This is a genomic window from Stenotrophomonas sp. 169 (assembly GCF_014621775.1).
In the GTDB taxonomy this organism is placed as follows: domain Bacteria; phylum Pseudomonadota; class Gammaproteobacteria; order Xanthomonadales; family Xanthomonadaceae; genus Stenotrophomonas.
The window spans coordinates 3,033,428-3,091,098 of record NZ_CP061204.1; the positions used below are offsets into that span (position 1 = coordinate 3,033,428).

A 57,671-nucleotide genomic window follows, 5' to 3' on the forward strand; every position below is an offset into this window, starting at 1 on the left:
CGCCCAGGCCACCGCTGCGGCGGTTGACCGCGGCGATGTGCCGTCGGTGCCGTCGGCAATCGCCAAGTACCACTGCACCAGCATGAGCCGCGAAGTGATCTCGGACATGATGGATGTGATCGGCGGCAAGGGCATCATCCTGGGGCCACGCAACTTCGCCGGCCGCAGCTGGCAGGCCGCGCCCATCGCGATCACCGTGGAAGGCGCGAACATCATGACGCGCAGCCTGCTGATCTTCGGCCAGGGCGCGATCCTGTGCCACCCCTGGGTGATGAAGGAAATGAAGGCCGCGCAGGATCCGGACCGCAAGGCCGGCCTGCAGGAATTCGACCGCAGCCTGTTCGGCCACATCCGCTACGGCATCTCCAACGCCGTGCGTTCGTTCTGGTTCGGCCTGACCGGCGCGCGCTTCGGTGCCGCCCCGGGCGATGCCTACACCCGCCGCTACTTCCGCAAGCTGGACCGCTACTCCGCCAACCTGGCGCTGATGGCCGACATCTCGATGATGACGCTCGGCGGCAAGCTGAAGTTCAAGGAATCGCTGTCCGGTCGCCTTGGTGATGTGCTGAGCCATGTCTACATGACCAGCGCCATGCTCAAGCGTTACCACGATGAAGGCGCACCGCAGGCTGACCAGCCGTTGCTGGCCTGGGGTTTCCACGACAGCGTGCACAAGATCGAAGAGTCGTTGTCGGCGGCGCTGCGCAACTTCCCGATCCGCCCGATCGGTTGGTTGATGTGGCTGTTGATCTTCCCGCTGGGCCGCCGTGCCGAAGCGCCGGGCGACCGCCTGAGCCGGCGCGTCGCCGCCCTGCTGATGGCCCCCAACGAGGCCCGTGACCGCCTGGCCGACGGCGTGTTCCTGACGCCGTGCGAGAACAACCCGGGTGGCCGCATCAACAGCTACCTGGCCAAGGCCATCATGGCCGAGCCGGTGGAGCGCAAGTTCCTTAAGGCGCTGAAGAGCAAGGGCATCGAGGCGCTGGACTACAACAAGCAGCTCGACGAAGCCGTGGCCGAAGGCGTGCTGACCCAGGACGAGCGCACCCTGTTGGACGAACTGCGTGCGATCACCCTGGAGGCCATCACGGTAGATGACTTCGATACCCATGAACTGCGTTCGGCGGGTTACTACGATCTGCCGCGCAAGGAATCCGGTTCGCAGCAGGCAGCCTGATCACGTTGGAAAATGAACAAAAAAACGGCGAGCCTCGGCTCGCCGTTTTCCATTGCAGCGTCGCGCCATCCCGGGCGAGCGACCCGCACCACGCGGCTGAGAGACCGTCGCCGCTGGCGCGGCGTTACAACCGGCTGCCTGCGTGCCAGATCGCGGCCAGCGCCAGCAGTGCCGGCAGTGCCTGCACATAGAAGATCCGCTTGTTGACGGACCATGCGCCGTAGCAGCCTGCCACGACCACGCAGACTAGGCAGAAAATGGTGATCTCGAAATGCCGGACCAGTCCCACCAGGATGCCGGCCGCCAGGAAGCCGTTGTAGAGCCCCTGGTTGGCCGCCAGCACGCGCGTGGCCTCCGCCTTCTCCGGCGTGTTGCGGAAGGTCTTCAAGCCCAGTGGACGCGTCCACAGGAACATCTCCAGCACCAGGAAGTAAACGTGCAACGCGGCTACCAGCAGCGTCAGGGAAAGGGCAACGGAAATCCAGAACATGACGGTCCTTCTGAGAGTTGGGTGAAGTGAGCAGCGCCCTCACCGGTAGCGCCGAGCCATGCTCGGCGAGCGCAGCGACAGGCTATTGATCGCGCGGCAGCTTCTTTTCTTCGCGCAGCACGCCGAACGCGGCCACGGTCATCATGCCGGCCACCACCACACCGCCGACGAACACCAGGTGCGGGCCCATCAGCGTCAGCGCCTTGTGCAGCCAGGCGAAGCTCAGGTCGGCACCGCGGTAGACCACGGTGTCGATGGCCGCACCGGCCTTGTAACGCCACTGGCGGTCAACGCGCGTATAGATCGTCTCGCGCGCCGGCTTGAACAGCGAGAACTCGCTGGCGCGGGTAACGATCTGCACCACCGCTACCAACAGCGGCAAGGGCGAAGCGGCAAGTACCGAGAAGCCGACGATGATCGCGAAGGCCGGGATGAGCAGGGCCGGCGCCACGCCATGGCGCGACAGCAGCCAGCGCGTCAGGCCCAGCTGCACCAGCAGGGTCAGTGCGTTCACCGCCAGGTCGATATGCGAATAGAACGCCGTGCGCGCTTCCGGATCCGGGTAGGCCGCCCGCACGATGGACGCCTGTTCGTTGTACAGCAGGGTGCCTACGCCCACGCCGAAGACCACCAGTACCGCCAGCCAGCGCAACAGCGGCTCACGCGCGATCAGCTTCAGCCCGTCCAGCACGCTGCCGCCCATCGGTTTTTCGCCTGACACCAGTTGCTGCTCACGTTCGCGCAGCACGGCCCAGTGCCGCAGGCGCCAGATGCACAGCAGGCACACACTGAGGAAGCCGGCGGACACCAGCATCAGGTTGGCGATGCCAACCCGCTGCACCAGCGCACCGGTGATGATCGGGCCCAGAAACGCCCCGATGGTTCCCGCCGCGCCGATGTAACCGTAGTACGCCCGTGCCTGCACGTTGGTGAACACATCGGCCATGAAGCTCCAGAACACCGCGACAGCAAACAGGTTGAACACGGTGATCCAGAAGAAGAACGCCATGCCGCGTCCCGGCACGTCGCTGTCGAACATGACGTGGAAACCAAGCAGGGTGACGATGAAGAACCCGTACACCACCGGCATGAACACCCGCCGTGGATGACGGCTGACCAGCCAGCCATATACCGGCTGCAGCACCAGCATGATCAGGAACACGCAGGTGAACAGGAACTGCAGGACGAAATCCTGCAGCGCCACCCCATGGCTGGCAAACCAGGCGATCAGCGAAGGCGGAAACACTTCCTGCATGTCCGACGAGGACGCCATCGCCTCGCGCACCGGCCGCAGCACGTAATACCCGCTGAGCAGGCAGAAGAAATACAGGAATGACCACCACAAGGCGGGCGTCTCGCGCAGCGCCTGCGTCAGTTGCCGTACCGGTCCGCCCACGGTGGCAGGTGCCAGCGGCGCGCTCACGTGTCACCCGGCGCGCGCGTCAGGCGGCAGCAGGAAGGCATGGGCGACTCCGGATGCGGGGAAGCGCGTACGGTATCCAATGCACTGCAACATCGCCAGCATCGCGGGCCGGTCCAGACCGGATGTCCCCCGTACACCAACAGTACCGCTGCGCATGGCAGCGCTCATGAGCGCTGCTTTTGCCCCTCAAATCATCGATTATTCAATAAGATGCGCATTCATCTTCGCTTTGTTTGTGCAATGACGAAAAGCGGGGATAGAATCGGTCACAGCAGTCGCGCTCGGGTCCCGATCTAATGAACAAGAACAGCCGCCGTCGTCCGTTCCGTACGGCGGCCACCGAAATGCTGGGCATGTTGATGCCCGTTGCCCTGTCCACCACCGCGCAGACGTCGGCGCTGCCGCCGATGCCGGCCAACATCGAAGTGGCAGCCGCTGCCCCGGCGCATACCCAACCGGCGGCCTATCGCACCGGATTGACGGCCAACCCACAGGCCCCCGCCGCCGGCTTCAATGTCAGCCAGATCGAATCGATGGCCCAGCAGCTGACTTATGGCGAGCGTGTGCCGGGCATGGCCGTGGCCATCGTCCAGGGCGGTCGCATCCTCAGCGCGCGCGGCTACGGGGTCACCGACGTCAACAATCCCCTGCCCGTCGATTCGCACACCGTATTCCGCCTGGCCTCGTTGTCCAAGGCCTTCGCCGGCACCATGGCCGGGTTGCTGGTCAACGATGGCACCCTGCGCTGGGACAGCAAGGTCACCGACTACGTGCCCGGCTTCCAGCTCACCACGCCCGAGGCCACCGAACGGCTGACCGTCGCCGATCTGCTCAGCCATCGGGTGGGCCTGCCGTACAACGCGTATGACCGCGATATCGAAGCGAATGCGGAGTACTACACGCTGACCCAGAAGCTGGGGTCCACGTCGTTGAAATGCCTGCCGGGTGATTGCTATGCCTATCAGAACGTGGCCTACAGCCTGATCGGCGATGTGGTCTACGCCGCCTCCGGCAGCTTCTACGAACAGGCGGTGGAACGCCGGCTGTTCAAGCCACTGGGCATGGACGATGCCAGCCTCGGGCTGGCGGGCATCCAGGCCAGCTCGCGCTGGGCGCGCCCGCACGTGCGCAGCCGCAACGGCTGGGTCTCGCTGACGCCCAAGCCGACCTACTACCGCCTCGCACCGGCGGCGGGCGTCAACGCCAGCGCCAACGACATGGCGCAGTGGCTGCTGGCACAGACCGGACATCGCCCTGACGTGCTGCCCGCGCCGCTGCTGGCCACCCTGCACGCCTCGCTGGTCAACACGCCCGGCGAAATGCGCTCGGGCTGGCGCCGTGAGCGCCTGCGCTCGGCCGGTTACGCACTGGGCTGGCGCAACTTCGATTACGCCGGTCACGAAGTGGTGTTCCATGCAGGCGCCGTGCAGGGCTACCGCGGCCTGGTGGCGCTGGTGCCGGAACGTGACCTGGGCATCGCCATCCTCTGGAACGGCGAAAGCAGCCTGCCCAGCGGACTGCTGCCCACCGTGCTGGATGCGGCCATGGGCCTGCCGACCCAGCGCTGGCTGGATGTCGATACCGATTTCGGCAGCGACAGCCTGATGGCGGAAGGCGCACCGGCCCAGGACAAGCGCAAGGGCGCCTCCTCCAGCCGCGCTACAGCCTCACCCCGATAAAGGAACAAAAAAAGGGGACGGAGGGAATTAATATCGATTAATTCCCTCCGTCCCCTTTTTGCTGCATAAAAAAACCCCCGCTCCGCTGGGCTGTCGGAGAGGGGGCTTCAGGTATCGCTATCGGGACGTGCTTAGATCAGCGGCGCCGGGGTTGCGGGCAAGGCCACCGGAGCGGACTTCTTGCGACGGACCGGGGTCTTGCGCGCTGCTTTCTTCGCAGCCGGCTTCTTCGCGGTGGCCTTCTTCGCCGCCTTCTTGGCGGTCTTCTTTACGGCCTTCTTCGCGGTCGCCTTTTTCGCGGTCGCCTTACGCGCGGTTGCCTTCTTGGCTACCTTCTTGGTCGCCTTCTTGGCGGTCTTCTTGGCCGCAGCCTTCTTTACCGCTTTCTTGGCGACCTTCTTGGCGGGCTTGCGCGCGACCTTCTTGGCAGCCTTCTTCGCGGTGGTCTTCTTCGCGACCTTCTTGGCGGTCGCCTTCTTGGCTACCTTCTTCGCGGTCTTCTTTACGGCCTTCTTCGCCGTTGCCTTCTTCGCGACCTTCTTGGTTGCCTTCTTTACTGCCTTCTTCGCCGTTGCCTTCTTGGCGACCTTCTTCACTGCTTTCTTGGCAGTCGCCTTCTTCGCGACCTTCTTCACTGCCTTTTTCGCAGCGGCTTTCTTGACTACCTTCTTCGTCGCCTTTTTGGCGGCGGGCTTCTTCTTCGCAGTGGCCATGGGATGGCTCCTCGTCAGTGATGGAGAATTGAAACGCCCAGGTAAATCGAACCCGCCGGATGGGTTGGCGGGGACCGCCGACGCGTACCACGCGTCGTGACGGGTGCTGCGGTGCCCGCTTCGATCGGCGAGGCTGGCATCGCGGCAGAACGGATGGTGCGAATCTCCGGGGGAAGCTGTGCCGACTCCACCGTCGCTCGACGTGCAGTGGATGTCCGGGTTGTGCTTCGCGCCTGTCGGTTGATCGGGTGCACTCGGTTTCGAAGAAAGGTCCGTTGGGCGAAACCTAATCACGCTTTTTTGGGCTGTCAACAACCCCAAGCAAAAACTTTCACGCAGAACCCGCCTCGCGCCTGCTCGATCACTGCAGCGCAGGGAGGGCACCAGCGCCCCGCGAGGGCCTTGCGCGCCTTCGACGGCGCGACGCGCAGCGCCTCGGTCGCGCGCGAAAGTGCTTTAAACAAGTCATTTTCAAAAATGGCGTGCAACGCATGCGTTGGCGCGTACGTTACCCGTGGGCAAACGTATCGCTGCAACCTGGTTACCGGAACACTTCGGAAACGTGCCGTTATTTTTTCACACGAATGAAGCCGATGCGCGTGGTGCAAACGCGGTTTTGCGCAAAACTTTTCCGCTTTACGCGACCAGCAGGTGCAGGGTTCCGACCGCACATCGAACGGGCGTGGGTGACACGCATGCCATCAGCGCGCGGTCGGCGCCGGTCCGGCGCAAGAGAAAACGCATCACGCGGCGGCCAAAAAAAAGACCGCCCCTGGGGGCGGTCCTTCGCTGCAACCGGTCAACCCCGATCAGTGATCGTCGTCTTCCAGCACCTCGGCGTAGTCGTCCGGACCGAGCAGCTCATCGAGCTCACCCGCACCCGCGGCATCGACCACATACAGCCAGCCTTCGCCGTACGCATCTTCATTGATGGTCTCCGGCTTGTCAGCCAGCGCCGAATTGACCTCGACGATGGTGCCGGTGACCGGGCTGTAGACGTCCGAAGCCGCCTTGACCGATTCGACAACGGCGATGGCTTCGCCCGCCTTTGCCTCGATGCCGACTTCGGGCAGCTCGACATAGACCAGATCGCCGAGGAGGCCCTGGGCGTGGTCGGAAATGCCAACGGTGATGCGGCCGTCGGACTCGACGCGCGCCCACTCGTGGGACTTGAGGAACTTGAGGTCGCCGGGGATCTCGCTCATGACACTGCTCCAGGAATACAGGGTGTGGAAAAAACGCCGCTAGTGTAACCAACCGGCCGGGCCTGCTGGCAGGCCCGTGCCGACAAACCTGCGATCACGCCTCGCCCAGCACACCGGCCTGCGCTTGCCCTTCGCGCACGAACGGGAACTTGACCACGCGCACGGGGACGGCGCGGCCGCGGATGTCGACGGTGACGTCGCCCAGTTCACCCGCAGGTACGCGGGCGAAGGCGATGCCCTTGCCCAGCGTGGGCGAGAAGGTGCCGGAGAGGATTTCGCCCTGGCCGCCTGCGGTCGTTACGACCTGACCGTGGCGCAGCACGCCCTTTTCGTCCATCACCAGCCCGATCATCTGCCGTGCATCGCCGGCGGCCTTCTGCGCTTCCAGTACATCGCGGCCGATGAAATCGCGGCCCTCATCCAGCGATACCGTCCAGGCAAGCGCCGCCTCGTACGGCGTGATCGCTTCGTCCATGTCCTGGCCATACAGGTTCATGCCGGCTTCCAGCCGCAATGTATCGCGCGCGCCCAGACCGGCCGGCTTGACCCCGGCCTTGATCAGCTTGTCCCAGAACGCGACGACCGCATCCTGCGGCAGCAGGATCTCGAAACCGTCTTCGCCGGTGTAGCCGGTACGCGCGACGAACAACGGCACGCCATCGGCGGCGCTTACCTGGGTGGCGGCGAAGCGACCGAGCTTGGCCAGTGCGTCCTTGTCGTCGGTGTCGACCAACCCGCCTACCGCGTCACGGGCCTGCGGCCCCTGCACGGCGAGGATCGCCAGATCCGGACGCTGCTGCACGCTGACGGCAAACGGGATGGCCTGTTCGGTAAGCCACGCCAGGTCTTTTTCGCGCGTCGAGGCATTGACGACCATGCGGAAGAAATCATCGGCCACGTAGTAGACGATCAGGTCATCGATGACGCCACCGCGCGCATTGAGCATGCAGGAATACAGCGCCTTGCCTGGGCCCTTCAGCTTGTCCACGGAATTCGCCAGCAGGCGACGCAGGAACGGCTTGACCTGATCACCCCGCAGATCGACGACGGTCATGTGGCTGACATCGAACACGCCGGCCTCGCGGCGCACCAGGTGATGCTCATCCAACTGCGAACCGTAGTGGATGGGCATGTCCCAGCCCCCGAAGTCGACCATCTTTGCGCCGAGGGCGCGGTGGGAATCGTTGAGCAGCGTCTTCTGGGTCATGACCGGTCCGGCAACTAGGAAACAAGACCCCCATTATCCCAGATAGCACGAGGGCGCTGCGCGCTGCACTGCAGAAGTAAAGGCAAGGGCAAGGGCAAGGGCAAGGGCAAGGACAAGGGCAAGGGCAAGGGCAAGGGCAACGGCCACGGCAACCGCATAAGCCACAGGGCTGCATGTTGGCGGGGCGGGGTGGAGTGGCGGGGGACGGCACGAGCCGCATCCTGCGGGCCTCGTTTCGCGCCATCCATGGCGCTCAGCGCCCCCGCCACCCCACCCCGCCCCACCTTCGACAGGTCCACGGTGCTGCGTTGGTAGCGCCGCCCCATGGTCGGCGGATTCGCTGGAAAATGAGGTCTGATGATTTCCGCCGAGCATGGCTCGGCGCTACCGATGACAGCAGGCTGTCTGGTGGAGGGAGCCCCTGAGTCAGGGGCGGCCGCGAAGCGGCGGGGTGTGGGTGCTGGTGAGACGGGGCCCGCGGTTTGCGAAGCAAAGCGTGGGAGCGGCAGCGCGAATGCGATGACGTGGACCCCGCCATGGATGGCGCGAAACGAGGCACGCATGGACGCAGCTTTTGCCGTCCCCCGCACAGCCTCACCGCCCGGCCCCAAGCAAGCAACCTCCGGTCACAGCCATCCGCGAGGGGGGCTCACCCGTTCGCTTCCACCTGCAGCACACCATTGACCACGGCCACCACGCGCACCGGCGTGCCCGCCGCCAGCTCCGGTCCGGTGACCTGCCACGACGAATCATCGATGCTGACCCGCCCCTGCCCGGCCACGATGCCCTGCTGCAGCACCGCCACGCGGCCCACCAACTGCGCGCTGCGGCGGTTCAACAGCGGCGCATCGCTCTGCCGGCCGTGCGTCCTGCCCCAGCGGCGATACGCCTGGATGGCGACCACGCTGAGGACCACGAACGCAACCACCTGCCACAGCACCGGAATGCCGGGCACCAGTGCGGTGATCAGAAACACCGCCGCCGCGCCGATGCCGATCCACAGCATGAACGCACCCGGTGCCATCGCTTCGGCAGCGAACAACAGCAGCGCCAGTGCCCCCCATCCAACGACTTCCCAGCGCATGTCAGTCTCCAAAGCGCGGCGGGACCGCGCGGGCAGGCTTGTCGTCTTGTTTGGCGAAAGCATGCTTGGCCAGTTCGGCAACGCCGGCGATCGAGCCGATCACGCCACTGGCCTCCATCGGCATCAGCACCAGCTTCTGGTTCGGCGAGGTCGCCAGGGCCTTGAACGCTTCTACATACTTCTGTGCGATGAAATAATTGATTGCCTGCACGTCCCCTTCGGCGATCGCCACCGACACCATCTGGGTGGCCTTGGCTTCGGCCTCTGCCAGGCGCTCGCGTGCCTCTGCATCGCGGAATGCGGCCTCACGGCGGCCCTCGGCCTCCAGCACGGTCGCCTGCTTTTCACCGTCGGCACGCAGGATCTCGGACTGGCGTGCGCCTTCGGCTTCGAGAATCTGCGCGCGCTTTTCGCGTTCGGCCTTCATCTGCCGCGCCATCGCGTCCAGCAGATCGCGCGGTGGCTGGATGTCGCGGATCTCGATCCGGTTGACCTTCAGGCCCCACGGATTGGTCGCCTGATCGACGACGCTCAGCAGCTGCGCATTGATCACCTCGCGCTGGCTCAGGGATTCGTCCAGGTCCATCGAGCCGATCACGGTGCGGATGTTGGTCTGTACCAGGGCGATCATCGCCACTTCCAGGTTGGAAACCTCGTAGGCTGCCTTGGCCGCGTCCAGCACCTGGAAGAACACCACGCCGTCCACGCGCACCGCGGCGTTGTCCTTGGTGATCACTTCCTGGCTGGGCACGTCCAGCACCTGCTCCATCATGTTCACCTTGCGCCCTACCCCGTACACGATCGGGATCAGGAAATGCAGGCCGGGCGACATCGTATGGGTGTAGCGGCCGAAACGCTCCACCGTCCATTCAAAGCCCTGCGGCACCATGCGCACTGCCTTGAACAGCACGATCACGGCCACGATCGCCAGTACCACCGTAAAGAACATCGTCGGGAACATCGCGCTTCCTCTTCCATGAAAACCGACCTGCAGCATACCCCGCGGGGTGGGTTTGCCGCGCTGGCGGGCGTTTTCGTCTGGGTCTCGCGGCGGCGGGAGAGGCTGCACGGGACACGCCGCAAGTACGTCCTTGTAGGCTACTGTTCGGCTCCTGCCTCACAGTGTCCCGTGCAGCCTCTCCCGCCGCCGCGCCGCCATGTACAGACTCTAGATGCGCGTCGTGGCCATGAAGCGTTCGCGGTCCTGCGCGGTGCGTCGGCGGATCTCGGCCAGCGCCTGGTTCTCGGTCGCCTCCAGCATCGCTTCGAACAGGCGCTGGAAGTGGTAGCGCATCGCATTGCGCGCTGCAGCAGGATCGCGCGACGCCAGCGCCTCGAAGATCGCCATGTGCTCGTCGGCACGGCTGGCGCCGTCGTCGTGGCAGACACGGGCATACACCTCTGCCACGCGCGGCATGTCGCTGCGCATGCGCCAGATCTGCTGCACGAAATACTCCACCACCGGATTGCCGGACAGGCGGGCGATGGTCAGATGGAAGCGGCGGTCGAAATCACCCGCCTCGGCATCGGTCAGGTCGCGACGGCAGAGCGCCTCGGCCAGCACCCGCAGTTCGGCGATGTCGGCGTCTTCCAGGTTGCCGGCCGCCAGCGCGGCGGCCTCGGCCTCGAACACCGCACGCGCCGCGGTCAGGTCGAATGCGCTGACATCCGGAAAGCCACCCAGGCCATCCAGTGGCCGCGGTTTCACATACACGCCCGAGCCGATGCGGATCGCGATCCAGCCCTGAGCTTCCAGGGCGATCTCCGCTTCACGCACGGTGACCCGGCTGACGCCGAAGCGTTCGGCCAGTTCGCGTTCGCCGGGCAGCCGTGTGCCGGGCGGGAACTCTCCGTCCTCGATCAACGTGCGGAGTTTGGCGGCGATGGTCTGGTACAGGCGGTTGGCGGACATGGGCTGACCCTTGGTGGTTCCCTCCGGCACCGTCCCGGGCCACCGCGCGCGGGGCTGGTCCGGTTGGAGCAACGGCGCGACCCTGAAGGCCGCGCCGTCTCGATTTAGAACTTGTATCGTACACCGAAAAACGCACGTCGCCCGTAGCTCACGACCTCGCGGAAGTTGCCAAAGGACGGTTGGTACGCCACGCGCGGTTCGTTGGTGAGGTTCATCAGTTCCAGTGACAGCGACAGGTTGCGGCTGACCCGGTAACGCGCGCGCAGGTCCACGCTGGTGTTGTCGTCGTAGTAGCGATTCTGCTGTGCGGTGTTGCCGGTGAAATCCTGGTAGTAGCTTGAGCGGAACTTGGCGATCGCCTGGATGTTGAACGGGCCCACGTCCCAGTACAGCGAACCGGACAGCACGTGCCGCGAGAACCCGCTCAAGCCGGCCGTCGGCACGATCGCCGGGATGACGCTGCCATCGCTGGCCAACTGCTCGCCCAGACGCGAATCCTGCGTCTCGTAATCCGAATCGGCGTAGTTGTAGCTCACCTTGAAGCCCAGGCCGTCAAACGGCTTCGGCAGGTACGAGAAGCGGTGTGTCGCACTGAGCTCCATACCGGTCAGCGTGCTGTCTTCGTCGGTGGTGACCTGCTGGCGCACCGGCACGGTCACCGTCTGGCCATCGATGGTGTAGGTCTCATCCACCAGCGAGGTCGCGGTTCCGCCATTGAACTGCTTCCAGTACACGGCGGCGGCCAGCAGCGTATCCGGGTTCGGGTACCACTCCAGCGACAGATCGCCGTTCCAGCTCATCAGCGGCTGCGCGGCGGGGTTGCCGCTGGCACTGATGTCGTCCAGTGCATCGGCCAGGTTGCCGAAGGTCGCATCGCTGTTGACGTTGATCGTGCGGCCCGCACCCAGCGCGGAAATGTCCGGGCGCGACATCGCGCGGTAGCCGGCGACACGCAGCAGCAGGTCCTCACGCAGCGCGAATGACGCATTGGCGCTGGGCAGCAGCTTGTCGTTGCCGGCCTTGAACGTCTGCGTGCTGAACTCGCCGGTCGGCTGCAGGCGGATCGTGCCGTCGCCGTTGTCACGCACGGTCAGGCCGGTGCGTACGCCTTCGGAGCGCACGTCGGTCTTGACCCAGCGCGCGCCGACGTTGCCGGTGACGGGCAGGCCGAACCACTCACTGCTGAACTCACCGAGCAGATACAGCGAGCGCGTCTTCTCGGTGATGTCGACGTTGTTCGGGTCCGGCCGATCCGGATCGAGCAGGTTGTCGGTAGTACCGCGGAAGGACTGGTACAGGCACATCGGATCGAAGTACGCCCACTCGGAGATCGTGTTGCCGCTGGCGGCATCCATGAAATCCTTCTGCGGGAACGCCGCGCGGCAGCTGGTGTTGGCCGCGATGATGGCGGCCTTGTCGCCCGCCACGCGCTGGTCGTAATCGGTGATCAGCGTATTGTCACGCAAGGTGTAATCCGCCTGGCTGGCGCGCAGCCCTGCCTTGATGCGGGTGAAGAATCCTTCCTCCGGCATGAAGCTGGCATCGAAGCGGCCGGCGCGGATCTGATGGTCGTTCTCGGTCTGGCTGGAGGTGACGCGGGCGGCGCCGGTGTAGGCGTCCCAATTGCTCGCATCGAACGCCGGATCCAGTGCCACGCTGGGCACCTCGCCCTGCCAGGCCCAGTCGTAGTTCACATAGCCGGTGGTCCCGCTGCTGATGCCCGGCACGATCGCATTGGCGGTATCGCGCTGGTTGGCCCGCAGGCGGGTGGCACGCTCGTCGTCCACGCGCTGGGTGTGCGAATAGGATAGGTCGGTGGACAGCTCCCAGGCCGGGCTCGGCCGCACGATCAGGTTGATTCCGCCGCCGGTGTATTCCTCGTTGCGCGTGTAGCGGTTGGAGGTCGAATCGATGGAGGTACTGCCGGACAGCTGGCGCAGCACGCCGTCTTCGTCGACCACCCGGTTGACGATGCCACGCCGCGCATTCGACAGGCTCAGGTCGCTGCGGTTTTCATACCAGTTGCGGTCCGTGTGCTCGACATCGACGTTGACCTCGACAACGTCGTTGGGGCGCCATTGCACCGCAGCGAACTCGCTCTGCCGGTCGTTGCGTTCCTGCTTCAGGCGATAGATGCGGCTGCTGGGCACCAGGTAGAACGGCGTGCCGGCCGCGATGGCCGCTGCACCCGGCTCGGTGCAGTTCGCGTTGGCCACATTGACCCGGCCATCGCAGGCATACCAGGTGGATCCGCTGGTGATGCTCTCTTCCGGATCCGACCCGTCCAGGCGCTGCACGCCCAGCGATACCCCCAGCTTTCCGCCGTTCTTGAATTCGAACTGGTCGATGTAGCTGGCGGTGCCGCGATAGCCGATGCCGTCGTCGTCGCGATACTTCTTGTCGTACTCCGCCCAGCTGCCACGCAGGTCCAACTGTATCGCTTGCTTGCCGTACTCCAGCGGCTTGACCGTTTCCAGGCCGATGGTGCCGGCCACACCGCCTTCGATGATGTCGGCCCGCTGGGTCTTGTAGATCGCGACCGTGTTGATCAGCTCGGCGGGGAACATGTTGAAGTTCACCGAACGATCGCCGCTGCCGTTGGTGATCTCGCGCCCGTTGAAGTTGGTGCTGCTGAGGAACGCGCCCAAGCCACGGATCGAGATTTCCGATGCACCGGTCTTGTCGCGGGTAGACGCTGCACCGGTCAGCGTTTCGATGGCGTCCGCCAGCGACGGGGCCGGCAGGTCGCCGATATCTTCGGCCGACAACACGTCGGAGATGACCGTGTCGTCGCGCTTCTTGTTGATCGAGCTCTGCATCGACTCGCGGATGCCGGTCACCTGGACCTGGTCCAGGTTGGTCGCGGTGCCGCCTGCCGGCGGCGGGTCGGTCTGCTGCGCCATTGCCGGGCCGCTGGCGCAGAGCGCAGCCATCAGGGCAAGGGACAGGGCATTTCGGTGGAACGGTGCTGCAGGCATTTCGATACGACGCATGGTGTCCTCCTCCCAAAGGATGTCCCGCACTGCGGGCATGGGGCGCACTTTCGACATGCGGACACACAAATGTCAACCAATTGGACTGATTCTTTCGTCTTACCTTTGCTATAGGCCAATTCAGCAAGAAATCTTGTGCTGTTGCAGCATGACTTGCCGACAAACATGCCCTACAACTGCATCCCACTGGTCTAGTAAACCGGCTTACAATCCGTCCTGCGTCAGTGCCATCGTCCGGAGGAGACACCATGAAGTTTCCATCACAATCCCTGTCTTTAGCACTGCTGTTGGTCACGGGTGCTTCGTGGAGCGGGGCCGCTCACGCGGCGAGCCACCTGGTGCACGACGTGAGCGAGTTCAACACCGTGGCGGCCGCTCTCCAGCCCGGTGACGAAGTGGTTCTGGCCAATGGCACGTGGACCGATGCACGGCTGCTGCTGAAGGCGAGCGGCACCGCGGCGGCGCCGATCACCCTGCGCGCGCAGACGCCCGGCCAGGTGATCCTCAGCGGTCAATCGGACCTGCGGCTGGCGGGTGAGTACCTGCACGTGGCGGATCTGGTGTTCCGCGATGGCTTTTCGCCCAGCGAGGCGGTGGTGGCCTTCCGTGAATCGAGCAAGGCGGTCGCCCGCCACAGCCGGGTCAGCGGTGTGGTGATAGACGATTACAGCAACCCGGACAGCAGCGACCAGGATCAGTGGGTGATGCTCTACGGCGCGTTCAACCGGCTCGACCACAGCCAGCTGCGCGGCAAGACCAACGCCGGCCCCACCGTGGTGGTGGTGCGCGATGCAGCGCAGGGGCTGGACAACCAGCACCGCATCGACCACAACTGGTTCGGCCCGCGCCCGGCGCTGGGCGTCAACGGCGGCGAAACCCTGCGCGTGGGCACCAGTGACAGCTCGCTCAGCGATTCCAACAGCACCGTCGAGTACAACTGGTTCGAGGGCTGCGACGGCGAGACCGAGATCATTTCCAACAAGTCCGGCGGCAACGTTTACCGCGGCAATGTGTTCTATCGCTCGGCCGGCGCATTGACGTTGCGTCATGGCAACGGCAACCAGGTCATCGACAACATCTTCCTCGGTGATGGCAAGTCCGGCACCGGCGGCGTGCGGGTGATCAATGCGCAGCAGCAGGTCAGCAACAATTACTTCCAGGGGTTGGCCGGCAGCAGCAACCGCGCAGCGCTGGCGGTGATGCATGGCCAGGCCGCGCCGGCGTTGTCCGGCTACGCGCCGGTGGTCAATGCGACGATCGAGCGCAACACCTTCGTCGATGTGTCCAAGGTGAGTTTCGGCGTCGGCTACAACGCGGCGACCGGCATCGTCGTGCCCGCCAGCAACAGCCGCTTCCGCAACAACCTGCTGGTCAACCGCACTGGCGCGGATCCGGTCACGGTGAACGGCAGCATGGCCGGCGTCGCCTCCACCGGCAACCTGCAGTCGCCGCTCGCGTCCCCCGCCCTGCCCGGCGGCGTGGACAGCGTCGCGGCAACCCTCGTACAGGCGTCGAACGGACTGTGGGTGCCCTCGCCGGCCCTCCCATCGGCCGGCGCCTCTGCCACCCTGAGCGTGACATCCCGCGATGCCACCGGCGTGGCCTGGTATCCCAAACAAGGGGAATGGACGGATGCGGCCGCTGTCGGCCACCGCCTGCCCACCAATGGAGCTGATCGATGAAGCACACGTACCTCTCGCTTGCCCTCGCATTGGCCACGGCCAGCGGCGCCGTGGCCGTGCTGCCCGCGCCCGCCTATGCGGCGACGGCGGCGTCCACGCCGGCCGAAACCGCGGTGGCGCCGGTGCTGGTCACCGCCAGCCAATGGAAGCAGATGGCCAGCGAGGGCGCCCGTTATCCCTCCTTCGCCAAGGAGCAGGCACGCAACGAGGCGATGCTGCGGCGGATGATGAAGGCCGGCATCGACGTCCCCTTTCCCAAGGACAAGGGCGGCGGGCGCACGCATGAGCAGCACAAGCGCAACTACCAGGCGCTGCTGGCCGCCGGCACGCTGTACCGCTTGACCGGCGACACCGCCTACGTCGATTACGCCCGGCGCATGCTGCTGGAATACGCCGCGCTGTACCCCACCCTGGGTCCGCATCCGGAAGGACGCGGGCAGATCCCGGGCCGGGTGTTCTGGCAGGTGCTCAATGACTCGGTGTGGCTGGTCAACGCCGTGCAGGGCTACGACGCGATCCGCGACGCGCTGCCCGCCAAGGACCGTCAGACCATCGATGACCGCGTGTTCCGGCCGATGGCCGAGTTCCTTGCCAGCGAGCCGAAGAACTTCGACCAGATCCACAATCACTCCACCTGGGCGGTGGCGGCCACCGGCATGACCGGCTACGTGCTGCGCGACCAGGACCTGGTGGAGAAATCGCTGCGCGGCAGCCGCAAGGATGACGAATTCGGGTTCCTGCGCCAGGTCGACCTGCTGTTCTCGCCCGACGGTTACTACGAAGAAGGCCCCTACTACCAGCGCTATGCCCTGGCGCCATTCCTGTTGTTCGCCAATGCCATCGAGCGCAACGAGCCGCAGCGGAAGATCTTCGAGCGCCGCGACGGCGTGCTGCTGAAGGCCGTCGATGTGCTCGTGCAGAGCAGCTACGGCGGCCTGTTTTTCCCGATCAACGACGCCATCCTCGACAAGGGCGTGGATACGGAAGAACTGGTGGCGGGCATCGGCATCGCATACGCGCGCAGCGGTGACGACCAGTTGCTTTCAGTGGCCCAGCACCAGGACCGCCTGCTGTTGACCCCGGAGGGCCTGCAGGTCGCCCAGGCGCTGGCCGCCGGCAAGGCCAAACCCTTCGACTACCGCCCGATGCTGCTGCGCGATGGCCCGGACGGTGATCGCGGCGGGTTGGCGATTCTGCGCATGGGCGACGAAGACGGCCAGGTACTGGTACAGAAAGACACCATGCAGGGCATGGGCCATGGTCACTTCGACAAGCTCAACTGGCTGTTCTATGACAACGGGCAGCGCGTGGTGACGGACTACGGTTCAGCGCGCTTCCTCAACGTGGAAGCCAAGCGCGGCGGCATCTACCTGGCCGAAAACCGCAGCTGGGCCAAACAGACCATCGCCCACAACACGCTGGTGGTGGATGAAAAGAGCCACTTCAACGGCGACTGGAAGCGGGGCGAAGTGCATGCGCCGACCGTGCGTTTCTTCCAGGCCGATAAAGATACCCAGGTTGCCTCGGCCACGATGCGCGATGCGTACCCCGGCGTGACGTTCACCCGCACCCAGGCGTTGCTGCGCCATCCGGACCTGGCCCTGCCGGTCGTGCTGGAGCTGATGCAGGTGAAGGGTGAGAAGGCGTCCCGCTTCGACCTGCCCCTGCACTTCAACGGCCACATCGTCAGCACCGGGTTCGAAGCCGAACGGTTCGTCGAGCAGCGTCCCGTGCTGGGCGCGGAAAACGGCTACCAGCATCTGTGGGTGGACGCGCGCAGCGCGCCCGGCACTGAACAGCGCAGCCTGGCCTGGCTGCTGGATGGACGCTTCTACACCTACCGTTTCGGCAGCACCGCGCCATCGCGGGCGCTGCTGGTGGAAAGCGGTGCGAACGATCCCGAGTTCAACCTGCGCCGCGAACCGGCGCTGGTGCAGCGCGTGGAAGGCCAGCGCGAAGTGAGCTTCTTCAGCGTGCTGGAACCGCACGGTGAATACAACGGCACGGCCGAGTACGTGCACGGGGCCGACAGCCAGATCACTGTGCTGGTGCGCGTGCGCGGCAAGGACGCCGAACTGCTGCAGCTGACGCTGGCCAGCGGCGCGCGCATCGCACTGGGCGTTGCCGATGACAGCAGTACCGATAGCGAACACAGCGTGGTGGTGGATGGCCATACCTACACGTGGCGCGGCAGCCACGCGCGCATGGACCAGGCCGCCGGCAAGCGGAGCGGCCGATGAACGTGTCTTCTGCCGGCGCGCAGTTGCGCAAGGTGCCGGTCCGCTCGGCAGTGCGGTGGCTGATCGTGGGCCTGATCGCGGTCGCGACGGTCATCAACTACATCGACCGCAATGCGTTGGCGGTGATGTGGCCGGAGATCGCCCGCGAGGTCGGGGCGACCAAGGATGACTACGCGCTGCTGGTGACGGTGTTCATGCTGTTCTACGCCGCTGGCCAGTTCCTGTTCGGCCGGCTGTTCGACCTGATCGGCACGCGCATGGGGTTCGCACTGTCCATCAGCGTGTGGTCGATATCGATCGCCCTGCATGCGGTCACCCATTCCATCCTGTCGTTCAGTCTGGTGCGGGCGATGCTGGGCGTCAGCGAAGCCGGCGCCTGGCCGGGTGCGGTCAAGGCCAACGCGGAGTGGTTCCCGGCACGCGAGCGTGCGCTGGCACAGGGCGTCTTCAACGCCGGCGCCTCCATCGGCGCGATCGTGTCTGCGCCCGCCATTGCCGGCCTGTACCTGTGGCTGGGCTGGCGCGGGACGTTCGTGGTGATCGGTGCGATGGGCTTCCTGTGGCTGCTGCCATGGCTGTTCGTGTACCGCGCAGGGCCGGACAAACACCCGTGGGTCAGTGATGCCGAGCGTCGCCTGATCATGGAAGACCAGGCCGGCGCCGCCGATCCCGCCGCACCGCGCCGCAGCGTGCGTGAGCTGCTGGCGCACCGGCAGAGCTGGGGCATGCTCGCCTGCCGCTTCCTGCTGGACCCGATCTGGTGGCTGTTCGTGTCCTGGCTGCCGATCTACCTGGCAGAAACCTTCGGCTTCGACATCAAGCAGATCGGCCTGTTCGCATGGGTGCCCTTCGTCGGTGCGATGCTCGGCAGCCTGACCGGCGGCTGGCTGTCCGGCCGGCTGATCCGCGCCGGGCACAGCGTGGACCGCGCCCGCAAATGGTCGATCACCCTCGGCTGCATCATCATGGCGCCTGCCCTGCTGGGCGCGGTGATGGCCGCCGGCCCGTTGGCCGCGGTGCTGACCATCGCCGCCGTGCTGTTCGGCTTCCAGGTCGCCATCGGCAATATCCAGACCCTGCCGGGCGATCTGTTCGGTGGGCGCTCGGTGGGCACGCTGGCCGGCCTGGGTGGCCTGGCCGCCGTTGCCGGCACCTTGATCACCACGTGGCTGGTGCCGGTGCTGACCCGCGAGTCCTATGCCCCGATGTTCATGCTCGTCGCCGCCCTCGTGCCGCTGTCGCTGGTCGCGCTGTGGTGGCTCACCGGCACGATCCGTCGCCTCGATGCACCCACGCCGACGCCTGCGCCGCAGCGCTGAGCGCACGCCTACGTTCCCCGCCCCTTTTTTCTCTCACACACCCCACGTAACAAAGGAGTTCCAACGCATGTCATTCCAGGACAAGGTGGCCATCGTCACCGGTGGCGGCCGCGATATCGGTCGCGCCATTTCGATCAAACTCGCCGCCGCCGGCGCCCGCGTCTGCTTCAACTACGCCAACGACGAAGCCAGCGCACGCGAGACACTGGCGCAGATCGAAGCCGCCGGTGGCCAGGCCATCCTGCATCGTGCCGACGTGACCGATCCGGCCGCCGTCGCCGGGCTGGTGGCTGCCGCGCAGGCCGCGTTCGGTCCCCGCATCGACCTGCTGATCAACGTGGCCGGTGGCATGGTCGAGCGTCGCCCGCTGGCCGACATCGATCCGGCGTTCTTCCACAAGGTGATCGACCTCAACCTGACCTCGACCTACCTCACCACCCATGCCGTAGTGCCGCACATGGGCGAAGGCGCGGCAATCGTCAACTTCGCGTCGCAGGCCGGTCGCGATGGCGGTGGCCCCGGTGCATCCATCTATGCAACCGCCAAGGCAGGCGTGATGACCTTCACCCGCGCCATGGCCAAGGAGCTGGGCCCGAAGGGCATCCGGGTCAACGCGCTGTGCTGCGGCATGATCGCCACGCGGTTCCATGACGAGTTCACCAAGCCGGAAGTGCGCACCGCCGTAGCCGCCGGTACGCCGCTGCGGCGCCAGGGTCGTCCGCAGGAAGCAGCCGACGTGGCCGTGTACCTGGCTTCGGACGAGGCCGCCTTCATCACCGGCGCGAACATCGACGTCAACGGCGGCACGTTCTTCTCCTGACCGGAGTTTCACCATGCTGCGCTGGATCACCGCTCTTTCCCTTGCCGTTGGTTCCGCGCTGTCCGCATCGGCTGCCCCCGCGCAGCCGGTGTGGGTCACCGCCTGGACCGCATCACCCGCGCCGGACCGCCTGGACGGCACGCCGCAGGCCCCCGTGCAGTTCGCTGCACAGACCGTCCGCCAGGACATCCGGCTGGGCAGCCGCGCCGATGCGCTGCGGCTGCGCATCAGCAATGAACTGGGCACGTCCCCACTGCGGGTCGAAGACATGACCGTACGCGGTTCCTCCGGCCGCCCGCTGCCCGTGCAGGTGGACGGACGCAGGGTCATCGACGTACCGGTAGGGGCTGCGTTGCTGACTGATCCGCTGCCACTGAAGGCCGCGGCGCTGGATGAGATCCAGGTCACCGCCTTTTTCCCACAGGCGACGCGCCCCGCCGTGCGCCGTACCACCGTGCGGGTGGCCGAGGGCCGACAGCCGCGCGTGGCCGACAGCGTGGCCGTGTCCTATCGCCAGAATGTGATTTCGGCGGTGCTGGTACAGCGCGCGGATCGACCATCGGTCATCGTGGCGCTGGGTGATTCCATCACCGAAGGCGCCACCGCAGCACGCGGCTCGTACAACCAGTGGCCCGAGCGCCTGGCCGTGCGCTTGCAGCAGGCCTGCCCGGACCGCTTCGTCGTGCTCAACCAAGGCATCAGCGGCAACAAGCTGCTGGACCACGGGCGCAGCCACAGCGCGCTGTCCCGGCTGGACCGCGATGTGATCGCCGTGGCCGATGCCGATCAGATGATCCTCTTCGAAGGCATCAACGATATCCGTCATGGCGGCGGCCCCACACCTCTGCCCGGCCGCACGGCCGACGACATGCTGCTGGGTTATCGACAGATCGCCACGCGCCTGCACCAGCACGGCGCGCGCGCGTTCATCGGCACGCTGACGCCCTTCGGGGGCTCCGAGCGCTATGAACCGCTATCGGCCGCGACCCGGACCACGATCAATGCATGGGCGCGCGGCGATGACAGCGGCTTTGACGGCGTAGTGGACTTCGATGCGGCGCTGCGCGACCCGGCCACGCCGGAATCCCTGCCTGCTGGCATCACCCGCGATCACCTGCATCCCAACGACGAAGGCTATGCGCGCATGGCCGATGCCATCGACCTGACGATGCTGGGCTGTCAGGCACGTTGAGCACCGATGCGTGGCCTGCACGGGTGGGGCGGGCTTTGACTACGCCCCGCTGCGTGGAGCGAACATGATCACGGCCATGCCGGCCAAGCACAGCGACACGCCCAGCACGTCCCACCGACCGGGACGAATGCCGTCGACCAGCCAAAGCCAGAGCAGCGCCGTGCCCACATACACGCCACCGTAGGCCGCATAGATGCGCCCACTGGCATCGGGATGCAGGGTCAGCAGCCAGGCGAACAATGCCAGGCTGGCCGCGGCCGGCAGCAGCAGCCACGCGCTGCCATCACGACGCAGCCACAGCCACGGCAGGTAACAGCCGATGATCTCGGCCAGCGCCGTGATCAGGAACAGCCCAAAGGTCTTCACGATGCGGCTTCGTCCGCCTTCGCGCGTTGCCAGAGTGCTTCCTGCGCCTGCAGGTCCAGGTCCGCCATGCGCTCGCCCGCAGCGTCGGCGTAGCCTTCCATCGCCCGGAATCGACGTTCGAACTTGTGGTTCGCACCGCGCAGTGCACTGCCCACGTCGACATCGGCCTGCCGGGCCAGTTTCGCGCAGACGAACAGCAGGTCGCCCAGCTCTTCCTGCAGCCGCGCCTTGTTGCCGGCGATGTCACCCCGCTCGAACTCCGCGCGCAGCTCCTGCAGTTCCTCCGCCGCCTTGTCCAGCACCGGCAGGGGACCGGACCAGTCGAATCCCACCTTGGCGGCGCGCGACTGCAGCTTCAGTGCGCGCTGCCATTCCGGCAGCCCACGCGAGATACCTGCCAGCGCCGAGCGATCCGTTTCGCCCTTGGCCGCACGCTCTTCCCGCTTGATGGCGTCCCAGTTGCGCAGCACATGGGCGGCATCGTCCACGCTGGCATCGGCGAAGATATGCGGATGGCGGCGGACCATCTTTTCATTGATGGAGCGGGCAACGTCGGCAAAGGCGAACGCGCCCTGCTCTTCCGCCATCCGGGCATGGAACACGACCTGCAGCAGCAGGTCCCCAAGCTCGTCACACAGATCATCCAGGTCACCGCGATCAATCGCATCGGCGACTTCGTACGCCTCTTCGATGGTGTACGGGGCGATGGTGGAAAAGTCCTGTTCAAGATCCCACGGACAGCCACCGTCCGGATCGCGCAGGCGCGCCATGATCGCCAGCAGGCGGCCCAGTTCGGTTGCTGCGTCGGTCGCGCTCATTCGGTATTCCCGTTGCTGTCGTCGAGCCAACCGCGCCAGGGCAACGCAGGATCACCCAGTGCCATGAAGTCACCGTTGAGCAGGCTCTCGCGGCGGTTGTAGCGGAATGGTTTACCGGTGCTCGCCGACAGCACGGCGCCGCCGGCGGCATGCAGGACACACTGGCCCGCGGCGGTGTCCCATTCACTGGTCGGTCCCAACCGCGGATAGACATCCAGATCGCCCTCGGCGATCCGGCAGAACTTCAGCGAAGACCCTTGTGCCACGGTCTCGATGTCGCCCATCCGCTGCAGCAGCGCCTCGGTGCGCGCGGACCGGTGTGAACGACTGGCGGCAACGCGCAGCGGGGCATGGGCGGGCGCGCGCGTGCGCAGCACCGTGTCATGCACGCCCTGCCGTCGATACGCCTGCTCACCCCGCATCGCGTGCCACACCAGGCCGGTTACCGGTGCCAGTACCACCCCGAAGGTCGGTGCCCCCTGGTAGACCAGCGCGATGTTCACACTGAACTCGCCATTGCGCTTGATGAACTCACGGGTGCCGTCCAAGGGGTCGACCAGCCAGTACGCGCCCCAGTGGCGTCGCGTCTCCCAGTCGGCGGCCACGGACTCTTCCGACAGCACGGGCAGGTCCGGCGTCAGCCGCAGCAGCCCACTGACGATGCGGTCGTTGGCCGCCAGGTCCGCCGTGGTTACCGGGCTGTCGTCATCCTTCAGGCTGACGTCGAACCCGGTGGCATACACCTGCATGATGGCCGCCGCCGCATCCTGGGCGATGGCGATGACGGTTTCGCGCAGGTCGGTCGTAATGCGTACGTGGGTCACGGCAGCAGGCGCCCGCGACACCGTGGCGCGGCGGCATGCCGGCTCATGGGCGACCCTGCAGCCACTGCCGCGCGATGAACAGCGCCGCCAGCGAACGGCCTTCTGAGAAATCTTCGCGCAGCATCAGCTGATCGAGTTCGGCAAGCTTCCACGGCACGACTTCCAGCTCTTCGGGTTCATCGCCCTGCAGTTTCTCCGGATAAAGATCGCGTGCCACGACGAGCCATGACTGATGGCTCATGTACGTAGGGGCCAGCGTCATCGCACGCAGTACGTCCACGCGCCGCGCGCCATAACCGGCTTCTTCCTTCAGCTCGCGATCGGCCGCCTGTTCCGGCGTCTCGCCGGCGTCGATCCGTCCCTTCACCAGGCCCAGTTCGTAGCGGTGCATGCCCGCGGCGTACTCCCGCACCAGCAGCACGGTGTCCTCGTCCAGCATCGGCACCACCACGACGGCGCCGTGGCCACGGCTGACCAGGCGCTCGAATCGCCGCTGTTCGCCATTGGAGAACTCCAGGTCCAGATGCTGGCGCTGGAAGGGGCCGTTTTCCTCGTCGGTGATCCGATGGATGATGGGCAGGCGACGGCTCATGCGGAATGCCCCGCGCGGGCCGATAGAATGGACGAAGGCAGCAACATGTTCATGAGCTCACGATGCTAGCAGAGACGCAGCCCTCCCCGCAGGGCAACCCGTTCGAAAACCCGTTGTTCCATGACCGCGGTGCGCGGCCTGCGCGCCGCAAGGAGACCTGTGCATGCGTGTGACCCGCTGCCCGGTGCCGCTTGCACTGCAGGCGGGCCAGACACTTTCACTGCCTGAAGAGACCGCCAACCACCTGGTGCGCGTACTGCGCCTGCGCGAGGGCGATGGCTGCGTGCTCTTCAATGGGGATGGCCACGATTACCACGCCACCCTGGTCACGGTGGGCAAGCGCGATGCGCAGGTACGGATCGACCGGGCCAGCCGACTGGACAACGAATCCCCCCTGCCCCTCACCCTGCTGCAGGGCGTAGCGCGTGGCGAGAAGATGGATCTGATCCTGCAGAAGGCAACGGAACTGGGGGTGGCGGCCGTGATCCCGGTCAATGCCGAACGGACCGAGGTCAAACTGGATGGCGCGCGCGCAGAAAAGCGGGTCGCGCACTGGAACAGCGTGGTGCAATCGGCGTGCGGCCAGTCCGGGCGCGCGCGGATTCCGCAGGTTGGCGCTCCGTTGTCGTTGGCGGCCGCCGTCGCGACGCTGCCCGAAGACACGCTGCGGCTGACCCTGGATCCCCTGGGCAGTCATCGCCTGTCCACCCTGCACGCGGCCCCGCCCGGCGGCATCGTCGTAGCCATCGGCCCGGAAGGCGGCTGGTCGCCACGTGACCGCGATCTGCTCGCCACGGCCGGCTTCCAGGGGCTGCAGCTGGGTCCTCGCATCCTGCGCACGGAAACGGCAGGCCTCGCGGCGATCGCCGCGCTGCAGGCACGCCTGGGTGACCTCGGCTGACGGGTAGCGCCGAGCCACGCTCGGCGAGCGCGAAGCGCGGGCAGTTCCGGCCTGACCGGTCACGGACACCATCCGCCGAGCGTGGCTCGGCGCTACGGATATCTCACGGTGACGCGGTGCCCTCTTCTGACGGTTGCGCCGAGCCACGCTCGGCGAGCGCGAAGCGCAGGCAGGTCAGTGCAGTGAATCCAGCGCCCTTTCCAGCGCATCCAGGTTCGGCAGCAGTGCGCTCTGCTCGCCCAGCAGCACGCGCATGTGCACGCTGTCGGGCAGGTTCTCTTCCGACGCGTCTGCCAGCAGACCGTCACGCGGCACCGAGATCAACTGCGGAAAGCCCTGCGTCAGCACCGCGTAATACGGCCGCTCTGCGTTGCCAGCCAGCGATTTCAACACCACCACCTTGTTGTTGCTGCCCACGCTTTCTTCGCCCAGGCCGGACAAGCGGGCAAAGGACACCAGCGGTATGTCCCAGCCGTGCCAGGCCAGCCGACCCAGCAGCCAGTGCGGGCCGTCCGCCGTCGGCTCGACCTGCACCTTGGCCATCATTTCAGCGACGGTCGCATTCGGCAGCAGCACGCGCTCGGGTCCGGACTGGATGAGGACACCGCGGATTTCATCATTATTGGCATGGCTCACGACGGCTCTCCTTGCTCAGGCAGTTCCCAGCGCGCACTGATTGCCTGCGCCAGCTCCTGGGGTTCGCCGGCGAACATGCCGGCAGCGACCACCGCGGTTGCGGCAGCCGGGTCATAGCATCCCTCACCGACCTGACCGCCGACCCACGCACCGGCTTCGGCGAGGGTGAGCGCCGGGTCGACCTGGGACAGATCGGCACCGCTGAGCAGGATCACCGCACTGTGCGCGGGCGGCAACGCGGCCAGGTCCAGACCCTGCGCGCTGCCGAGGAAATACAACCCGCCATCCCGCAGGGCGGCGGCCGTATCATCGGACAGGATGTACACCTGCCCCTCGACGACGTCGGCACCGATTTCAGCCAGCTCGACCGGCAGCGGAGAGACGCGTGCCATCTGCTTCACCAGATTGCCGTAGCGCGCGCCATCCAGCGGCATGCGGACCAGCAGGGGCACGTCGAGGCGGGCTGGCAGCGCGGCCAGCAGGCGACGCAGCGCATCGGGGCCGCCAATACCGGCCAGTACCACCACCGCGCCCTTGGCACCGCGACGTGGGCCGGCCGCTTCGTCCATCTCGACCAGTGACAGTCGATCCGAATCAAACGCCGGCAGGGGCGGCGGTCCCGCGTCCACGCGTGCGGCGGGGGCAAAGGATGCCTCGTCGTCCAGCAACGACCAGCTTCCGTGATCGAGCGGCACCGACGGCAGCACGGGGCTGCTGATGGCGGCCGGCTCGTGGCGATCGGTTGTCTGCTCGACGTCCCGCTCGGTCACCTGCGATGGCTGCCAAGGGCCCGGGGGCTCGTACAGACTGTCGCCCGCCAGCAGGTCGGCCGCGTCGACGGCTTCATCCACATGGAACGCCAGCGGCGCGTTGGCATGCAACTGCTCGGGGGTGTCCGGCAGGCCAGGTTCCGGCACGAGCTCTTCTTCAACTTCCGCACCCGGTGGCAGCACCTGGCGGTGGCCATGCAGCTTGGCTGCCAGATGGCGTGCCCAGCGCTGGGTTTCCCACCCTTCCCGGCGTGCCGCCAGTTCGGCCTCGTCGAACACCAGGGTGAAATCAGGCGAAGACAGCACCGCATCGAGGCGTTCCAATGCGTCCTCCACGGCAGGCTCCAACGCGATCACCACCGCCTGCGGCGCAACCGCAAGCAGCGCGGCCGGGTCCAGCACGTTGGGATCCTCTTCCAGCACCAGCGCTACATCGGCCTGCGCGAGTGCTTCACGCAGGCGGTCGCGCGCGGCGCCCTCCCTGGCCAGCAGTGCAACGGCCGGCGGCGGCATTACGTCATTCACGGACACGGGCGATCCCCAGCAGGTCGTACACGTTACGCATCAGGTCAAGCTCTTGGTAGGGCTTGCCCAGGTAACGCTGCACGCCGATTTCGAAGGCGCGCTGGCGATGCTTTTCGCCACTGCGCGAAGTGATCATCACAATGGGCACGTCGCGATAGCGCGGGTCGGCACGCATGGCCGTAGCCAGTTCATAACCATCCATGCGCGGCATCTCGATATCCAGCAGCATCAGGTCGGGCACACGTTCTTCCAGCCGCTCCAGCGCCTCCACGCCGTCGCGGGCGACGCTGACATCGAAGTTGTGGCGTTCCAGGATGCGCCCGGTGACCTTGCGCATGGTGAGTGAATCGTCCACCACCATCACCAGCGGCACCTGCCGCTGCAGTTCCTGTTCGGCAACCAGCAGCGGACGCTGCGGGTTGCCGACGAAGCGGCGCACCAGCGGGGCCACGTCCAGGATCACCACCACGCGGCCATCGCCGGTGATGGTGGCGCCGTAGATTCCCGGAACCGACGCAATCTGCAGGCCGACCGGCTTGACCACGATTTCGCGGTTGCCGAGCACCTGGTCGATCGCCACCGCCGCGCGCAGGTCGCCTGCGCGGACCAGCAGCAGCGGCACCTGGGCCTGGCCCTCGGCACGCGCCGGCGCCTGGCCGATCAGGCTGCCGAGATCGTGCAGCGTGTACTCCTCGCCACTGTAGCGGTAGGTGCTGTCGCCCGCTTCGAAGCGTTCGCGTGAGATGCGACCGATACCGCTGACCGATGCCACCGGCACGGCGTAGGTGGTCTCGCCGATCTGCACCAGCACCGCCTGGGTCACCGCCAGCGTCTGCGGCAGGCGCAACGTGAAGCGCGCGCCCTGGCCACGGACCGAGTGGATTTCCACGCTGCCACCCAACTGGCGCACTTCGTTGCGCACCACGTCCATGCCTACGCCGCGTCCGGACAACTGGCTCAACTGGTCGGCGGTGCTGAAGCCGGCGGCGAAGATCAGGTTGTCCAACTCGTTGTCCGCCAGCACCGCCTCGGCCTGGATAAGCCCGCGTTCCAACGCACGACGACGGATCGCCTCGCGGTCCAGCCCGGCGCCATCATCCGACACGTCGAGCACGATTTCCGAGCCTTCGCGGTGCAGACGCAGGGTGATCTCACCCTCTTCCTGCTTGCCGGCGGCGCGGCGCTGCTCGGCCGTTTCCAGACCGTGCGCCACCGAGTTGCGCAGCATGTGTTCCAGCGGCGCCACCATCCGGTCAAGCACGTTGCGATCGAGTTCGCCATGCGTGCCTTCCAGGGTGAGGTGGACCTGCTTGCCGGTATCAACCCCTGCCTGGCGAACCACCCGGCGCAGACGCGGCACCAGGCCATCGAAGGGCACCATGCGTGCGCGCATCAAGCCATCCTGCAGCTCCGAACTGACGCGCGACTGCTGCTGCAGCAAGGTGTCGTACTGCCGCGACAGGTCGTCCAGCACACCCTGCAGCCCGCCCAGATCGGCCGCCGATTCGTTCAGTGCACGGCTCAGCTGCTGCAGCGTGGAGAAGCGGTCGAGTTCCAGCGGATCGAACGTGTGGTCTGCCTGCTCCTGCTCACGCTGGTAGCGCGCCACGATCTGCGCTTCGGTCTCCAGATCAAGACGACGCAACTGATCACGCAGTCGGGCATTGGTACGTTCAAGCTCGCCCATGGCGCCGCGGAAGGCACCAAGCTGCTGTTCCAGCCGCGAGCGGTAGATCGCCACTTCACCGGCGTGGTTGACGAGCCGATCAAGCAGGTCGGCGCGCACGCGCACCTGCTCCTGCTGCGGTCGTGCGCCACCCTCTTCTTCGCCACCGCCATCCAGCGGCAGGGGTGCTGACAACGGCAGGCTGGCGATGAGGTCAGCGGCGGTCGGCTGCGCAGGTGCGACAGCCGGCTCAGGGGCCGAGCCATCGAGAACGACCTGGCCACGCGTACGTGCGTCGAAGGCGGCCACCAGGTCATCGGCAGCGTCCACGCCGCGATGTGCACCGGTGCGGGTCAGCATCTGGTGCAGGCGATCGAAGCCGCGCTCCAGCAACTGCACATCGGCGTGTCCGATGCTGGTGCGCCCGGCTGCGACAGCCTCCAGCAGCGACTCGATGCCATGCCCCAGATCACCGATGGCGTTGATGCCCGCCATACGTGCACCGCCCTTCAGCGTGTGCAGATCACGTTGCAGGCCAGCCAACGCGTCGCGGTCCTCCGGTTCGGCGCGCAGGTCGCTGATCAGGCCATCGCAATGATCCAGCAGATCCTTGCCTTCTTCGACGAAGATATCGACCAGTTCGCGGTCCAGCACGTTGAAGTCCAGCGCATCGGCAGCCGCCACCTCGTCGTCCTGCCCCGTCTGTTCGTCCGCCACGTCCTCGCCTGCAGGCGCGACGGTCGGGGGCTCCATCTCGAAGTAGGGCTGACGGTCAGCGGAGACCGCTTCTGCTTCTGCTTCTGCTTCTGCTTCTGCTTCTGCTTCGGCTTCGGCTTCGGCTTCTGCTTCTGCTTCTGCTTCTGCTTCTGCTTCTGCTTCGGCTTCGGCTTCGGCTTCTGCTTCGGGCTGCTCGTCTTCCGCCTGTTCGGCGAATGCGGTGGTCTCCAGCGAAGACACGTCGTGGCCTTCTATCGAGAGCAGCGGACTGTCCTCCTCGTCCTCGGCGCCCTCCTCGATGATGTGCAGACCTTCGTCCAGCGCTTCCTGCAGGGCCACGGCATCGCCAAAGGTCGGCGCGGCAGGCAGTTCGTCTTCGGCGTCTTCCTCAGCGTCAGCCGGCGCCTGCTCGGCGTCGGTGATGTCCGCTGCAGCGACTTCGTGCACATCCGGGCCCGCACTGGACGGCAGTGCAGCGTGCGCGGCATCGTCCAGATAGAGCGACAGGTCTTCGGCGCCGGTCAGCTGCACGTCTACGTCTGTTGCACTGACCGGCTCGGCCACGTCTTCGAGCGATTCGACAGCGTCGACAGACGCGGCGTCGGCCGCATCCCGCAGTGGCGCATCGTCCACGTTGGATGCTGCTTCGAAGAAGCGCGACAGATCGGTGGCACCGGTCAATTCGATCGGCGGATCCACGACGGGAGCAGAGAGGTCGACCGGCACAGCGTCCTGCCCGACTGCCTCGTCTGGCGTCCACTCCGCGGCTTCGTCACCGTCGATCAACCGCAGCTCGCCCTCCTCGACCATGGATTCGGCCAGGGCCTCGAGGTCCGCATCGCCGTCCGTCGGGTCGGTCGGCGCCAGGCCAGCGTCGGCCTCGACCTCGACCGGTCCGTCCACCTGCGTATCGGCAGTGTCGGCATGCTGCCACGGCGCGACAGGTGCTTCCTCCTCCCCAGTGGCTTCGACAACCTCAACATGCCCGTCCACGTCGGCAAGGTCGTCGGTGTCCTCGAACCCATCGGCGACGGGCCAGCGGGCTTCCGGCAGCGTCGCGGCCAAGGCCTGCAGACGCTCGGCAAGCGCGTGCTGCAGCGGCACCCGGGGGGCGTCGGCCTGCAGGGCACGCATGGTGACGTCCACTGCCTGCGCGGTGGCCGCCAGTGCATCCACCGCATCCGCGGTAGGCACTTCGCCAGCGGCCAGGGCGCGCTTGATGTAAGTTTCGGCTGCACCGGTGACCGTGGTGATTTCCGGCACATCGGTCATCGCAAATGCACCATTCATGGTGTGCACTGCGCGCAGCAAGGGATCGTTGACCGGCTGCGGTTCGCTACCAGAGGCTTCCAGCCAGCCGTGCAACGTGGCCATGTGCGCTTCCACCTCGGCCTCGAGGATTTCGCGCAGCACGCTGTCGATGCTGGCAGGCGTTCCGTCCAATTCCACGGCGACCGGGATCTCGGCGCCGTCAGCGGCGGGTGTGACCGCGTCGTCGGCAGATACCCCGACAGAGGCTTCTTCCACCCTGTCCACCGAGCGGGCAGGCAGCGGCACATGGAAGGTCTCCTCGCCGGCCGCCACGCGATCCGCGATGGACTGCAGCGCCTGCAGGTCCGCGGTGATGAGGTGACCGCCACGCAGCGCTGCGTTGAGTTCCGGCAGCACGCCGAAGGCCTGCTCGACCACCGCCACCACGGCCGGCGATGCCGGCCGCGTGCCGTCCAGCACGCGGTTGAGCATGCCTTCGATCTTCCACGCGAACTCACCCAGGGTGCGGGCACCGACCAGTCGGCCGCTGCCCTTCAGCGTGTGGAACACGCGGCGGATCGGCCGCAGCCGGTCCATGTTGTCGGGTTGGGCGCGCCATGCCGGCAGCAGATTGCCCAGGTTTTCAAGTTCCTCGTCGAACTCTTCGAGGAAGACATCACGGATGTCCTGATCGATATTCTCGGCGTTCTCGTCGAAACCGCCCTGCAGCCCCGTGATGACCGGTGCCGCGGGTACCTCGTCCACCACCGGCACGGCCGGCGATCCGAACGCGGGATTGAAGGCCGCCGCTTCAGCCGCGAGCTCGGCAAGAAAGCGCGCATCCGCCTCGGCGAAGTCGCTGGCACTGGCACTGGTAGCGTCGTCGTCGGCGGCGCCAATGGACGGCGGATCGGCGTCCGGCACGTTGTCCATCGCAAGGCCATCGGCGTTGAACGTGATGACATCCGCTTCCACGGCATCCAGCGACAGCACGTCATCGGCGCGACTGAGCTCGCCGTCGTCGAAGCGGAAGCTCACCGGAACCGCAAACGCATCGTCTGCATCGCCTTCGGCCAGCACCGGATCGAACACGCCGCCCTCGAAGCTGATCAGCGTGTCGTCGGCTGCGCCGGCGGGTACGGAAACGGCATGTTCAAGATCTGCAGCCGCCATGTCGAGTGAACCATCCACCTGCGGGGTCGGTTCGATGGACCAGGCGGACGGATCCGGCGCATCTTCGGCCGATACCGGGTCGAAGCTGGCGAAGGTCGGTGTAGGGTCCGACTTCTGCTCGACCTGGAAGCTGCCGAGCTCCCACGCGGGGACCTCGGGCGGCGCGGCGGTTGTGGCGGCGAACAGCAGCGTCGGTTCGGACGACGGCGCGTGGATGTCGTCTTCTGCGATGTCCTGATCACGCGCGGTGGGCGGTGCGTCGAACACGAGATCCGGCAACGGCGGAGGCCCCTGCGGCGACACGGCCGCCAACGGGCGCGTGTCGAATTCCGGCACGTCCAACGGCGGCGGCAGGATGGACTCGCGTTCTACCGGCTGCACCGGCTCGCTGGCTACGGCCTCGGCCGCGATGGCATCGGCCACCGGCAGCGGCCAGTAACGCAGGCTTTCCAGGCTGCTGCGGGTGATGTCCAGAATGTTCTCGCGCCCCGGACGGCGGTCGCGCAGCGCTTCAAGGTAGTACTCCAGGCTGGCCATCGCATCGGCCAGCGTGTCCAGCTGGCGACCGCTGGGCACACGCTGGCGCTCCACCAGCTCTGCCTTGATGTACAGCTGCACGCCCTTCAGGTAATCCGCCGGCACCTGCAGGTCCAGCATGCGCAGCGCGCCGCCGACCTCGCCCAGCAGGCGTGGCACGTCCTGCAGTTCGGCGTGGTTCCAGTTTGTCTCGATGAAGGCGACGAAGTGCTCGCGGGCCACGGTGAAATTGGCGATGGCTTCGTGGGCCAGAACCTCCAGCGTGCGGCGGGTCTCTGCGGCGGACGGATCGTCCTCGCCGGTTCCCGCTGCGCCCAGATGGGCGACCTGGTCATCCAGCGACGCATCGACGTAAAGCAGCGCACCGGCGACATCGAGCAGCATGCCCTCATCGATCGCCTGATTGCCTTCCACCACCGCGCTCAGCGCGTCACGCTGCTGCACCACCACGTTGCGTGCCACATCCAGGCCCATCATGGCCAGCGTGTCACCCACCGCCGTCAGCTCACGTACCTGCTGGTGCAGCTGTTCGGGCTGCCCGCCCGTGCGCAGGTGCAGGTCAAGGGCATCCTTGATGCGCAGCAGTTCTTCCTTCACCGCGCTGCCGACCGTATCCAGCAGTTCACGGTTGCGTCCGCTCAGGCTGCCCCGTGCGTGGTCCAGTTCGGCTTCGCTGGCACTGACGCTGTCGGGCGCGAAGGCCAGCAGCACGCTTTCGTTGATGCCGGCCACGCCGCGCGCGGCTCGGATCTCATTGAGCAGCGGCAGCAGCACGATGGGGATATCGCGATGGCCATTCTGCAGGCGCTCCAGATAGTCGGGAAGCAGCACGCTGCCACGCATCAGCGTCGCGCAGGATTCATCACGCTCGGCCACCTCGCCGGTGCCGATCGCCAGCGCGAGCTGCTCCAGCTCTTCGGCCACCATCGCCGGGGCGTACAGCTCCACCATCCGCAGGGTGCCCTGCACCTGGTGCAGGTAGCCGGCGCACAGGCGCATGCGGCTGCCATCGGCGGGGGCCTCGACGAAGTACTCGACCTCATTGCGCACCTGGCGCAGGGTCTCGTCCAGCTCAGGTTTCACCCAGCCGAGGGCGGCGTGGCTCATTGCGTCACGCAGGCTGCTCATGGGCGGGCTCCGGTCGCCAGTACGACGCTGCACACGCGGGCAGGACGTTCAATGTGGCGGATGTCATGTCGATGCTTCATCAGGTGATCCTTGCTTCTCCGCGCCACACCGCTTACGCGGGCAGCTTGAAGTCGGCGACCGAGCGGCGAAGGTCGGCGGCCAGCTGTGCCAGGTGGCCGATCGATTCGGCGGTCTGCCCCGCACCCTGCGATGTCTGGCCGGTGATCTGCCGGATCACACCCATGGTCTGGGTGATGTCCGATGCAGCCGACGACTGCTGCTGGGCGGCCACGGAGATGTTCTTGATCAGGTTGTTCAGCGCATTGGACACGCGCTCGATCTCGGTCAGTGCAGTACCGGCGTCTTCCGCCAGGCGGGCACCGGACACCACTTCGGCCGTGGTCTGCTCCATCGAGGTAACCGCTTCGTTGGTATCGGCCTGAATGGCCTGTACCAGGCCCTCGATCCGACGCGTCGCACCGGACGTACGTTCTGCCAGGCGCTGCACTTCGTCGGCCACCACGGCAAAGCCACGGCCGGCCTCGCCTGCCGAAGCCGCCTGCACCGCGGCGTTCAGTGCCAGGATGTTGGTCTGCTCGGAAATGTCGTTGATGAGTTCCACGATCGAGCCGATCTCCTGCGAGGACTCGCCCAGGCGCTTGATGCGCTTCGACGTTTCCTGGATCTGGTCACGGATCTGGTCCATGCCCTGGATCGTCTCGCGCACCACGCCGGCACCCTCGGCGGCGATCACCACCGAACGCTGTGCCACTTCGGCCGATTCAGACGAGTTGCGCGACACCTGTTCGATGCTTGCTGCGATTTCGCCGATGCGGTCCGACGCGTTGGTGATCTGGTTGGCCTGGTGGCCTGCCGCCTCGGCCAGCTGCATCGCCGTGGCCTGCGTTTCCTGGGTGGACAGCGCGACCTTGGCCGAGGTGTCGTTGATGGTGGTCACCAGATGGCGCAGTTCGTCCACGGCATAGTTGATGGCGTCGGCGATGGCGCCGGTCATGTCTTCGGTGACCGATGCCTTCACCGTCAGATCGCCTTCACCAAGCGAACTGATTTCATCCAGCAGCCGCATGATGGCCTGCTGGTTGCGGCTGTTGAATTCCACCTGGGTCTGGTAGCGCAGCTCCTGCTCGCGCGAGCGGCCGCGCACCGAGGTGCTGACGAAGCCGATGATCGCGATCAGCGACAGGACACCGGAGACCACGCCGATCCAGAAATTGGGGAACAGGCGGGTATCGCTGACCGAGCCGAACGAGGAGAACGCATTGAAGAGCGTCTTGCTGTCGGCCAGCATGTCCGCCGAGCCGGTGGCCAAGCTGGCGGATGCGGCCTGCGCGGCAAACAGCTGGCGCGAACTGGCCAGGATGGCATCGGCGTCGGTCTTCATCGCCGACCACTGCTGCTGCGACTGCTCCAGCGCAGCCAACGCGGCCGCACCGCGCACCGCAACGATGCCAAGTTCGTCATTGCCGTTGCGCAATGCATCCATCACCTGGCTGAAGACCGTGATATCGCGGGCCAGCGCATCACCGGCCGCCGATGCCGATGAGCCCCCGGCCCGGATTTCGGTGATGCGACGGGCCATCGAGCCGGCCACGACGACCTGCTGCAATGCACTGTAGATCTGCGAGGAGGGGGCGCCGGCGGCGCTCATCGCGCGGACGACTTCGTTGAGCTGTGCCTGCAGGCCGGGGATCGCGCCGCTGAAGTTGTTCGCGTTGCCCGCCAACGTCAGCACCGCCGACTCACTGGCGATCAGCTGCGTCGCACTCTTGCCCAGCGGCTGCCACGTCGCGGCCAGCTTGCTGATCGGCGACGACACGCCCGGCTCATTGCCGTAACGGCCCTGCAGCGTCGACATGTTCTCGTCGATCGCGGTGCGCGTGGCCTTGAACGCGGTGAACGCCTGCGCATTGCCGGCGACCGCATCACGGCCCTGGTTGGCCAACTGCTGGGACAGCACCTGCAGATCGGCTGCCTTGGTGCTGGCGTCGGCCAGACGGCTGCCCTGCCAGGTCGCCACACCGGTGTTCAGGCCGAACAGCGCCATCGCCACCAGCAACAGGATCAACCACGCGTTGGTGCCACCGAGGCGCAGCTTGCTGGCCTTGTTGGAATCCGAAGTAGTACTCATCGTTCGACCTCGATGTTCAATGCAATGCAGAGACGACGTGCCGGTGCCTTCAGGCAGCGGCTTGTCGGAATTCAGGAGTGCGCGACAGCAGCGAGAGCGAGAAAACGCCCCAATCGTGCCCGTCGGCCTGGAATGCGCGGTCGACGAAGTGGCCGTAGCGGCCTTCGGCCAAGCCACCAACCGATACTTCCTGGTCCAGCTCAAAGCTGCGCTGGCCGAACAGTTCGTCGATGGTCAGCGCCACGTCACCGCCGGCCTGCCGCATCACCAGCACGCGCTGACCTTCCTGCTGCACGGTGCGGTTGCCTTCCAGGAACAGCTTCAGGTCGATCACCGGAAACAGATTGCCTCGCAGGTTGCCCACGCCCAGCAGCCACGGCTGCGCACAGGGCACCGGCGTCACCGGCGGCATCGGGACGATTTCCACCACTTCGCGGAAATCCGATACCAGCCGACGGTTGCCGACCCGGTAGCCCACGCCACGCCACAGATCCTGCGCGAACTGCCGCTCGGGCAACTGCACGGCATGGGCGAGGCTGCGCCGTTCGTAGGCTTCAAGAATGTCGAAGGGTGAACGCATCAGGACACCAGCTCGTTGATGCGGGCGATCAGGTCTTCTTCGCGCGGCGGCTTGACCATGTAGTCACGCGCACCCTGGCGAAGGCCCCACGCCTTATCCGTGTCCATCGCCTTGGTGCTGACGATGATGACCGGAATATTCTTGGTCGCCGCGTCGCGGGCCAGCGAGCGGGTAGCCTGGAAGCCACTCATGCCCGGCAGCACGACGTCCATCAGGACCAGCTGCGGCATGTGTTCCTTGACCAGCACGATCCCGTCCTCGGCGTTGTCCGCTTGCAGAACTTCGTGCCCGGCCTTGGTCAGCCATTGCGTGAACACCGCCCTGTCGGTCGGTGAGTCCTCGATAAGAACGATTCGAGCCATTTTGCCTTTCCCCCCTGGTCAGGCGTTGACGTATGTGCGGATGGCACCCAGCAGTTCTTCACGCGTAAAGGGCTTGGTCAGGTACTGCTCCGAACCCACGATGCGACCACGCGCCTTGTCGAACAGGCCGTCCTTGGAGGACAGCATGATCACCGGCGTGGACTTGAACAGCTGGTTTCCCTTGATCAGCGCGCAGGTCTGATACCCATCCAGACGCGGCATCATGATGTCCACGAAGATGATCTGCGGCTGCTGGTCGGCGATCTTGGCAAGTGCCTCGAAGCCGTCGGTCGCGGTGACGACCTCGCAGCCTTCCCGTTTCAACAACGTTTCCGCGGTCCGGCGGATCGTCTTCGAATCATCGATGACCATCACCCGGAGTCCTGCGAGCTCCCCGCCCGCAGTCATGTTCTCAGTCATTGCCGTTCCCCATGCGCGGCACTTCGGTCGGTGCCGCTGCGAAGGCGTATCTATATCGCACTTGCGTGACCGCCAGCAAGTTCGGCGATGAATCTTCTGCGCAACCCCCGTCCGGCGGGCCTGCGGCCATCGGCCGCACGCAGCGTTGCGCGCCACGGGGCAGGCAACACCGGGCCGGAGCCGCTACCATCAGCACCTTGCCCCACAGGTGCTCCCATGCCGCTGAACGTCATCGTGGTGATGGATCCCATCGCCCACATCAAGATCGCCAAGGACACGACCTTCGCCATGCTGCTCGAAGCGCAGCGGCGCGGCCATGCCCTGCACTACGTCAAACCCGGCGGCCTCAGCCTGGACAGCGGACGGGCCGTTGCCCGCACGGCGCCCCTGCAGGTCCGCGACGACGCGGCCGACTGGTACACGCTGGGCGAGTTCAGCCTGACCGAATTCGGTCCCGGCCAGGTCGTGCTGATGCGCAAGGATCCGCCGGTCGATGCGGAATTCATCTACGACACGCAGGTGCTGGACGTGGCCGCGACGGCCGGTGCGTTGGTGGTCAACAACCCGCAGGGACTGCGCGACTACAACGAGAAGCTCGCCGCGCTGCTGTTCCCGCAGTGCTGCCCCCCTACCCTGGTCAGCCGGGATGCCAAGGCGTTGAAGGCCTTCGTGCTGGAACACGGGCAGGCCGTGCTTAAGCCGCTGGATGGCATGGGAGGCCGCTCGATCTTCCGCAGCGGCACGGGCGACCCGAACCTCAACGTCATCCTGGAAACGCTGACCGACGGCGACCGCAAGTTGACCCTGGCGCAGAAGTTCATCCCCGACATCACCGCCGGTGACAAGCGCATCCTGCTGGTGGATGGCGAACCGGTGGATTACTGCCTGGCCCGCATTCCGCAGGGCGACGAGTTCCGCGGGAACCTGGCTGCCGGTGGTCGCGGCGAAGGCCGCCCGCTGAGCGAGCGCGACCGCTGGATCGCCGCCCAGGTGGGGCCTGAGATGAAGCGTCGCGGCATGCGCTTCGTCGGCCTGGACGTGATCGGCGATTACCTGACCGAGGTCAACGTGACCAGCCCGACCTGCGTGCGTGAACTGGATGCCCAGTATGGGCTGAACATCGCCGGCACCCTCTTCGATGCCATCGAGGCCAGCCTGCCGTAATGCCCGTGGTCGCGCCCCTGCTCTTGGCGGACCGCTCCGCGCAGCGTCTGGGCACCACCCTGGCGCTGTCGGTGGCGGTGCATGGCGCGCTGCTGCTGGGCGTCGGCTTCGCCGTTCGCGGCGAAGCGCCGCTGGTGCCGACGCTGGATGTGATCTTCAGCCAGACGCGCACCGCGTTGACGCCGAAGCAGGCGGATTTCCTGGCCGCTGCCAGTCAGGTCGGTGGTGGCGAGCACGACAAGGCGCTGCGCCCACGCGACAGCCAGGCCGGAGTGGTGCCACAGGCGCTGCCAGGCAGCAGTCCGGTGCCGCAGCAGCGCCAAGATGCCGCGGCCCCGCCGCCACCGCAGTCGCGTGTGGTCAGCAGCCGCAATGGTGAGCAGCAGGTCGCACAGGCCCAGTCGCAGCCGATGCCGGAGCAGCCACGCCCCGACGCGCCGTTGAACGCACGCGAGCAGCGCGATGCCGACATGGCGCGCCTGGCGGCCGAGGTGCACCTGCGTTCGGCGCAGTACGCCAAGCGGCCAAACCGCAAGTTCGTTTCAGCCAGCACCCGCGAGTACGCGTGGGCCACGTATCTGCGCGCCTGGGTGGATCGCGCTGAGCACGTGGGCAACCTGAACTACCCCGATGACGTGCGCCGTCGTCGCCTTGGCGGGCAGGTCGTGATCACGGTCGGTGTGCGCCGCGATGGCAGCGTGGAAAGCGCGCGCATCCTGAGATCCAGTGGGACGCCGCTGCTGGACGAGACCGCGCTGCGCGTGGTTCGCCTGGCCCAGCCCTTCCCCGCCCTGCCGCAGACGAAGGATGACATCGACATCCTGCAGGTGACGCGTACCTGGGCGTTCCTGCCCGGCGGCGAACTGCGCGACGACTGAGGGTGGATGATGCCGGGCTGCGCCCGGCACCTGCTTTGAAGCAACGGCAACGGCAACAGCAACGGCAACAGCAACGGCAACGGCAACGGCAACGGCAACGGCAACGTCAACGGCAACGTCAAAGGCCTGCAGGGCTGTGTGCTGGGCGGGGCGGGGTGGGTTGGCGGGGGACGGCAAGGGCCGCATCCATGCGGGCCTCGTTTCGCGCCATCCATGCCGCTCAACGCCCCCGCCAACCCACCCCGCCCCACCCTCGACAGGTCCATGGCGGCCGTGGAACCGTCGGGCATGCCGACATCGGTAGCGCCGACCCATGGTCGGCGGAATGTTCCCGCCAACGGCCCGCTGCGCTCGCCGACCATGGGTCGGCGCTACCACAGGCCGCATTGACCCGTCGGGTGGAGGGAGCCCCTGAGTCAGGGGCGGCCGCGAAGCGGCGGGGTGTGGGTGCTGGTGAGACGGGGCCCGCGGTTTGCGAAGCAAAGCGTGGGAGCGGCAGCGCGAATGCGATGACGTGGACCCCGCCATGGATGGCGCGAAACGAGGCCCGCATGGATGCGGCTCTTGCCGTCCCCCGCCCAGCGCCACCGCCCGGCCCCAAGCACTTAGCCTTGAAGCAGCCCACCGCGAGGGGGTCCCACCCGTTTGCCGACCTACTTCAGCTTGGACGCACGTAGCGCCTGCTGCTCCACCAGGGTCAACGCCACGTTGTCGCGCAGGTAGGCCGGCTCCACCCGTTCCGGCGCAACCGCCTCGCCCCGTGCCAGCATCGGCAACGCCAGTGCCAGCACATCCGATGCCTGTGGCAACGCGGTTGCGTCCACGCCGCTCAGCGTCCCGCCCAGCAACGTCGGCACCGCGCCATCGGCGGCCGAGAACCCAGTGCCCACGCCAAAGCAGCGCAGACCGGCAGGCACCGACACGGCCTGCGGCGGACACACGCGCTCGGTGTCCTGCAACTGCGGCAGGCCGTCGACGCGGTGGTATCGGGCCACATACACCTCGCCCATGCGGGCGTCGATCGCGGCCAGGATGTGCTGCGCATCCGCCGGCGCACGCAGTGCGAGCGCCTGCAGCGTGGAAACCGGCAGCAGTGGCCGGTCCAGTGCGAGCGCCACGCCCTGCGCTATCGCGATCGCCAGCCGGACACCGGTGAATGCCCCCGGACCGCGCCCCAGCGCGATCGCATCCAGCTGCGAACGCGCGATGCCGGCCTCCGCCAACAGCGCCTCGGCCCACGGCAGCGCCAGTTCGGCATGCCGTCGTGGTGCGATCTCGAAACGCTGCAGCACCGCACCGTCCACATGGACGGCAACGGAACAGGCTTCGGTGGACAGTTCAAAAGCGAGCAGTTTCATCGTGGGGTCGGCGGTCAGAACAAAGAGAGGGGCGTGCCCGGGGGATCGTCAGCCTGTGCCGCCGGAGGCGTCCATTGTGGCGCAAAGAAGGCCTGCACATCGGCCAGCGCGCGGGTGCGGCGGAACGGCGGCAGCGAATCCAGGAAGACCCGACCATAGCTCCGGTTGAGCAGGCGCGGATCACACAGCACCAGTACCCCACGGTCGGTTTCACTGCGGATCAAGCGCCCCACGCCCTGCTTCAGTGCGATCACCGCCTGCGGCAGTTGTTCGTCGCGGAACGGGTTGCCGCCCTGCGTACGGATGGCCTCAAGGCGCGCCTCGAACACAGGATCATCCGGTGCGGCGAAAGGCAGTTTGTCGATCACCACCACGCTCAGCGCATCGCCGACCACGTCCACGCCTTCGCGGAAACTGGCCGATCCCAGCAACACGCCATTGCCCGATTCGCGGAAGCGCTGCAGCAGCGTCGCGCGGGGCGCCTCACCCTGGACGAACAAGGGCCACGGCGCACCGCGCAGCGCTTCGGCCGCTTCGCGCAGCGCACGGTGCGATGCAAACAACAGGAACGCTCGGCCCTGCGAAGCCTCGAGCACCGGCCGAAGCGCAGCGATCAGGGCGGTACCGAAGCCGCGTGCCGCAGGATCAGGCAAGCCCTCGGGCAGATAGCACAGCGCTTGGCGCGGCCAGTCGAAGGGGCTGGCCTGCAGCAGCGTACACGGATCGTCCAGCCCCAGCCGCTGGATGACATGCTCGAAGCCGCCCCCCACCGTCAACGTGGCCGAGGTGAAAATCCAGGCGGCCATTGTGCGCTCACGATGTTCACGCAGGGGGCCGGAGACATCCATCGGCGTGCGCTGGCAGCGGAATCCACGCGGGGTGAGCTCATACCAGAGCACGTCCGCCGCAGGCGCGGACAGCGGCTCCGGCTCGGCGTCGAAGTCGAGCAGTGGCGCATCGTCGCCCAGCCACCGGGTCAGGCGGGATACCGCCTCGCGCGCACGCGCATGACACGCATCGAGGCCGGCGGATGCTTCGCGAAGCGTGTCCAGTACCTGCAGCAGCAGATGCAGCGCACTCATCACCGCATCGAATCCGTCACGCACCTGCGGCACCGCAAGCGCACGCCACTGCGTGCCACGCGGCGGCAAGCCATCCATCGCCGTGCGCAGATCCTGCAGCGCGTGCTCCAGTGCGCCGGCCGGGGCCTGCAGCGATGCCTGCGCACCCGCCACGCTGCGCGACTCCAGCAGGCAGTCGCGCGCCAGCTCCTGCCACGGCCGCATGCCGAAGCCTTCGCCGAAAAACTGCGCGGCAAGCTCGGGCAACTGGTGCGCCTCGTCGATGACGAACGCCTCCGCTCCCGGCAGCAGTTCACCAAAGCCTTCCTGCTTGAGCGCCAGGTCAGCCAACAGCAGATGATGGTTCACCACGACGACATCGGCAGCCTGCGCCCGCTGCCGTGCCTGCACCACGAAGCAGTCGTCGTAGAACGCGCACTCCGTGCCCAGGCAATTGTCGACGGTGGAGGTGACCATCGGCAGCAGCGGCGAGTCATCGGCCAAGGCTTCCAGCTCCGCCATGTCACCGTGGCGGGTACGTCCGGACCAGGCGAGCACGCGCTGGAACTCTGCCGCCTGCTGGGGGGTGGAGAACCGCGGCTCGCCACGCGCCTGCTGCAGGCGGTAACGGCACAGATAATTCGAGCGGCCTTTCAGCAATGCGCTGCGATGGCCCACCCCCAGCGCCTGGCGCACGCGCGGCAGGTCGCGGTGGTACAGCTGGTCCTGCAGCGCGCGGGTGCCGGTGGAGATGATGGTTTTCAGGCCCGACAGCAGCACCGGCACCAGATACGCATAGGTCTTGCCGGTACCCGTGCCGGCCTCGGCCAACAACAGGTCACGCTGTTGCAGCGTCTCGGCGATCGCTTCGGTGAGGCGCAGCTGCGCCGGACGCGGCACAAACGCATCCACGTGGGAGGCGAGTGCCCCACCCTCGCTCAGCGCCTCGCGGCTGGCATGGACAAGATCAGGCTTCATCAACCTCCACAGGATACCGGCTGGCGGTTTTTTTCGCCGAGCGGCGCCCGACGGAGCAGAGGCCAAGGCAACATCAACATCCATCGGTAGCGCCGACCCATGGTCGGCGGAATGTTCCCGCCAACGGCCCGCTGCGCTCGCCGACCATGGGTCGGCGCTACCGCTTTTCCTTTTTCTTTATTACGCGGCTGGCGGCCACGGAACCTGTCAGGGGGCCGGGCGGTGGGGCTGGGCGGGGGCGTTGAGCGCCATGGATGGCGCGAAACGAGCGCTACATGGACGTACTTGTGCGCGTCCCCCGACCAGCCCCACCGCCCGGACCAAGCTCAGCTCAAGCCTGAGAGCCACCCGCGAGGGGGTTCAACCCGTTCGCCAACCTCAGTAGCGCATGATGCCCGGCACGGTGCAGCGCTCGATCTGCGCATGCGCCGATACCGCGTTTTCGCTCTCACCGCGCGCCAGCCGCGCTTGTTCAATGGTCGCCCAGTGGCGGCGACACAGCGGCCCGGTCTTCGACCCCAGCTGTATGGCCTGCTGTGCGAACTGCTCGGCCGGTGCCCATTGGCCCTGCAGCAACGCGACTTCGGCACGCTCCTGCAGCACCGCCGGATCTTCCGCCACCAATGTCAGCGCCTGGTCCAGGTGGCCAGCCGCCCCTGCCAGGTCGTTCGCCTGGCGCGCGGCCTGGGCGCTCTGGCGCAGGTCGTCCACCTGCGGATCGCGCAGCGGTTGTACGGACAGTTCCTTGTCGTCGTGACCGGCGATCTTTTCCACGGCGGCCATACGCTGTGCAGGGGTCGTAGTGTCCACGGGCGCAACAACCGGCGGCGGCGCGGTCACGCAGGCGGCCAGCGATGCACACAGCGCCGCGCAGAGCAGGGAAACACGCAGGGTACGGAAGGTCATGACAGTTACCTCGGAGACGTCGTAGGAGCCGGCTGCGCGGCAGGTTGCGGAGTCGCCTCCGGCTTGGGATCCAGACCGAACCAGCTGCGCCAGCCACCGCCCTCGCTCTCGCCGCCTTCTTCCGGCATCGCCGCCGGTGGCGTGCACGGCGCATAGGCCGGTGCATAGCCCACCACGAACGGGAAGCGTCGCGTACCCGGGCAGGTTTCATCGGTGGCGCTGCTGCCGGTGGCATCAACGTATTGCCAGTCCACGCCCTTGCCACTGACCTTCAGCGGCGCCGTCGGCAGGCGCGAGAAGATGCCCGACCAGACCCGCATCGCACCGGTCGCGCCAAACAGGCCGGTCTGCTCGTTCTGGTCGTTGCCCATCCACACCACCGCCAAGTGGTCACCGGTGTAGCCGGCATACCAGCTGTCGCGACCGTCATTGGACGTGCCGGTCTTGCCCGCCGCCTGCAGACGGCCCAGGCCATCGGCATTCAAGCGCTGTGCGGTGCCGCTGGATACCACCTGCTGCAGGCCGATGCTGATCAGGTTGGCGGCGATCGAGTCACCCTCCTGTGCCGGTGCCGGGGTCTTGTCGTAACGCTTGAGCAGCTTGCCCTGCGGATCCAGCACACCACGCACCGCGTGCAGCGGTTGGATCTCGCCGCCGGAGGCCAGGAACTGGTACAGCTGCGCCATCGCGTACGGGCTCTGGTCAGTGGAACCCAGGATCACCGATGGATTGGAGTCGGCCTTGATGCCGGCCAGCACATGGATCAACTGGGTGACGCGCTCCGGCCCCACCTGCATGCCCACGCGTACCGTCGCCTGGTTGTAGGAATGCGCCAGCGCATCGATCAGCCGCACCGTGCCATGGCTGCGGTTGTCAGCGTTGCCGGGCGACCAGTTGCGGTTGCGGCCGAGGTTCACGGTCACCGGAGAGTCATCCACCCAACTGGCCAGCGAGTACCGATCCGGCTGCGCCAATGCCAGCAGGTACACGAACGGCTTCAGCAGGGAGCCCACCGGCCGCTGCGCTTCGATGGCGCGGTTGAAACCGGGGGCGGCCACGTCGCGGCCGCCGACCACCGCCAGCACGTCGCCGTTGTGCACATCGGTCAGCACCAGCCCCGCCTGGATTTCCGGCCGACGCTTGTTTTCCAGCGACTTGACGGTGCGGGTCACAGCCCCTTCGGCGTACGCCTGCGCGGACGGTGCCATGCCGCTCATCACGCTCATGCCGGCGCCCTGCAGTACCGACTCGGGGTAGTCATGCCCCAGCTGGCGGCGCACCAGATCGACGTAGGCCGGGAAACGGTTCGCGGCCACCAGGCCGGGGTTTTCCGGCACGCCGAGCGGTGCCTTGACGGCGCGCTGGTACTCGGCGTCGTCGATCAGCGTGGCCTCGTGCAGCTTGCCGAGAACGAAGTTGCGCCGGTCGAGGGCGCGTTCCGGGTTACGCCGCGGGTCGTAGAAAGACGGTCCTTTGACCAGGCCGATCAGCAGCGCGATGTGCTCGCTTTCCAGCGAGGACAGATCGCGCCCGAACCAGAACTCCGCACCCGACGACATGCCATGGATGGCCTGGCTGCCGCGCTGGCCGAGATAGACCTGGTTGAGGTATGCCTCGAAGATCGTGCGCTTGTCGTAGCGCGCTTCCATGATCAGCGCGAACAGTACCTCGTTGAACTTGCGGGTGATGGTCTGCTCTTTGCCGATCCCCAGCAGGCCACTGCGCGCCAGCTGCTGGGTCAACGTCGACGCACCCTGCCGACTCTGTCCGCCCGACCGCACGGTCACCCAGACGGCGCGCGCGATGCCGGACAGATCAATGCCGTGATGCCGGTTGAAGTCTTTGTCTTCCACCGCCTGCAGGCCGGTGACCAGCAGGTCGGGCGCCTCTTCCATGCGGATCAGGCGACGCTCCTCCTGCTTCTGGCCGTACAGCGTGGCAATCCGAGCGGGATCGAGCCGGGCCGCCTTGAGCGCCTTGCGGCTGTCAGGATCCCGGAGCGAGGTGATCGTACCGCCGGACAGGCTCAGTTCGACCCGACGTGGGGCAACGCGACCGTCCACATCGTTGTAGCCGCGGCTGGAGATGGTGAAGCGCGTGCCCTGCACGGTGTAGGTCGCAGGCGCCTTGCCGTTGCCATCGTCGCGGTACGCCGACGCGGCGAGCTCCGTCTTCAGTGTCGCCGCGTCCATCGCCTTCCCCGGCAGCAACACCAGCGGCCGGGCATAGACGCGCGTAGGGATCTGCCAGCGCAGCTCGCCAAAGCGTTGGGTGACCTGGTGATTCAGGTAAACCGTGTACGGGATCAGGAAGCCAAGGCCGAGGGCCACGGCGGCCATGGCCCACGTGATCACGCGGCGGCGCCAGGGCGAAGGTCCGGTCTCGTTGTCGTCGTCGAGATCGTCGATGTCGTCGGAATCGTAGCGTCGGGGCACAGGCAGGGCGCGATATTTGAATGCGCCGAGTCTACCCCAGCCCCCGCGAACGCCGCTTGTCCCGCTTTACCCCGTTGGCTTCAGTTCAAGCTGACAGCGTCGCCGCCCGGCTCAGGGAGGAAGCCCACCCGTGCGCCCGAACAGGCCGTCTCGCAGGCCCTTGTACATGAACCTGCAGCGCTGCCACCGTTGCGGCAGGAACAGCGCATTGCCGACCAGCTTCAGCAGCAACCGCGGCAGGTCCTGTGCGATCCACACCCCCGGTGTGTACGCCCTGCGGTACAGCAGCACGCGGTTGCGGTTGATGAAGTACAGCCGGAACGGCTTGTGCACGATGACGCCGTCCTGCTTCACCCGCGATGGGCGCAGCTCTTCGCCGATGCTGTGCACCATCTGGGCGTCGCAGATACCGTAGAGCGCGTAGCCGGAACGCTTCGCGCGGAAGCACCAGTCCATGTCGATGTTGTCGATGAACAGGCCTTCGTCCATCGCCCCGATCTGCTGCAGCGCCGCGACCGGCACCAGCGAGCCCGAGGTGATCAGGAAATCGCACGACACCCGCTCGCCGGGCGCACCACGCAGCTTGGTGTTCAGCGGGAATCCGAAGCGCACGAAGGGGGCCAGGGTCCCGCTGCGGGAATCACGGAACTGCGGGCCCACCGCCGCCACGGCTTCGGTCTGCTGCAGCGCCAGCAGCGCCGTGCCCAGCGTCTGCACCATGCCTTCGGCCAGCACACTGTCCTGGTCCATCAGCAGCACATGCGCGAATCCCAACGCCGCGGCTTTTTCGCAGGCGCGATTAAGTGCCGCGCCAAGGCCGACGTTCACCGGCGAAGCGACCACGCTGACGTCCGCGCGTCCGTCCAGCAGCTGCGCCACATCGACACTGCGGCTGCCGTTGTCGAACACCACCACGTGGCCGACCTGCGTCTGCACGCTGTCCACGACGCGATGCAGCAACGCGGGGTCCGGGCCGTAGGTGACGATGGCTGCGCACACGCTCCGGGCATCGAACGACGCGCCGGTATCCGATGGAACGGAGCGCGCAACGCAGGCAGGGGAAACCGCAGTAGACATGAGAAGCCGTGGCCGGGGTATGCAGCGGCAGGACTATAGCCGACCCGGCCGTGCATCGACAGCACGCGGGTTCACGGTTGCAGGCCGCCGGCCTGCTGCACCCGTGCCTCGAAGGCCGTCAGCTCCGACAGTGAGGGCTGCAGCTGCCGTGCCTGTACGGCGGCATGTTCGGCGAAGGCAAGGTCGCCCCGCCCCAAGCGCTCGCTGCCAACCGCGAGCCAGCGCTGGGCGAGTCGGTTCCTGGCCGTGGCAATGCCGGCACCCCCGGGGGCCAACGCCTGCCATGCCTGCAGGCACGCCCCTGCGGCCTCCACCCGGTTCTGCATCAGCGCCTGCTCGAAGCACTGACGCCCGGCAGGCAGCAGGCGTGCGGCGGCCGCCGCCACCCGGCGATCACCCGGTGCGAGGGCCTGCGCCTCACGCAGTGCGTCGTAGGCACTGGCGCCCGGCGGAGAGATCAGACGTCCCTCGGATTCTGCCTCGGCCACCTGGGACAGCAGGCGGTCCAATCTGCGTTCTCCTGCCACGGTACCGGCCCCGCTTGCCTGCGGCATGGCATGGCGAGCCGCGCGGGCGCGTTCGAGGTCCTGCCGGACGGATGCCAGCTCGCGGGGAGAGCCCTGGAGCACGGCTGCCTGGTCGATCCGCTGCAGGGCGGTGGTGAAGTCATAATCTGCAGCGCGCGCGCGGCTGTCCTGCAACAGCTCGGCAACCAGCCGCTCCCGCATCGCGGCGACCAGCGCGTCGTCTGCCGCTGCCTGCAGTGCCGGCGCGAATTGCGTTACCGCCGCATCCAGGCGGCCCCGGCGCAGCGCCGTGGCGGTCGCCCGCACGCGCGTTTCCAGCGCGCGGGACAGCGCCTCCTGGCTGGCAGGCAGATCAGCATGCCCAGGGTCATACCCGCGGGCACGCCGCACCAGATCGGCGGCCTGCACCACCTCGCCCTCCCCACTTGCCTGCCTGGCCTGCAGCAGCAGGTCGCTCAGTGCATCCTCGCGCAGTTCCAGCGCCGCCAGTTCCTGAGGGCGCAGCTCAAGCACCTGCTGGACGATCGGCAACGCACTATCGGCATCCCCATCGAGTCGGTGTGCCGCCAACGCAGTGCGCGCCTGCTGCAGCAGTGCGTCCAGCCCGGCCCCTGCCGCCCGCCGCTCACGCAGCTGCAAGGCGATGGCATCGCTGCGTGCCTGCGGCACCTGCAGCTGGCGTGCCAACTGCAGCGCCTCCGCCGCCGTGTCCAGCGCATTGCGCTGCAGTGCGCTGCGTGCGGCCTGCAAGGCTGCATCACCGGTACGCGCCAGCCCGGCGCGGGCGGCACCGCGATCGCTGTCCAGCGCCAGCGCCGCTTGGTAGTACTCACGCGCGCCACTCCCGTCCGGCGCGCTCAGATGGCCGGCCGCGAGGGCGTGGTCGCCCTGTTCTATCAGTTGTTCGATGCGTGGCTCGGCCCAGAACCAGTCCGCCAGCGGGCGGCGGAACACCGCCAGCAGCACGAACAGCACCACGGCTCCCAGCACCGCCCAGCGCCAGATGCGACGCGTGTGGCGTGCCTGCAACCACCACCACCGCCCCTCACGGCGCACGCGCGCCAGTGCCTCATGGGCATGCGGATTGTCGGAGCGACGAGGTCGGTGCATGCGCCAAGCGTAGCCGGTGCAGCGTGAAACTCATCCCAGTCGCCGCGCATGCATGACACCCGGCAAGGCATCCATCTTGCCGAGCAGCGCCGACAGCTGGTCGAAGTCAGTGACCTTCAGGCGTAGCCGCAGGTGCGCACGTCCACTGTCGCGGACGTTGTCACTGTGGATATCCAGCACATAGGCCTCTTCCTGCGCGATCAGGTTGGTGATGTCCTTCAACAGCCAACGCCGGTCCACCGCATCGACCACCACGTCGACCTCATAACCGCTGCCTGCACGCCCCCACTCCACCGGCAGGATGCGTTGCGGGCTGGCAGCCGACAGACGTGCCAAGGCAGCGCAGTCGGCACGGTGCACGGTGACACCGCGGCTGCGGGTCAGGTAACCGACGATCGGCTCGCCTGCCACCGGCTGGCAGCAGCGGGCCAACTGCACCAGCAGGTTGCCGACCCCTTGCACGGTGAAGTTGCTCTTTCCCAGGCCTTCGCGTCGCGCCGTCGGGCGGGGCAGCGCCGGCGGGGCAGGCGGTTGGTTGGCGGCCCGCTCGGCTTCCAGCAGGGCGCGGCTGACCTGGTTGGGACCGGTGTCGCCCAATGCCACCTGGATGTACAGGTCATCATTGCTGTCGGCATGGAATTTTTTCAGCACGCTGGACAGATCGGCCTGACCCAGGCCCAACCGCTTCAGCTCGCGCTCGAGCAAGTCGCGCCCCGCCTGCACGTTGCGCGCGCGATCGAGCTTGTGGAACCAGTTGCGCACCTTCTCGCGCGAGCGGTTGCTGGCCAGGTAGCCATTGGCCGGCAACAGCCAGTCACGGCGCGGATCGGCCTCTTTCGCCGTCAGGATCTCGACCCGGTCGCCGCTGCGCAGGCGGTAGGTCAACGGCACGATGCGCCCGTTGACCTTGGCGCCGCGGCAGCGGTGCCCGACCATCGTGTGCACGTGGTAGGCGAAGTCCAGTGGTGTGGCGCCCTGCGGCAGGTCCATGACTTCACCCTTGGGGCTCAGCGCATACACCCGGTCCTCGGTGAGTTCGGCGTCCAACGCGCCCGCCAGCTCGCCGCCCGGTGCGTCCTGGGCCTGCTCGAGCAACTGCCGCATCCAGGTGATCTTGCGGTCGAATGCTTTCTCCGCGCCCTTGCCGCCTTCCTTGTATTTCCAGTGCGCGGCGACGCCCAGCTCGGCCTGCGCATGCATGTCGTGGGTACGGATCTGTACCTCGATGGTGCGTCCTTCCGGTCCGACCACGGCCGTATGCAACGACCGGTAATCGTTGGCCTTGGGCCGCGCGATGTAGTCGTCGAACTCGCTCGGCACCGGCGCCCACAGCGCGTGCACCACGCCCAATGCGGCGTAGCAGGCGCCCACGTCCTCGACCATCACCCGCACTGCGCGGATGTCATACAGCTGATCGAAGGAAAGCCGCTTCTTCTGCATTTTCCGCCAGATGCTGTAGATGTGCTTGGGCCGGCCGCTGACCTCGGCCTTGATGCCATTGGCCGCAAGATCGCGCTGCAGCAACTTCTTGACGTTCTCGACGTAGCGCTCGCGTGCGATGCGTGTTTCATCGACTTCGCGCGCGATACGGCGATAGGTGTCCGGCTCCAGGTAGCGGAACGCCAGATCCTCGAGCTCCCACTTCAACTGCCAGATACCCAGGCGGTTGGCCAGCGGCGCATGGATGTCCCGCGTCAGCTGGGCCAGCGCGCGGCGCTGTTCTTCATCCAGCTTGTCGGCGGCGCGCATGCGCGCCAACTGGCGGGCCAGCAGCACCGGCACCACGCGCAGGTCCTGGATGATCGCCAGCAGCAGGCGACGCAGGCCCTCGCTGTTGCGCCCGGCCTCGCGACCTGCGTGCAGCGCCCATACCTGATCGGCCGCATCGAGGCCATCCAGCAGACCGTGCACGGCCGCGGGGTGGGCCAAAGGCAGCGCCGCGATGCCCGCCCGCAGGCCCGGCAGATCGAACAGCAGTGCAGCCACCAGCGCGCTCTCATCTGCCGAAAGCAGGGCCAGCGCGTCGAAGGTGTCGCCCAGCAAGGACCAGCTGGCCGCGCCCTCACTGTGTGCGTCCGTCGTGCTCGATTGCGCCAACAAGGCCTCGCGCAGGGGCGCGGGGACCACGGCGGCGGAAGGGCGGTTCAACAAGGCATCCAGCCCGGGTACGGAAGCACGGTTCACTACGATGACGATCACGATTGAGACAAGTACGACCTACACTAGCGCCGCACCCGTTCAGGGACAATGACCCCGTACGTGACGGTGCCGCATCTGCTGATGCCGCATCTGGATGACCGCCTGCCCTACAATCCAGCCATCCAACGGAGAAGCCGCATGTCCTTGCCATCCCCCCGCCTGCTCGTCTGCACGCTCGCCCTGCTGGCCGTATCGTCCACCGCGCTGGCGCAACGCGTGGTTGAAGGCGACCTGCAGAACCAGATGAGCGCCACCGAGTTCAAGGCGGCCGGCCTGGACAAATTGAGCCGCGATGAGCTGGGCGCGCTCAACCGCTGGCTGCAGGGCAAGGTCGAAGCCGCGTCCGCAGCGGCGGTGGAAGTGGCGCGCGAAGAGGGCCGCAAGGAGGTCGTGGAGAAGAACCGCGGCTTCTTCGACTTTGGCAGCCGCGAGCCGATCGTCAGCGTGCTGCCGGGCGAGTTCCGCGGATTCGCCCAAGGGCGCGTCTACGTGCTCGCCAACGGGCAGAGCTGGGAGCAGACCGACGGCGCCACGCTGGCCGGTGTGCGTCGCCAGGATGCTGAGGTGTCCATCGCCCCGTCCGTGAGCGGCGCTTGGTTCCTGCAGATCCCGGGCGTCAACACCCGCGCCAAGGTGAAGCGGGTCAAGTAACCGCGGCCAGGCTGCCGATACGGTCGGCAGCCTGTTGCGCACGGTGTTACTGGCCGCTGTACTGCGAGACGAACTCGTAGATCTCCGGTGCCGACAATTTCGCATAGACACCCGGCTTTCCGGCTTTTCCACAGCCCTCGCCCCAGCTCACCACGCCCACCTGTACGGCCATGGAGGTTCCCGGGATCTCGGTGAACAACGGTCCGCCGGAGTCGCCTTGGCAGGAATCGAGACCACGCACGCCAGCACACATCATCGAGCCTGGCAGAAAGCGGAACTCAGGATCGGGATTACTCATCGGATAGGCGAAACTGCATTCCCATGACGCTGCAACCGGCACCCGTACCGACTGCAACACCGAGGGAGCACTGGCGCCAGCGTCCGAGAACGTGTTGCCCCAACCCGCAACCGTCAGCAGGCTCCCCGGCCGTTCAAGCACATCCGAGCCGGGCGACGGCAGCATCAGCGGTTGCACGCTGGTCACCGGCTTGTCCAGCAGGATTACCGCCACATCGAAGGCCAAGGTTCCACCCTCGCGGTAGCGCGGGTGCAGAATGATCTGATACTCGCCATTGCTGGAGTCATACCGGGGACGCCGCTCCTCACCCAGCTGCCGTTGTCGCTGGTCGGCGCGGTTGAACACCAGCCTCAGCGGGTCAGCCGACTCCTTACCCTCCTTTCCCACCATGTCTTCCACGCAGTGCGCCGCAGTGAGCACCACCGACGGCGATATCAGGCTGGCACCGCAGTCGTGGATCAGTGCGGCAGGGCTGCCCCGTAGCTGTGACGCCAGCTCGACCACATAGGGATAACGGCCTTGCGGAACCTCGGACCCTCCGATGATGAGGGGCTTGACCCGTTGCTGCTGCGGCGAGGCCGTGCTGCTGGCCGGAGCAGCGGCATAGGCCTGTAGCGGGCCAAGCGCCAGTACACCCAAGATAACGGCACAAGCGATCAGGTTCCCACCCACGCCCTGCCTGGAACTGGGCGCCATGAAGATACGGTTCTGCTTGATCATCTAGAGACCTTGATGTCCGTCGGAACAGCTCCGACTTGGCAAGCATCTTTCTCTGACTCGCCTGTAAGACACGCACCAGTAGACGCCCTAGGCAGAACCAATCGAACTGCGAATCAGGATAGGGTCTGAGCATCAGTGAGGTGCGCCATTCGCGTGCGCTTATCGCCAGAAAGCTGTCCCCACTCCGTCATGACAGGCTTGGACGCGTGACCTGCTGTGCCTTCCCGCCTGCTCACCGCTGGGACGTCCGTGCCGCCTTCTTCGCTGTGTACCACTGCTTCGGTCTGCCTGCGCACGACCGCAACCACGCCGAACGCGATCCCGACCGCCGAGGGCGGGTCCACCGACCCGCCCTGGTTCGACGCGCGGCCTTGGCGCAGTTCCGATGAAGCGGCTGACGAATTCAAAGATTTCCGGATGCGACAGCGCGGTGTAAACGCCGAGGCTGCCCGACCACCGGTCATGTCGTGCCGCCCCCTCGCCCCCGCTGCCACAAAGGGTCTCAGCCCAGCTTCTGCAGTTCGGCCGCCCGCTGCGCCACCTTCTTCGCCGAAATACCGCCGCGCCCGATCAGCTCCTGGGCGAACAGGGAAACGCGCAGTTCTTCGATGTCCCAACGCAGTGCCTGCCACTGCGGGCGGTCCTGCAGCCGCTTTCCGCGCCCCTGCTCCAGGGCCTCCAGGAACGGATGCAGCTCCAGCATGCGGGCCTGGTCGCGCGGTGGATCACGCTTGGCCCGCTCGGTGCGCAGCAGCATCGCCTTCAGGTAGCGCGGATACTGCGCGAGCGCGTCGGCCGGCGTTTCACGCAGGAAGCCGGCATGCACCAGCCCTGCGAGCTGGCGCTCCATGTCATCGAGGTTGCCGCGCGCCCACCCCATCAACGGTGCTTCCAGCGCCGGCTTCAGTTCCGCCACCAGTCCAAGGATGGATTCCGCCAGCTTCAGGCGCTCCATCGCTTCGCCGAACAGCGTCTTGATGGCACTGTCCCGTCGCTGCGCGAACGCCTGGGGATCGCGGATGTCGGCCAGGCCATCGGCCAGCACCGCGTTCATCGCTGCATCGACAATGTCACCCCGTAGCCGTTCCTGTGATTCGATGGCGGCATACAGCAGGCCGGTCTTGGGGGAGACGGGAAGCTGCTTGCGGGCCTGCTTGGCTTTTTCGCCCAAAGCGATCTCCAGCAGGCGGCGCACACCCTTCGGATGCGCGTCAGCCGCCTGCTGCCGGTCGGCGAAGATGCGCAGCGCGGCGCTGTCCCCTTCGTCCACCAGCGCAGGGTAAGCCGGCACGCCCGCCTCGCCGGGCACCTGCAGGGGAATGGGCGTGGCGGGGAACTCGCGCAGCCCCTCCTCCGCCATGTCACGGCCGGCACGCGCCGCGAACGCCTGCCCGGCCTTGTCCCCAAAGCGGGCGCGCAGACCATCCAGATCGCGCGAGGTGGCCAACACCTTGCCTTGCTCGTCGCGCAGCCGCAGGTTCATGTGCAGGTGCGTGTCCACTGCGTCGAGGTCGAAATCGACGAGCGCCACGGACGCACCGGTTGCACGCGACAGGAAGCGCGCCAGCTCACCGCGGATGTCATCGGCGCTGGGCTGCGGGAATGCTTCGGCGAACGCACGTGCGAAATCAGGTGCGGGCACGTAATTGCGCCGCATCGCCTTGGGCAGGCTGCGGATCAACCCGGTGGCCTTGTCGGCCACGAAACCGGGGGCCAGCCAGCCCAGTTGCACCGGGTCCAACGCATTGAGCAGGTGCAACGGTACGTCCAGCGTCACGCCATCGTCGTCCGCTCCCGGCTCGAACCGGTAATGCAGCGGCAGCCGTGCATCGCCCAGCGACAAGTACTTCGGGAACCGGTCCTCCTCGCTGCCCTCGCCCGGCAGCAGGTCGATCAGTGACCAGCTCACGCCATGGCGCTGCGCAGGCGACAGACTCTTCCACCATGCATCCAGCCCCGCGGCGGAATGTATTTCCGACGGAATGCGATCCAGGTACCAGCGCGCCTGCCAGCCTTCGTCGGCGACGATCCCGGCACGCCGCAGCTTGGCCTCCTCTTCGCGCGCCTGCTCCAGCACTTTCTGGTTGTCGGCGATGACGCTGGCGCGGGTGTTGATTTCGCCGGTCACCAACGCCTGACGGACAAAGATGTCGTGCGCTTCGGACGGCTCGATACGCCCGTAATGCACCGGCTTCTTCGGGGCCAGCACCAACCCGAACAGGCTGATCTGCTCCGACGCCAGCACCTGACCCTGCGCGCGCGACCAATGCGGATCGAAGTGTCGACGCAGCAGAAGATGGGGCAGCTCGGCGATCACCCAGTCCGGCTCGATCGACGCGTTGGTCAGGCCCCATATTTTCTGGGTGTCCAGCAAGGTGGCGGCGAGCAGCCACGGCGGCGGCCGCTTGGCCAGCGTGGACCCCGGGAACGGCTGGAAGCGCCGCTGTCGTGGGGCCTGGAAGTCGCCTTTCTCCGTGCGGTGGCCGATCTGCGTCGGCAGGCCGGCGATCAGCGCGCGATGCAGGGTCTGGTAGGCAGCGGCACGTGCACGCTCGCTGAAGCCGCCGCCCTCTGGCGCCTGGTCTTTGCGGGCACTTGCCGCCACCGGTGCAGGCGCCTGCTCGGCAGGCTTGCCCTCGCGTGCCAGCCGCGCGGCGCGATGCAACTGGCCGCGCGTCGCCTTGATCGCCGTGGCGTCGTCGGTGCTCGCAGGGGGCGCCTTGCTGCCGGCCAGCAACGGCGCCATCGAGGCCTCGTTGCCTTCCTCCGCCCACCCCAGCTCTTCGCACAGCAGGCGCAGCTGTCGATGCAGCTCCCGCCACTCGCGCATGCGCAGGAAGCCGAGGAAGTTGCGCCCACACCAGTCGCGCAGCTTGGACTGCGTCATGTCTTCGTGGGCTTGCCGGTAGGCATCCCACAATCGCAGGACACCCACGAACTCAGAGCGTCCATCGGCAAACTGCGCATGCGCCGTATCGGCCGCACCGCGCGCCTCGGGCGGACGCTCCCGCGGATCCTGGATCCCGAGGAAGGATGCGATCACCAGCATCGGCTTCAGGCAACCGGCCGCCTGCGCTGCGACCAGCATGCGGGCCAGCTTCACGTCCACCGGCAACCGCGCCATCTGCCGTCCCACTGCCGTCAGTCGCCGCTCGGTATCGACCGCGCCGAGCTCGGCAAGCTGCTGCCACCCATCGGCCACGGCGCGTTCGTCCGGCGCCTCCAGGAACGGGAAGTCCTCGATGCGACCCAAGCCCAGCTGCAGCATGCGCAGGATCACCCCGGACAGGCTGGAGCGGCGGATTTCCGGATCGGTGAACTCCGGCCGGGCCAGGAAATCAGGCTCGGCATACAGGCGGTAACAGATGCCCTCGGACACGCGCCCGCAGCGCCCTTTACGCTGGTTGGCGCTGGCCTGCGAAATCGGTTCGATGTGCAGGCGATCAAGTTTCTGCCGCGGGCTGTAGCGCTTGACCCGGGCGAACCCCGGATCCACGACGTAGCGGATACGTGGCACGGTCAACGAGGTTTCGGCCACGTTGGTCGCCAGCACGATGCGACGGTTCGGACCCGGATTGAATACCCGGTCCTGGTCCTGGTTGGACAGCCGCGCATACAGCGGCAGCACCTCGGTCTGGCGGTACTTGCGACGCTCCAGCGACTGGTGGGCATCGCGGATCTCGCGCTCGCCGGGCAGGAAGATCAGCACATCGCCCCGCGCGTCCAGACGGGTGATCTCGTCGATGGCACCGACGATCGCATCGTTGACCGTGCGCTCGCCCTGCGCTTCCCCCTCGCCTTCCAACGGCCGGTAACGCACGTCCACGGGGAAGGTACGGCCTTCGACGCTGATCACCGGCGCATTGTCGAAGTGCTCGGCGAAGCGACCCGTATCGATGGTGGCCGAGGTCACGATCAGCTTGAGGTCCGGACGCTTCTTCAGCAGCTGCTTCAGATAGCCCAGCAGGAAATCGATGTTGAGGCTGCGCTCGTGCGCCTCATCCACGATGATCGTGTCGTAGCGCGACAACCAACGGTCACTGGCGATTTCCGCCAGCAGGATGCCGTCGGTCATGAACTTGATCCGGCTCTCTTCGCTGACCTTGTCATTGAAGCGCACCTGATAGCCGACCAGCTGGCCCAGCTCACTCTTCAGCTCCTGGGCGACGCGGGTGGCCACCGCCCGTGCGGCGATCCGCCGCGGCTGGGTGCAGCCGATCATGCCGGCCTCACCGCGGCCCGCGGCCAGACACAGCTTGGGCAGCTGGGTCGTCTTGCCCGAACCGGTCTCACCGGCGATCACGACAACCTGGTGGTCGCGGATCAGCGCCGTGATCGCCTCGGCTTCACGCGCGATAGGCAGTTGCGGGTCCAGAGTGATGGCCGGTTTCTGCCGAGCACGCGCCTGCCGGCGCTGCAACGAGGCCTGCAGCGCCTGTTCGAAGGCCGACTTCAGGCCCGCGTCGCCCGGCTTCGCCTGCCACCGGGACAACAGCGCGAGCAATCGCGAGCGGTCCCGGGTCATGGCGCCGTCGAGGGCGGCCCGCTGATCGCGCAGGCTGGACGCCTGGTTTTTTTCAATAGACTTCATCAATCGATTCGTTTGATTTTTTGAAAGCGACCAGTCATTAGTTCTGGTCTATCGTAGAGATCATCTCACCCACAAGGAGAAACGTCCCCATGGCAAAGACCAAGAGTGTCACCAAGGCCCCGGCGGCCAAGGAAAAAACCGGCAAGCAGAAGCTGGCCGATGCCGCCCCGTCGGCACCTGGCATTGATATCGGGATCAAGGAAGCCGAGCGCAAGAAGATCGCCGATGGCCTCTCGCGCTATCAGGCGGATGCGTTCACCTTGTACCTGAAGACCCACAACTTCCATTGGAACGTGACCGGGTCGATGTTCAACTCGCTGCACACCATGTTCGAAACGCAGTACACCGAACAGTGGGCCGCACTGGACGAAGTCGCCGAGCGCATCCGCGCCCTGGGCTTCAATGCTCCCGGTTCGTACCGCGAGTTCGCCGCGCTGACCTCGATCCCGGAAGAAGCGGGCCTGACCAACAGCGCCGACTGGCGTGAGATGGTACGCCAGTTGGTGGTCGCCAACGAGGCGGTCTGCCGCACCGCCCGCCAGGTACTGGACGTCGCGGACGACGCCGACGACGCCCCCACCGAAGACCTGATGACCCAGCGCCTGCAGACCCACGAGAAGTACGCCTGGATGCTGCGTTCGCTGCTGCAGTAAAACGACGGGGCGAGGCCCCTTTGTTTTACTGCCCGCGCATTCCTCCTATCCCCCCGCCTTCGGCGCGCCCCCTTAACAAAGGGGGCTTGCACCCGGCTGGATGGCGAGGATTGCCGCGGTAGCGCCGAGCCGTGCTCGGCGGAATGTGCCCGCCAACGGCCCGCTGCGCTCGCCGACCATGGGTCGGCGCTACCGATGACCGCATGCCGACGGTTCAATGGCCGCCATGGACCTGTCGAAGGCGGGGCGGGGTGGGTTGGCGGGGGCGTTGAGTGCCATGGATGGCACGAAACGAGGCCCGCATGGATGCGGCTCCTGCCGTCCCCCGCCAACCCACCCCGCCCCGCCAACCCACGGCCCTGCAGCCATTGCCGTTGCCGTTGCCGTTGACGTTGCCTTTGCCTTTGCCTTTGCTTTGCCGTTGCCGGTAAACCTGCAGTCGCCCGACGGGGTAAACTATCGGGATGCCTTCCAGTCCCGCGCACGAGCTGCTCCGCCGCGTCTTTGGTTACGA

42 protein-coding genes (2 of these 42 running past the window's edge) are annotated in these 57,671 nt (G+C 66.6%); 13 read left to right on the top strand and 29 right to left on the bottom strand.

Translation table 11 applies throughout. From position 1 onward, the window contains the following. Positions 1-1,177, top strand: the final stretch of a protein-coding gene (locus tag ICJ04_RS13195; RefSeq protein ID WP_188324679.1) for an acyl-CoA dehydrogenase. It extends 1,304 nt beyond the left edge of the window; the window shows 1,177 of its 2,481 coding nt (coding positions 1,305-2,481); its start codon lies off the left edge, out of view; the stop codon is at positions 1,175-1,177. A gap of 124 nt (positions 1,178-1,301) precedes the next feature. Here ICJ04_RS13195 and ICJ04_RS13200 read toward each other — a convergent pair whose 3' ends face one another. Then, complete coding sequence (locus ICJ04_RS13200) at positions 1,302-1,667, bottom strand: DUF1304 domain-containing protein (protein ID WP_188324680.1); 366 nt, start codon at positions 1,665-1,667, stop codon at positions 1,302-1,304. Positions 1,668-1,749: 82 nt separating this feature from the next. Next, positions 1,750-3,090, bottom strand: coding sequence for an MFS transporter (locus ICJ04_RS13205; RefSeq protein ID WP_188324681.1), 1,341 nt, complete (start codon positions 3,088-3,090; stop codon positions 1,750-1,752). A gap of 296 nt (positions 3,091-3,386) precedes the next feature. Here ICJ04_RS13205 and ICJ04_RS13210 point away from each other — a divergent pair, with 296 nt between their 5' ends. Next, complete coding sequence (locus tag ICJ04_RS13210) at positions 3,387-4,769, top strand: serine hydrolase domain-containing protein (protein WP_188324682.1); 1,383 nt, start codon at positions 3,387-3,389, stop codon at positions 4,767-4,769. 131 nt (positions 4,770-4,900) lie between these two features. Here ICJ04_RS13210 and ICJ04_RS13215 read toward each other — a convergent pair whose 3' ends face one another. The 7 genes from ICJ04_RS13215 to ICJ04_RS13245 all read right to left on the bottom strand — a co-directional run bounded on the left by ICJ04_RS13215 (position 4,901) and on the right by ICJ04_RS13245 (position 13,793). After that, on the bottom strand, positions 4,901-5,482 hold the full coding sequence (locus ICJ04_RS13215; protein WP_188324683.1) for a hypothetical protein: 582 nt from the start codon (positions 5,480-5,482) through the stop codon (positions 4,901-4,903). Positions 5,483-6,291: 809 nt separating this feature from the next. Beyond that, the gene (gene gcvH, locus ICJ04_RS13220; protein WP_188324684.1) at positions 6,292-6,687 is read right to left on the bottom strand and encodes a glycine cleavage system protein GcvH; all 396 of its coding nucleotides are present in this window, start codon (positions 6,685-6,687) and stop codon (positions 6,292-6,294) included. A 94-nt stretch (positions 6,688-6,781) separates the two neighbouring features. Then, positions 6,782-7,894 carry a glycine cleavage system aminomethyltransferase GcvT gene (gene gcvT / locus ICJ04_RS13225; protein ID WP_188324685.1) on the bottom strand — a complete coding sequence of 371 codons (1,113 nt, stop codon included), beginning with the start codon at positions 7,892-7,894 and terminating at the stop codon, positions 6,782-6,784. 649 nt (positions 7,895-8,543) lie between these two features. Next, positions 8,544-8,978, bottom strand: a complete 435-nt coding sequence (locus ICJ04_RS13230; RefSeq protein ID WP_188324686.1) for an NfeD family protein — start codon at positions 8,976-8,978, stop codon at positions 8,544-8,546. A 1-nt stretch (position 8,979) separates the two neighbouring features. Beyond that, positions 8,980-9,939, bottom strand: a complete 960-nt coding sequence (locus tag ICJ04_RS13235; protein ID WP_188324687.1) for an SPFH domain-containing protein — start codon at positions 9,937-9,939, stop codon at positions 8,980-8,982. A gap of 207 nt (positions 9,940-10,146) precedes the next feature. After that, positions 10,147-10,890 (bottom strand): FadR/GntR family transcriptional regulator, encoded by a 744-nt coding sequence (locus ICJ04_RS13240; RefSeq protein WP_188324688.1) that lies wholly within the window; start codon positions 10,888-10,890, stop codon positions 10,147-10,149. A 104-nt stretch (positions 10,891-10,994) separates the two neighbouring features. Then, complete coding sequence (locus ICJ04_RS13245) at positions 10,995-13,793, bottom strand: TonB-dependent receptor (RefSeq protein ID WP_223203075.1); 2,799 nt, start codon at positions 13,791-13,793, stop codon at positions 10,995-10,997. Positions 13,794-14,230: 437 nt separating this feature from the next. Between ICJ04_RS13245 and ICJ04_RS13250 the strand changes: the two genes are divergently transcribed. From ICJ04_RS13250 to ICJ04_RS13270, 5 genes are all read left to right on the top strand, one after another. Further along, complete coding sequence (locus tag ICJ04_RS13250) at positions 14,231-15,565, top strand: polysaccharide lyase 6 family protein (RefSeq protein ID WP_223202889.1); 1,335 nt, start codon at positions 14,231-14,233, stop codon at positions 15,563-15,565. Then, positions 15,562-17,805: an oligoalginate lyase gene (locus ICJ04_RS13255; RefSeq protein ID WP_188324690.1), complete on the top strand. Its 2,244-nt coding sequence runs from the start codon at positions 15,562-15,564 to the stop codon at positions 17,803-17,805. Before ICJ04_RS13250 ends, ICJ04_RS13255 begins: the two co-directional genes overlap by 4 nt. Further along, entirely contained in the window at positions 17,802-19,124 is a 1,323-nt protein-coding gene (locus ICJ04_RS13260; protein WP_188324691.1) for an MFS transporter, read from the top strand. Before ICJ04_RS13255 ends, ICJ04_RS13260 begins: the two co-directional genes overlap by 4 nt. A 67-nt stretch (positions 19,125-19,191) precedes the next feature. Continuing rightward, a complete protein-coding gene (locus tag ICJ04_RS13265) occupies positions 19,192-19,944 on the top strand; it encodes a glucose 1-dehydrogenase (protein WP_188324692.1) in 753 nt (250 codons plus the stop codon). A 13-nt stretch (positions 19,945-19,957) separates the two neighbouring features. Then, positions 19,958-21,136 (top strand): GDSL-type esterase/lipase family protein, encoded by a 1,179-nt coding sequence (locus ICJ04_RS13270; RefSeq protein ID WP_188324693.1) that lies wholly within the window; start codon positions 19,958-19,960, stop codon positions 21,134-21,136. Positions 21,137-21,175: 39 nt separating this feature from the next. Here ICJ04_RS13270 and ICJ04_RS13275 read toward each other — a convergent pair whose 3' ends face one another. Genes ICJ04_RS13275 through nudE form a run of 4 tightly spaced genes read right to left on the bottom strand, consistent with a single transcriptional unit; the run spans position 21,176 to position 23,736 of the window. After that, positions 21,176-21,502, bottom strand: coding sequence for a YnfA family protein (locus ICJ04_RS13275; RefSeq protein ID WP_188324694.1), 327 nt, complete (start codon positions 21,500-21,502; stop codon positions 21,176-21,178). Next, positions 21,499-22,320, bottom strand: a complete 822-nt coding sequence (gene mazG / locus ICJ04_RS13280) for a nucleoside triphosphate pyrophosphohydrolase (protein WP_188324695.1) — start codon at positions 22,318-22,320, stop codon at positions 21,499-21,501. The genes ICJ04_RS13275 and mazG overlap by 4 nt, the downstream gene beginning before the upstream one ends. Then, positions 22,317-23,144 carry a 3'(2'),5'-bisphosphate nucleotidase CysQ gene (gene cysQ / locus ICJ04_RS13285; protein ID WP_188324696.1) on the bottom strand — a complete coding sequence of 276 codons (828 nt, stop codon included), beginning with the start codon at positions 23,142-23,144 and terminating at the stop codon, positions 22,317-22,319. Before cysQ ends, mazG begins: the two co-directional genes overlap by 4 nt. Positions 23,145-23,187: 43 nt before the next feature. Further along, positions 23,188-23,736 (bottom strand): ADP compounds hydrolase NudE, encoded by a 549-nt coding sequence (gene nudE / locus ICJ04_RS13290; RefSeq protein ID WP_188324697.1) that lies wholly within the window; start codon positions 23,734-23,736, stop codon positions 23,188-23,190. 163 nt (positions 23,737-23,899) lie between these two features. Between nudE and ICJ04_RS13295 the strand changes: the two genes are divergently transcribed. Next, complete coding sequence (locus tag ICJ04_RS13295; protein WP_188324698.1) at positions 23,900-24,637, top strand: 16S rRNA (uracil(1498)-N(3))-methyltransferase; 738 nt, start codon at positions 23,900-23,902, stop codon at positions 24,635-24,637. 174 nt (positions 24,638-24,811) lie between these two features. Here the strand turns inward: ICJ04_RS13295 and ICJ04_RS13300 are convergent, their stop codons facing one another. From ICJ04_RS13300 to pilG, 7 genes are all read right to left on the bottom strand, one after another. Further along, on the bottom strand, positions 24,812-25,273 hold the full coding sequence (locus tag ICJ04_RS13300; RefSeq protein ID WP_188324699.1) for a chemotaxis protein CheW: 462 nt from the start codon (positions 25,271-25,273) through the stop codon (positions 24,812-24,814). After that, on the bottom strand, positions 25,270-26,574 hold the full coding sequence (locus ICJ04_RS13305; protein ID WP_188324700.1) for a chemotaxis protein CheB: 1,305 nt from the start codon (positions 26,572-26,574) through the stop codon (positions 25,270-25,272). The genes ICJ04_RS13300 and ICJ04_RS13305 overlap by 4 nt, the downstream gene beginning before the upstream one ends. Beyond that, positions 26,561-33,040: an Hpt domain-containing protein gene (locus tag ICJ04_RS13310; protein WP_188324701.1), complete on the bottom strand. Its 6,480-nt coding sequence runs from the start codon at positions 33,038-33,040 to the stop codon at positions 26,561-26,563. Before ICJ04_RS13310 ends, ICJ04_RS13305 begins: the two co-directional genes overlap by 14 nt. A 112-nt stretch (positions 33,041-33,152) precedes the next feature. Continuing rightward, positions 33,153-35,189: a methyl-accepting chemotaxis protein gene (locus tag ICJ04_RS13315; RefSeq protein ID WP_188324702.1), complete on the bottom strand. Its 2,037-nt coding sequence runs from the start codon at positions 35,187-35,189 to the stop codon at positions 33,153-33,155. A gap of 49 nt (positions 35,190-35,238) precedes the next feature. After that, positions 35,239-35,769 (bottom strand): chemotaxis protein CheW, encoded by a 531-nt coding sequence (locus ICJ04_RS13320; protein ID WP_188324703.1) that lies wholly within the window; start codon positions 35,767-35,769, stop codon positions 35,239-35,241. Continuing rightward, entirely contained in the window at positions 35,769-36,131 is a 363-nt protein-coding gene (locus ICJ04_RS13325) for a response regulator (RefSeq protein ID WP_188324704.1), read from the bottom strand. The genes ICJ04_RS13320 and ICJ04_RS13325 overlap by 1 nt, the downstream gene beginning before the upstream one ends. Before the next feature lie 18 nt (positions 36,132-36,149). Continuing rightward, positions 36,150-36,551: a twitching motility response regulator PilG gene (gene pilG / locus ICJ04_RS13330; RefSeq protein WP_042614342.1), complete on the bottom strand. Its 402-nt coding sequence runs from the start codon at positions 36,549-36,551 to the stop codon at positions 36,150-36,152. A gap of 216 nt (positions 36,552-36,767) precedes the next feature. Here pilG and gshB point away from each other — a divergent pair, with 216 nt between their 5' ends. Further along, on the top strand, positions 36,768-37,715 hold the full coding sequence (gene gshB, locus ICJ04_RS13335) for a glutathione synthase (RefSeq protein WP_188324705.1): 948 nt from the start codon (positions 36,768-36,770) through the stop codon (positions 37,713-37,715). Further along, entirely contained in the window at positions 37,715-38,593 is an 879-nt protein-coding gene (locus ICJ04_RS13340; RefSeq protein ID WP_188324706.1) for an energy transducer TonB, read from the top strand. Before gshB ends, ICJ04_RS13340 begins: the two co-directional genes overlap by 1 nt. Before the next feature lie 653 nt (positions 38,594-39,246). On the opposite strand, the gene tsaB is transcribed toward ICJ04_RS13340, so the two are convergent. The 7 genes from tsaB to ICJ04_RS13375 all read right to left on the bottom strand — a co-directional run bounded on the left by tsaB (position 39,247) and on the right by ICJ04_RS13375 (position 50,229). Continuing rightward, positions 39,247-39,951: a tRNA (adenosine(37)-N6)-threonylcarbamoyltransferase complex dimerization subunit type 1 TsaB gene (tsaB, locus tag ICJ04_RS13345; protein ID WP_188324707.1), complete on the bottom strand. Its 705-nt coding sequence runs from the start codon at positions 39,949-39,951 to the stop codon at positions 39,247-39,249. 14 nt (positions 39,952-39,965) lie between these two features. Next, entirely contained in the window at positions 39,966-41,990 is a 2,025-nt protein-coding gene (locus tag ICJ04_RS13350; RefSeq protein ID WP_188324708.1) for an ATP-dependent DNA helicase, read from the bottom strand. A gap of 378 nt (positions 41,991-42,368) precedes the next feature. Next, entirely contained in the window at positions 42,369-42,896 is a 528-nt protein-coding gene (locus tag ICJ04_RS13355; protein WP_188324709.1) for a hypothetical protein, read from the bottom strand. Positions 42,897-42,901: 5 nt separating this feature from the next. Beyond that, the gene (mrcB, locus tag ICJ04_RS13360; protein ID WP_188324710.1) at positions 42,902-45,331 is read right to left on the bottom strand and encodes a penicillin-binding protein 1B; all 2,430 of its coding nucleotides are present in this window, start codon (positions 45,329-45,331) and stop codon (positions 42,902-42,904) included. Positions 45,332-45,442: 111 nt separating this feature from the next. Beyond that, entirely contained in the window at positions 45,443-46,408 is a 966-nt protein-coding gene (locus ICJ04_RS13365; protein WP_188324711.1) for a glycosyltransferase family 2 protein, read from the bottom strand. Between the two features lie 71 nt (positions 46,409-46,479). Further along, a complete protein-coding gene (locus ICJ04_RS13370) occupies positions 46,480-48,045 on the bottom strand; it encodes a hypothetical protein (protein ID WP_188324712.1) in 1,566 nt (521 codons plus the stop codon). Between the two features lie 30 nt (positions 48,046-48,075). Next, positions 48,076-50,229 carry a bifunctional (p)ppGpp synthetase/guanosine-3',5'-bis(diphosphate) 3'-pyrophosphohydrolase gene (locus ICJ04_RS13375; RefSeq protein WP_188324713.1) on the bottom strand — a complete coding sequence of 718 codons (2,154 nt, stop codon included), beginning with the start codon at positions 50,227-50,229 and terminating at the stop codon, positions 48,076-48,078. Between the two features lie 153 nt (positions 50,230-50,382). Between ICJ04_RS13375 and ICJ04_RS13380 the strand changes: the two genes are divergently transcribed. Continuing rightward, positions 50,383-50,895, top strand: a complete 513-nt coding sequence (locus ICJ04_RS13380; RefSeq protein ID WP_188324714.1) for a hypothetical protein — start codon at positions 50,383-50,385, stop codon at positions 50,893-50,895. A gap of 46 nt (positions 50,896-50,941) precedes the next feature. On the opposite strand, the gene ICJ04_RS13385 is transcribed toward ICJ04_RS13380, so the two are convergent. Together ICJ04_RS13385 and hrpA are read right to left on the bottom strand one after the other, a co-directional pair. Beyond that, positions 50,942-51,913 (bottom strand): serine protease, encoded by a 972-nt coding sequence (locus ICJ04_RS13385; RefSeq protein WP_188324715.1) that lies wholly within the window; start codon positions 51,911-51,913, stop codon positions 50,942-50,944. 502 nt (positions 51,914-52,415) lie between these two features. After that, the gene (gene hrpA, locus ICJ04_RS13390; RefSeq protein ID WP_188324716.1) at positions 52,416-56,504 is read right to left on the bottom strand and encodes an ATP-dependent RNA helicase HrpA; all 4,089 of its coding nucleotides are present in this window, start codon (positions 56,502-56,504) and stop codon (positions 52,416-52,418) included. Positions 56,505-56,593: 89 nt separating this feature from the next. Here hrpA and ICJ04_RS13395 point away from each other — a divergent pair, with 89 nt between their 5' ends. Together ICJ04_RS13395 and recQ are read left to right on the top strand one after the other, a co-directional pair. Next, positions 56,594-57,157, top strand: a complete 564-nt coding sequence (locus ICJ04_RS13395) for a Dps family protein (protein WP_223202890.1) — start codon at positions 56,594-56,596, stop codon at positions 57,155-57,157. A gap of 464 nt (positions 57,158-57,621) precedes the next feature. Next, a protein-coding gene (gene recQ, locus ICJ04_RS13400; protein ID WP_188324717.1) for a DNA helicase RecQ crosses the window boundary here: on the top strand, positions 57,622-57,671 show its 5' portion. 1,759 nt of this gene lie beyond the right edge of the window; only the first 50 of its 1,809 coding nucleotides appear in the window; the start codon lies at positions 57,622-57,624; its stop codon lies beyond the right edge, outside the window.

Excerpts from the sequence above, each read along its gene's own strand:
- ICJ04_RS13200 (WP_188324680.1), bottom strand. The coding sequence starts at position 1,667 with ATGTTCTGGATTTCCGTTGCCCTTTCCCTGACGCTGCTGGTAGCCGCG.
- ICJ04_RS13210 (WP_188324682.1), top strand. The coding sequence starts at position 3,387 with ATGAACAAGAACAGCCGCCGTCGTCCGTTCCGTACGGCGGCCACCGAA.
- ICJ04_RS13215 (WP_188324683.1), bottom strand. The coding sequence starts at position 5,482 with ATGGCCACTGCGAAGAAGAAGCCCGCCGCCAAAAAGGCGACGAAGAAG.
- gcvH (WP_188324684.1), bottom strand. The coding sequence starts at position 6,687 with ATGAGCGAGATCCCCGGCGACCTCAAGTTCCTCAAGTCCCACGAGTGG.
- gcvT (WP_188324685.1), bottom strand. The coding sequence starts at position 7,894 with ATGACCCAGAAGACGCTGCTCAACGATTCCCACCGCGCCCTCGGCGCA.
- ICJ04_RS13230 (WP_188324686.1), bottom strand. The coding sequence starts at position 8,978 with ATGCGCTGGGAAGTCGTTGGATGGGGGGCACTGGCGCTGCTGTTGTTC.
- ICJ04_RS13235 (WP_188324687.1), bottom strand. The coding sequence starts at position 9,939 with ATGTTCCCGACGATGTTCTTTACGGTGGTACTGGCGATCGTGGCCGTG.
- ICJ04_RS13240 (WP_188324688.1), bottom strand. The coding sequence starts at position 10,890 with ATGTCCGCCAACCGCCTGTACCAGACCATCGCCGCCAAACTCCGCACG.
- ICJ04_RS13245 (WP_223203075.1), bottom strand. The coding sequence starts at position 13,793 with ATGGCGCAGCAGACCGACCCGCCGCCGGCAGGCGGCACCGCGACCAAC.
- ICJ04_RS13255 (WP_188324690.1), top strand. The coding sequence starts at position 15,562 with ATGAAGCACACGTACCTCTCGCTTGCCCTCGCATTGGCCACGGCCAGC.
- ICJ04_RS13260 (WP_188324691.1), top strand. The coding sequence starts at position 17,802 with ATGAACGTGTCTTCTGCCGGCGCGCAGTTGCGCAAGGTGCCGGTCCGC.
- ICJ04_RS13265 (WP_188324692.1), top strand. The coding sequence starts at position 19,192 with ATGTCATTCCAGGACAAGGTGGCCATCGTCACCGGTGGCGGCCGCGAT.
- ICJ04_RS13270 (WP_188324693.1), top strand. The coding sequence starts at position 19,958 with ATGCTGCGCTGGATCACCGCTCTTTCCCTTGCCGTTGGTTCCGCGCTG.
- mazG (WP_188324695.1), bottom strand. The coding sequence starts at position 22,320 with ATGAGCGCGACCGACGCAGCAACCGAACTGGGCCGCCTGCTGGCGATC.
- nudE (WP_188324697.1), bottom strand. The coding sequence starts at position 23,736 with ATGAGCCGTCGCCTGCCCATCATCCATCGGATCACCGACGAGGAAAAC.
- ICJ04_RS13295 (WP_188324698.1), top strand. The coding sequence starts at position 23,900 with ATGCGTGTGACCCGCTGCCCGGTGCCGCTTGCACTGCAGGCGGGCCAG.
- ICJ04_RS13310 (WP_188324701.1), bottom strand. The coding sequence starts at position 33,040 with ATGAGCAGCCTGCGTGACGCAATGAGCCACGCCGCCCTCGGCTGGGTG.
- ICJ04_RS13315 (WP_188324702.1), bottom strand. The coding sequence starts at position 35,189 with ATGAGTACTACTTCGGATTCCAACAAGGCCAGCAAGCTGCGCCTCGGT.
- ICJ04_RS13320 (WP_188324703.1), bottom strand. The coding sequence starts at position 35,769 with ATGCGTTCACCCTTCGACATTCTTGAAGCCTACGAACGGCGCAGCCTC.
- ICJ04_RS13325 (WP_188324704.1), bottom strand. The coding sequence starts at position 36,131 with ATGGCTCGAATCGTTCTTATCGAGGACTCACCGACCGACAGGGCGGTG.
- pilG (WP_042614342.1), bottom strand. The coding sequence starts at position 36,551 with ATGACTGAGAACATGACTGCGGGCGGGGAGCTCGCAGGACTCCGGGTG.
- gshB (WP_188324705.1), top strand. The coding sequence starts at position 36,768 with ATGCCGCTGAACGTCATCGTGGTGATGGATCCCATCGCCCACATCAAG.
- ICJ04_RS13340 (WP_188324706.1), top strand. The coding sequence starts at position 37,715 with ATGCCCGTGGTCGCGCCCCTGCTCTTGGCGGACCGCTCCGCGCAGCGT.
- tsaB (WP_188324707.1), bottom strand. The coding sequence starts at position 39,951 with ATGAAACTGCTCGCTTTTGAACTGTCCACCGAAGCCTGTTCCGTTGCC.
- ICJ04_RS13350 (WP_188324708.1), bottom strand. The coding sequence starts at position 41,990 with ATGAAGCCTGATCTTGTCCATGCCAGCCGCGAGGCGCTGAGCGAGGGT.
- ICJ04_RS13355 (WP_188324709.1), bottom strand. The coding sequence starts at position 42,896 with ATGACCTTCCGTACCCTGCGTGTTTCCCTGCTCTGCGCGGCGCTGTGT.
- ICJ04_RS13365 (WP_188324711.1), bottom strand. The coding sequence starts at position 46,408 with ATGTCTACTGCGGTTTCCCCTGCCTGCGTTGCGCGCTCCGTTCCATCG.
- ICJ04_RS13370 (WP_188324712.1), bottom strand. The coding sequence starts at position 48,045 with ATGCACCGACCTCGTCGCTCCGACAATCCGCATGCCCATGAGGCACTG.
- ICJ04_RS13380 (WP_188324714.1), top strand. The coding sequence starts at position 50,383 with ATGTCCTTGCCATCCCCCCGCCTGCTCGTCTGCACGCTCGCCCTGCTG.
- ICJ04_RS13385 (WP_188324715.1), bottom strand. The coding sequence starts at position 51,913 with ATGATCAAGCAGAACCGTATCTTCATGGCGCCCAGTTCCAGGCAGGGC.
- hrpA (WP_188324716.1), bottom strand. The coding sequence starts at position 56,504 with ATGAAGTCTATTGAAAAAAACCAGGCGTCCAGCCTGCGCGATCAGCGG.
- ICJ04_RS13395 (WP_223202890.1), top strand. The coding sequence starts at position 56,594 with ATGGCAAAGACCAAGAGTGTCACCAAGGCCCCGGCGGCCAAGGAAAAA.